This window comes from Paracoccus sp. M683, assembly GCF_007096355.1.
In the GTDB taxonomy this organism is placed as follows: Bacteria; Pseudomonadota; Alphaproteobacteria; order Rhodobacterales; family Rhodobacteraceae; genus Paracoccus.
Genome location: NZ_VKDF01000001.1, coordinates 170,332 through 224,854, shown reverse-complemented (window position 1 = coordinate 224,854; position 54,523 = coordinate 170,332). Strand labels below are relative to the sequence as shown.

Here is a 54,523-nt window from a genome sequence, read left to right as displayed (position 1 = left end):
ATAGGCCGACAGCTCGAACCGCACCTGATCGTTGCCCTTGCCGGTGGCGCCATGGGCCACGGCATCGGCGCCATGCTGATGCGCCAGTTCCACCAGCCGCTTGGAAATCAGCGGCCGCGCGATCGAGGTGCCCAGCAGATACAGCCCCTCATACAGCGCATTGGCGCGGAACATCGGGAAGACGAAATCGCGAACGAACTCCTCGCGCAGATCCTCGATATGGATGTTCTCGGGCGCGATGCCCAGAAGTTCGGCCTTGGCGCGGGCTGGCTCCAGCTCCTCTCCCTGACCCAGATCGGCGGTAAAGGTGATCACCTCGCAGCCATATTCGGTCTGCAACCACTTCAGGATGATCGAGGTATCCAGCCCACCGGAATAGGCAAGAACGACTTTCTTCGGCGTGTCGGACATGGCAGTGATCCTTTTGAATTTGCGGCAGGGATAGGCGCATTCGCGGGCTGTCACAAGGGGCGGGGCGCCGATAAGCTGGCCTGCGCGGGTGCGGGTGGCGAACGGGATGGTCGGATTTAGGCATGATGGACTAGAACGGACAGACTTCAGGCAGATGGCAGACAAGGCTGAGGGCAGGGCGTCAGCTGTGCCTGCCCGGCATTCTGGTCATGGCTGGGATTGCGCTTCTGGGAATCGCATTGATGGCGCTGCTGCCGTTGCCGGCGCCGTTGCAGATGGGTGTTGGAACCATCGTGGCGCTGCTGCCCATCGTGCTGGCGCTGTATTGGCTGGTCCCGGTTCCGCGGATCTGGGACATCCACCCAAGCTGGGTGGTCATGGCGAGTTTGCTGACCTCGGCGCTTCTTGTGCTGTTCGGGCGCTATTTCGCGGGCCTGATGCTAAGCGGCCTGTTCCGCGAGGCCCCTTCACAATTCCCCATTGCGCAGACCGTTGCCACCTATTTCGGCGCCGCGCTTGGCGCCATCGCGATCATCTGCGCGCTGGCATTCGTGGTCCAGCTGGCCTCGGTGTGATGGATTCTGTTCACGGGCCTGACCGGACTGGCGGGAAAGCGGCGGTTCCTTCGCGATCTTGCGGTCTATCTGGTGGCCGTGCTGGTGATCGGCTGGACGATCGCTTCGCTTGATGGGTTGGAAGGGTTGGCCCCGCAGGCCAGCAAATGGATCGCGATCCAGGCGGATTTCCATGTCAGCCATCGCTGCCAGGACGATCAGTGGCCCGCCGGCATCACCCGCGTGGCCTTTGTCGGGGACGAGCAGGCGCTTGGCTATCAGCCAGACGGCGACCGGATTGTCGTCCTGGCCTGCCGACGCGCTGGTGTGCTGGGCGACCTGCTGCGCTGACCCTTGCCAAATCCGCGCTTTCACGGCATGGCCGATTCATGGAAAACTTTACCCAAGCCGTCCGTGCGGCCGAAGTCGCCATCCGCGAGTTGTTCGAGCCGACGCCCTTGCAGCGCAATGACCATCTGTCGGCGAAATACGGCGCCGATATCTGGCTGAAGCGCGAGGATCTGACGCCGGTTCGCAGCTACAAGCTGCGGGGCGCCTTCAACGCGATGCGCAAGGTGATGTCCGAGGTCAAGCCGGGCGATGCCCATTTCGTCTGTGCAAGCGCGGGCAATCATGCGCAGGGTGTGGCCTTTGCCTGTCGCCATTTTGGCGCCCGCGGCACGATTTTCATGCCGGTGACCACGCCGCAGCAGAAGATCGACAAGACCCGGATCTTCGGCGGTGAAGCGATTCAGATCGAGCTGACAGGTGACTATTTCGATCAGACGCTGGCGGCCGCTCAGGCATTCTCGGCCGAGAAGGGGGCGGTGTTTCTGGCCCCGTTCGATTCGGCCGATGTGATCGAGGGGCAGGCGACCGTCGCGCAAGAGATGCTGGAACAGCTTGGCACCGCGCCGGATCTGGTGGTCCTGCCGGTGGGCGGGGGCGGTCTGTCCTCGGGTGTGGCGCGCTATCTGCGCGAGAACGCGCCCCAGACACAACTGACTTTTGCCGAACCTCTGGGTGGGGCCAGCCTTCAGGCCGCGCTTGAAAACGGCGCGCCCGTGGCCCTGCCGGCGGTGGATGGTTTCGTCGATGGCGCCGCTGTTGCGCGCATCGGTGCGCTGCCCTTTCAGGAATTGTCGCGGTTTTCGAGCAGCGATGTCCATCTGGCGCCCGAAGACCGCATCTGCGTCACCATGCTGGAAATGCTGAATGCCGAAGGCATGGTGCTGGAACCGGCAGGGGCGCTGGCGGTCGATGTTCTGGGGGATCTGCGCGACATTGCCGGCAAGACGGTGGTTTGCATCTGTTCCGGCGGCAATTTCGATTTCGAGCGTCTGCCCGAGGTCAAGGAACGCGCGCAGCGATTCGCCGGCAAGAAGAAATACCTGATCCTGCGGATGCCGCAGCGACCTGGGGCCCTGCGCGATTTTCTGGAACTTCTTGGGCCCGACGATGACATCGCCCGGTTCGAATATCTGAAGAAATCGGCGCGGAATTTTGGTTCGATTCTGATCGGGATCGAAACCACGCAGCCGGCGAACCTGACGACATTGATGCAGCGGCTGGATCAGGCGGGGTTCACCTATCGCGATATCACCCGCGACATTGTCCTGTCCGAGTTTCTGATCTGATCCGCTGGCGAACGGCCGGTCAGGCATCAGGCGACCCCGGCCGCGCCGCCTTCCTGGTCATCAATGATCCGGGGCAGATCGCGCATGAACACCTGCTTTGACGTGGAATAGCAGCGGACGATCCTGTCGATCTGGATCGTCTCGATCTGACCCCTGCAAACCTTCGCCTCAAATTCCTGGCAAAGCGATCCGAATTCGGCAAAGCCGAGGTTCCAGGCGCTGCCCTTCAGGAAATGCAGGTCACGCTCCAGCTTGCCGGGATCATCCTTGGACAGGCGCATTACGATTTCCTCGACCTCGTCCACGAACAGTTCCAGCACTGGGTCGAACTCGCTGGGGCCGACCTCGTCGCGCAGCTCGATCACCCGGTTCCAGTCGATCATCACACCCTCATCCAGTCGCGATTCGTTCCGGTCCTGTTTAGCAGCGCCATATTACCGAAGGCTTAATCGCCTGAGAGGGCGCGATTTACGCGATTTTTACTGGCGTGAGGCTAATCAGGGGCATGGATGCCGCGAATCGCCTTTCAGACTCGTTATCGCCGCTTGGCCCCTCTTTTGGGCCGGGCCGGCTGGTGCTGCTGGTCGATGACAGCCGGGCGCAGCGGCGGATGTTGTCGATCCAGTTGCAGCGCGCCGGATATCGCGTGGCCGAGGCGGAATCAGGTCGCTCGGCACTGGATTTCTGCGCCCGTCAGGAACCCGACATCATCCTGTCGGACTGGATGATGCCGGGCATGTCCGGGCCTGAATTTTGCCGCGAGTTTCGGGCCCTGAACCGGAAAAGTTATGGCTATTTCATCCTGCTGACGTCCAAGACGGATAAATCCGATATCGCCTTCGGGCTGGAATCGGGTGCCGATGACTTTCTGACCAAGCCGGTTGCCGGCGCCGAATTGCTGGCGCGCCTGCTTGCGGGCGAGCGCATTCTTCAGGTCGAGGAAAAACTGCGCGCCAGCAATGCCCAGCTGCAAAAGACGCTGGATCGCCTGAACATGGCGCAAGAGGCGATGGAGCGTGACCTGCGCGAGGCGCGCAAGCTTCAGCAGGGCCTGGTCCGCGAACGTTCGGGGCGGTTCGATCAGTTCGAGCTGTCGTTGCTGCTGCGGCCGGCGGGTCATATTGGCGGGGATCTGGTCGGCTTTTTCCCGATCAATCAGGACCGGGTCGGCGTCTATTCCATCGACGTTTCAGGTCATGGTGTCACGGCCGCGCTGCTGACGGCGCGTCTGGCCGCGCATCTGTCGGGATCCATGGAGCAGAACGTCGCGCGACGGGCCGCCCAGACCGGGCTGGACGCCGTACCACCGATGGCTTTGGCCCATTTCTTCAACAACATGCTGCTGGAAGAGATGCAGACCGACACCTATTTCACCATGGTCTATGCGGATCTCGATTTTCGGCGCGGTGTGCTGCGGGCGGTGCAGGCGGGGCATCCGCATCCGCTGGTTCAACGCCGTGATGGCCAGATGGAACTGGTGGGTGATGGCGGCATGCCGGTCGGTGTCTTCGCCAAGCCCAGATTCGACGAGTTCGAGGTGGCGCTGAATCCCGGTGACCGCCTGCTGATCGCCTCGGACGGGATCACCGAGGCCGCCGATCCCGAAGGCAACCTTCTGGGTGACGAGGGCCTGATGGAGATCGCCGGCGGCCATCACGCGCTGCATGGGCACAACTTCCTGGACGCGATGTCCTTCTGCGTCTCGCAATTTTCGCATGGCGAACGGCATGATGATATTTCGGCCGTGCTGATTGAATATCGCGAGCCGGTATCGGGCAAGGCGCGCCGCGACGGCGGTCTGCTTGGCGACCGCGGACCGGCCGGCCGGGCGGATGATCCTGGCTAGCCCAATCTGCACCAAAGGGGGCGCAGGCTATTGCTGCCGGCTGCCTAGCCAGCGGGTCAGCAGCGCCTTTGATCCGGGATCGGTCAACACATCGTGCAGATCTTCCACGGGTAGCCAGACCGCCAGATGATCCGGCTCGGATGGCGGGCCCTTTCGCCGGACTGGCCTGGCCATCCAGATCGTGCAGATCTTTTCCGCCCAGTATCCATAGTCAGGCAGCCAGGCAAAGCGGCGATAGGCACCAATTCGACGGGGCGCGGCGATGGTCCACCCGGTTTCCTCAAGGACCTCGCGGTGCAGCGCGGCGATAGGGCTTTCGCCGGGGTCAATGCCGCCGCCCGGTAGTTGCATGTCGGGAAGGGGGCGCGTTTGCAGGGTCAGCAAGACCTGACCGTCGCGCACCAGCAGGCCATAGGCCCCCGGTCGGGCGCGATAGCGGCGGCCGGCTTCGGCCGGCTTGCCATAGCGAGGCATCATCTCATTCGGTCCTGTGGCGTGGGTTCAGGTCTTTTCGATATCCGTCGCGCAGCCGGGTGAAAACCCCACCCTTGGGATTGCCGGTGGATTGCCTATATTGGGCCGAAGCCCGGATTGCGCGCGGTCGCCCGCGCGATGCAGATTTCAAGGACGCATGATGAACACGATCAACCAGATTGCCTGGGACGACACCGTCCTGCCCTTCCAATTGGACCGTTCGGATATCCGCGGCCGCGTGGCCCGGCTGGACGGTGTTCTGGAACATATCCTGTCGCGGCACGACTATCCTGCTGTCGTCAGCAACCTTGTGGCTGAACTGGCCTTGCTGACGGCGCTGATCGGCCCAACGGTCAAGCTGCGCTGGAAGCTTAGCCTGCAAGTGCGCGGCAGCGGCGCGATTCGCACGATCGCCACTGACTATTACGCCCCCACTGCCGAGGGCGAGCCGGCCCGTATTCGTGCCTGGGCCAGCTTTGACGCGGATCGTCTGGATGATCGCCCGCCCTTCCAGCAAATTGGCGACGGCTATTTTGCAATCCTGATCGACCAGGGGCCCGGCACGACGCCCTATCAGGGGATCACCCCCCTTGCCGGCGGCTCGCTGTCGTCCTGCGCGCAGACCTATTTCGCCCAGTCCGAACAGTTGCCGACGCGCTTTGCGCTGTCGCATGGCCGCTCGCAATTGGCGGGCGAGGCCGAGCATTGGCGTGCCGGCGGCATCATGTTGCAGACCCTGCCGGCGATGCCGATGCAATCGGGCGAAGGTGGCAGTGGCGAGGGCGGGCTGATCGAGGCCGCCGATATCCTGCAAGGTGCCGAATCCGAGGATTGGAACCGCGCCAACTTTCTGCTGGATACCGTCGAGCCGCTAGAGATGATCGGCCCGACCGTCGCACCGACCGACCTTTTGGTGCGGCTGTTCCACGAAGAGGCGCCGCGCGTCTTTGACCCGCAGCGGGTGGAATTTGGCTGCTCCTGCACCTCGGATCGGGTGCGCGACACCTTGGCGATCTATTCGGCCAAGGATATCGGCCACATGACGAACGAGGCGGGCATCGTGACCGCCGATTGCCAGTTCTGCGGCGCGCATTACGAGTTTGATCCGAAAAGCCTGGGGTTCGAGGCCACGGTCGATGCCGATGGCAATCCGATCGAGCCGCAGGACAGGGCTGCCGAGTGACCCTGCGCTGGTCGGAAAACCTGCTGCGGCAGGCCCTGTCGGCACCGGCGGGGCCGACCTCGGATTTCGACCTGAACCCGGAACATGCACTGCCGGCCGGGCAATTGCGGCCGGCTGGTGTGCTGGTGGCCTTTCACGAGGATGACGGCCGCCTGATCCTGACCAAGCGGGCCGCGACGATGCGGCATCATCCCGGCCAGATCGCGCTGCCCGGTGGCAAGGTCGACCCCGATGATGCCGACGAGGTGGCCGCAGCCCTGCGCGAGGCCCACGAAGAGGTCGGCTTGCCCCCGGCGCAGGTCGATCTGCTGGGGGCGCTTCCGGCGCATCGCACCGTCACCGGCTTTGCGATCACGCCGGTTCTGGGCATCATTCGGGGCGATTTCACCCCGACACCCGAGCCCGGAGAGGTGGCCGAGGTCTTTACGATGCCCTTTCGCCACATTGCCGACCCGGATCGCTATCAGGTCGAGGGGCGATATTGGCGCGGCAGTTGGCGCAGTTACCACGCGGCCCCCTTTGGCCCTTATTACCTGTGGGGTGCGACGGCGCGGATCCTGTGGTCGCTTGCCAATCGGCTGGCGGCGGTCTGATGCGGATATCAGGATGTTTTCTGTCTGATCCCGCGCTTCTGGCGGTGCTGGACCTGATCGAGGCGGCGGGCCATCGGGCGCTGCTGGTTGGCGGCGCTGTGCGCAATGCCGCCCTGGGCGAGCCGATCAGCGATATCGACATTGCCACCGATGCCCGGCCTGAACGGGTCAGCGAACTGGCCGCGGCCGCCGGGCTGAAACCCGTGCCCACCGGCATCGAACATGGCACGGTCACCGTGGTTTCGCGCGGGACGGGCTTCGAGGTAACGACCTTTCGCCGCGATGTGGAAACTGACGGCCGCCGCGCTGTTGTCGCCTTCAGCGACCGCATCGAAGAGGATGCGCAGCGTCGCGATTTCACCATGAACGCGCTATATGCCACGCGCGACGGCCAGGTGATCGACCCGGTCGGCGGGCTGGACGATCTGGCGGCGCGCCGCGTGCGTTTCGTCGGTGATGCCGCGGCCCGCATCCGCGAGGATTATCTGCGCATTCTGCGGTTTTTCCGTTTTCATGCCTGGTACGGCCGTGAGGTTGATCCCGATGCGCTGGCCGCGTGCACGCTTTTCGGCCGAGGGCTGGATCTGATCTCGAAAGAGAGGATAGGGGCCGAGATGCGCAAGCTGCTGGCCGCGCCCGATCCCTCAGAGTCACTGATGCTGATGCGCGAGGCGCATTTGCTGTCAAAGAGGGTGCTGCCGGGGGCTGATCCCAGGCTAATGCCCGCGCTTGTCGCCGCCGAAATCGGGGCCGGCTACCCGCCGGTTTGGGCCAGACGGCTGGCGTTGTTGGGCGGGGATGATGTGGCGGGGCATCTGCGCCTGTCGCGAGATGAGGCCAAGACGCAGGCGCAATTGGCCAAGGCTTTGGCGGCTGATTGGTCGCTGGATGAGGCTGGCTATCGCCTTGGATCGGATGCCGGGGTCGATGTCGCGCTGATCGCTGCCGCGCGGGGGGCGGTGCTGCCTGACGGCTGGCAGGCCCGGATCGCGGCTGCCGCAGATGCAACGCTGCCGATTTCCGCCGCCGATCTGATGTCGGAACTTGACGGGCCGGCACTTGGCCGTGGCCTGCGCGCCGCCGAGGATGCCTGGATCGGCTCGGGCTTTACCTTGGCGCCCGCCGACCTGATCGAACAGGCCCTTGCGGCCGGAAAGGCACGGCCATGAGCCTGCACCGCCGTCTTGGCAATATCGTCCATGCCTTTCGCCCTGCCGATGGCCCGCCGCCGCAGACCCTGCTGGCCTTTTTCCGCTGGTCCCTGTCCGGGGCCTGGGGCGGGTTGGCATTGGCGGGCATCGCCTCGGCGCTCAGCGGTGCGGCCGATGTCGTTGCCGCCGTCCTTCTGGGGGCTGTAGTCGATGCCGTGGCCTCGGGTGATCCGGCCAGTCTGCTATCGGACAACGCGCTGCTGATCGCGGCTTTCGTGGGTTTCTTCCTGCTGCTGAGACCCGTGGTCTTTGGCCTGTCGACGGCCAGTTCCAGCGTCATCATCGGCCCGAATATCCTGCCCCTGGTGCTGTCGCGGCTGCATCGCTGGACCATGGGCCAGTCGGTGACGTTCTTCGACAATGACTTCGCCGGGCGGCTGGCACAGAAACAGATGCAGACCGCCCGCGCCGTTACCGATGTGGCGACGGAAATGGTCAATGTGGTGGCCTTCGCGCTGGCCTCTATTCTGGGATCGGCGGCTTTTCTCGTTTCGGTCGATGGCTGGGGGGCGGTGGCGCTGATCGTCTGGCTGGCCAGCTATTTCGTGCTGATCCGGTTCTTTCTGCCACGCATCCGGTCGCGGTCGGGGGCGCGAGCCTCGGCGCGGGCGATGGTCACCGGGCAGGTCGTCGATACGATCACCAATATAAAGACCGTCAAGCTGTTCGCCCATACCGAACACGAGGATCGCGCCGCCCTTGGCGCCATGGCGGGGTTCCGCGAAAGGGCGCTGGATTTCGGTGTTGTCAGCAGCTGGTTCCGGCTGTCGCTGATGTTCGTTGCGGGGGTGCTGCCGGTCATCCTGATCGGCGGGGCGATCCTGCTTTGGCGGGACGGGGCGGCGACGCCGGGCGATGTCGCGGCTGCCGGGGCGATTTCGATGCGTCTGTCGCAGATGACGGGCTGGGTCAGCATGGCACTGATGGGCATGTGGGGCAGCATCGGCGAAGTCGAGGACGGCATGCAGACACTGGCCCCGCCCCATGCGCTGACCGATGCGGACGATGCGATCACGCTTTCCCGCGTGGCGGGGCGTGTCGATTTCGACCATGTCAGTTTTGCCTATGGCCGCGAGGGAGGCGGGCTGGACGACCTGAACCTGCATATTGCGCCGGGCCAGAGGATCGGCATTGTCGGGGCCTCGGGCGCCGGAAAATCGACGCTGGTGGCGCTGCTTTTGCGGCTTTACGACGTGGAAAAGGGCGTGATCCGCATTGACGGGCATGACATTCGCGACGTGACGCAGGAAAGCCTGCGCCAGCAGATCGCCATGGTCACGCAGGAAACGGCGATGTTCAACCGCTCGGCCCGCGACAACATCCTTTATGGCCGGCCAGATGCCTCTCAGGCCGAGGTCGAGGCCGCCGCCCGCGCCGCCGAGGCGCATGAGTTCATCCTGTCGTTGCAGGACCATGCCGGCCGGCGCGGATACGAGGCCAATCTGGGCGAACGCGGGGTCAAGCTGTCGGGCGGGCAGCGTCAGCGCATCGCCCTGGCGCGCGCCATCCTGAAGGACGCGCCCATTCTGGTGCTGGACGAGGCGACATCGGCCCTGGACAGCGAGGTCGAGGCACAGGTGCAGGATGCGCTGACCCGCGCCATGCGGGGCAAGACGGTGCTGGCCATCGCACACCGCCTGTCCACCATCGCGGAACTGGACCGGATCATCGTCTTGGATCAGGGCCGCATCGCAGAACAGGGCACGCATGAAGAATTGCTGGCCATGGGCGGTCTTTATGCGCGGTATTGGAACCGCCAGTCTGGCGGCTTTCTTGTCACCGATGACGCCGAAGAGGCCGCTGAATGAGCGAATGGCACGTCGAACGGCTTGGCCGGCGCGGCGATGGCGTTGCGGTCGGTCCGGCCGGGCGCGCATTGGCGCCGCTGGTTTTGCCCGGCGAAGTGATCGAGGGCGATGCCGTCGAGGGGCGTATTGCTGGCCCGCGCATCCTGACGCCCTCGGCTGATCGGGTGCGGCCGGTCTGTGGCCATTACCGGGCCTGTGGTGGCTGTTCGCTGATGCATGCCTCGGACGGGTTCACGACAGCGTGGAAGCGGCATGTGGTCGAGACCGCCCTTGCCGGGCAGGGAATCCAGGCGCGGGTCGGGGATATGCATGTCTCGCCTGCAAGGTCGCGCCGCCGGGCGGTGCTGTCGGGCAGGCGCACCAAAAAGGGGGCGTTGCTGGGCTTGCATGCGCGGGCTTCGGATGTGGTTGTCGATCTGGTCGACTGTCATGTGATCCGGCCCCAGATCCAGTCGGCCCTGCCTTTGCTGCGGCAGATTGTTCAGGCCGGCGCATCACGCGCGGGCGAGCTGTCACTGACGGTGATCCATGGTCCGGCGGGCCTGGATGTCGCCGTGACGGGTGGCAAGCCGATGGATCCGGCCTTGTTTCAAACCTTGGCCGGTCTGGCGGAAGCGGGCGATCTGGCGCGGCTGGACTGGGACGGGCAGGCGATCACCCGTCGCCCACCTGCATTGCCCATGGGTCGGGCGCAGGTCGTGCCGCCCCCCGCCGCCTTCCTGCAAGCCACGGCCGAGGGCGAGGCCGCGCTGTGCGGCGCTGTTCAGCGGTTTGTCGGCGGTGCCCGGCGGATTGTCGATCTTTATGCCGGGATCGGCACCTTCACCCTGCCATTGGCCGAGGCTGCGCAGGTTCATGCGGTCGAGGGGTTGGCCGCGCCGTTGGTGTCGCTGGATGCGGGATGGCGCGCCGCAGATGGCTTGCAGCGGGTTACGACCGAGGTGCGCGATCTGGCGCGGCGCCCCTTGCTGGCTGATGAACTGGACCGTTTTGACGCAATCGTGATCGACCCGCCCCGCGCGGGCGCTGCCGAACAGGCCCGGCAGATCGCGGCGTCCGGGGTCAGGAAAATCGCCTTTGTGGCCTGTGATCCGGTGAATTTCGCAAGAGATGCGCGGATTCTGGCCGATGGAGGGCTGAAATTGACCCAACTGGTTCTGGTCGATCAATTCCTCTGGTCACCCCATGTCGAGCTGGTCGCGGAATTTTGCCGACGCTAGCGCGATGACGGGTGCTGTGGTATCACGGATTCATAACGATAACGCGATTCAGCGACAAAAAGGGCAGTGATGATTCTGACAAGGCGCGCAGCGATAGCGCTGGTCGGTGCAGCAGGCGTGGCGGCTTGCAGCAAGCCGAAACCCAGCCGCTTCAAAACATATGATGGTCCGCCAGTGACCCAGATCGTCGTCAAAAAGGGCGAACGGCGATTGCATCTGATCAGTGGCAAGACCGTTCTGAAATCCTATGACATTGGCCTGGGCAATCAGCCCATCGGCCACAAGATGTTCGAAGGCGATGGCAAGACGCCCGAGGGTGCCTATTTCATCGACCGTTTCAATCCGCGCAGTCAGTATCACCTGTCGGTGGGGATTTCCTATCCCGATCAGGACGATGTGGCGCGCGCACTGACTTATGCCCGCCCGCCCGGCGGTGATATCTTCATCCATGGCCGTGGCCCAGAGGGCAATGTCAAGGCGCCCAAGCTGCGCGACTGGACCGCCGGCTGCATCGCGGTCACCGACGAAGAGATCGAGGAAATCTATGCGATGCTGACGACCGGCGTGCCGGTATTCATCTATCCCTGACCCCGCGTTTCGCCCCGTCACGGGCAAGCAAGAAAAAGCCCCGGTCGCCAATCGCGGCCGGGGCTTTGCATTTTGGTGCTGTGGCGCGGCTTAGTTGCCGGTGAGCATCGTCCACCAGACCTTTTTCGATGGTTCCTGATACCAGCCCACGCCCAGTTGGGTGGCGGTCGGGTCCATGATGATGTCGCGGGTGTCGCGGGTCTGCATCCAGGCATTCAGCGTCTGAATGTCGTTTTCGTAGGATTCCGAGATATTCTCGCCGATCACGCCACCGAAATAGCCCTGACGCTTTGCCCGATCCAGCGGCGAGCTGCCATCCGAACCGAAATGCCAGGCGCGGTTCTGGGCTGCCATGTCGCGCGAATGCGCCACCGAGGCGGCGTTCAGCTGCGGGTTCAGCATCAGCGGCGACAGGCCCAGATTGGCGCGCAACTGGTTGACCTGACCCTGCACACGGATCGGAATCTCGGCGGCCTCGCGTTCGGTGATGGTATAGGCGACGGGGATCGGCTGTCCGTCCGGGCCCAGTTGCTGCGCGGTCCGGGGCGCACAGGCGGCCAGTGCCAGCGCCGACAGGACCGCGATCGTGCGGAGATTGGTCATTCTTGCTTGTCCCTCATAGGCGATTTGTTGCAGATTTACCGAAAACGGGCTGCACCTTCAAACGCAAGAATTCGTGATGCGGCAGTCCTGCAACAGCAAAAAAGCCGCGCTGCACCGATGACGTCGGTTTGATTTGCCTGACCCTTATACTGGGCGTAAATCCGCCTATATCCACCTGCCGGGCAGTAAAGATCGCAGCCATAGCGATCCATGGACGAAGGACATAGGAAAAATGAGCACGTTTCCCCCGCTGAACCGCCGTGCGTTTCTGACGACGGCGGCTGCCGGTGCCGCAGGTCTTGCCCTGCCCGCATTCGGTCAGCAGATCGACCCCTATACCGGTCAGCCGATCTATGGTGCGACCGCAGGCGCCACGCCGGATGCCGGCGCCGTCCAATATGACACGGGCCAGGACAATCGCCGGAATGTCAGCAGCTTCCACGCGCAAAGCTGGCAGCCCTATTTCGACAATCTGACCAACGGCGCGATCCTGGTCGACCTGACCTCGCGCGCGGTCCATTACTGGTCCGAGGATCAGTCGGTCTACAAGCTGTACCCGTCCTCGATCCCGGTCAGCGAAGACCTGACACGTCGTGGCCGGACCGAGGTGATCCGCAAGGTCGAAGGCCCCAGCTGGTCGCCCACGCCAGATATGAAAAAGCGCAATCCCTCGTGGCCGGATTTCGTGCCGCCGGGACCGGATAACCCGCTTGGCACCCACGCGCTGTGGCTGAGCTGGCAGTATTACCGCATCCACGGCACCCATGATACGCGCAAGATCGGCCGCAAATCCTCGAACGGATGTATCGGTCTTTACAACGAACATATTCAGGAATTGTTCGGGCTTTCGACGATCGGGACGCAGGTGCTGATCATCTGACCCGGTCCACAGTTTCTGTCGACGAAGCCTTTTTTGATCACCGGCACCATCGTGGCGCCGGTGATCTTTTTTTTGGGGCCGGCGATCTGCCGACCCCGCAATGCCTATAGCACCAGCAGCAGCCCGCCGACGATCACGCCGACGATCAGCAGGTGCACGACGCAAAAGCCCATGATGTCACGCGGCTTCAGCCCCGCGATACCCAGCATCGGCAGCGCCCAGAAGGGTTGCAGCAGGTTGGTCCAGGCATCGCCCCAGGCCACGCCCATCACCACGCGGGGAATATCGGCGCCCAAAGCCTCGGCCGCGGGCAGCATGACGGGGGCCTGCACCGCCCATTGCCCGCCACCCGAGGGCACGAAGATGTTGACGATCCCCGCGCTGATAAAGCTCCAGAAGGGCAGGGTTTCGGCGGTCGAGATGCCGACGAACCATTCCGACAGGCTGGCTGCCAGCCCGCTGCCGGTCATGATCGCCATGATGCCCGCATAGAAGGGGAACTGGATGACGATGCCGGCACCGCCACGCACGCCTTCATCCAGTGCGGCCAGCAGGCTGCGGGGGGTGCCGTGGCAGATGATGCCGACAAACAGGAACAGGAAGTTCACAACGTTCAGGTTGATGCCGCCGCCGCCCAGGAAATACATGGCCAGCCAGATCAGCCCCGGAATGCCGATGGCCCACATCAGGATGGGGCTGTTTTCCAGTCGCTCGGCCGGGGTGGCGTCGGGGCCAAGCGGGCGCAGCGCCTCGTTGCTGCCCAGCTTGGCAGGGTCGACCAGAACCTGCTCGGATTCCAGCGGCAGCATGGCGCGGTTGACCAGCGGCACGGCGACAAAGACCGCCGCAACGATGATCAGGTTCCAGGTTGAAAAGATCGTCAGCGAGGTCGAGACGACCCCGATCTGGTCGGCGGTGAAATGATCCGGCGTGGCGATGGTCAGCGGGATCGAGCCTGACAGCCCGCCATGCCAGATGACAAAGCCGGAATAGGCCGCCGCGACCAGCAGGCGATAATCCACCCGGATCTGGCGCGCCAGTTCCTTGGCAAAGATCGCGCCGACGACCAGCCCAAAGCCCCAGTTGATCCAGCTGGCGGCCAGCGACACGACGCTGACCAGAATGATCGCCGACCCGCGCGAGGTTGCCAGCCGCGCAATCCGTTCCAGCAGCGCGCGGACCGGGGGCGAAGATGCCAGAATAAAGCCCGTGACCAGCACCAGCAGCATCTGCATGGCGAATTGCAGCAGCGCCCAGAACCCGTCACCCCACATCTGGATCAGGTCAAGCGGCGCCGTCCCCTGCGTCATGATCGCGGCCAGGGCGGCGATCAGCGTCAGCACGATGACGAATATGAAAGCATCGGGCAACCAGCGTTCCATCAGGCGCGTGGCTGGCCGAGAAAGGGCTCTAAGCATCGGGTTCTCCTCACATTTCCGGTGATCCTGCGTCAACGGGAAGGTTGTGGCAACCCCGTGCCTTGGGTGTTAGCGCCCTAGCTTTCGCGGAAGGCGCGATTGAAGTAATCGGTCAGCGGCTTCATCAGATAGGTCATCGGGCTGCGTTCGCCCGTCTGGATGTAAACCTCGACCGGCATGCCGGGGATAAGAGCCAATCCGTCCAGCTTGGCCAGCTCGTCCGGCAGGATCGTGACTTCGGCGCGGTAATAGGGCACCTGCGTCGCCTCGTCGACCAGCGCATCGGCCGAGACACGCAGCAACTGGCCGTCGATCTCGGGCGTCGTGCGCGAGGAAAAGGACGAAAACCGCAGCATCACCTGTTGGCCGGGACGGACCTCGTCGACATTGATCGTGGCGATGCGGGCGCCGATGATCAGCGGGCGATCCTGCGGGATGATATACAACACCGGATCGGCCGGCCGGATGACCGAGCGTGGTGTGGTGAATTGCAGCTGATGCACAATGCCGGACACCGGGGCGCGGATGTCCAGCCGGCTGATCTGTTCGGTCAGGGCGCGGCGGCGTTCGGCCAGTTCCAGCTGGCGATAGCCAAGGTCGCGCAGTTCTGTCTCGGCGCCTTCGCGGCGCTCGGCCGTCAGTCGCAACTGCTCGATGCCGATTTCGGTCTGCCGCGTCTCGGCCTGTGCGCGCATGGCCTGCATCTCACCCAGCTGGCCATCCAGTCGCGCCGCTTCGCGTTCCAGCGCCAGAACGCGCGGCGCCTGCGCCAGACCCTTTTCCAGCAGCGAGCGCTGATCGGTCAATTCTTGCTGGATGAACTCGCGCTGCTGAGTCAGCGCACCGGATTGCGCGTCAATGCCCGATATCTGCTGCGTCACCTGTTCGGACTGTTTGTCCAGCTGTTGCAGAGATTGGCGGATCGTGTCGCGGCGGGCCTCGAACAGGCTGCGCTGGCCATCCATCATCTGCGCAAGTTCGGGATCGGCAGTGGCGGCCTCGGTCAATTCGGCCGAAAAATCAACCGCCTCGGCATCGGCGCGCTCGGCCTCCAGCCGGCCACGGCGGGCGAGGATTTCGAAATACTGACCCTCGACGATGGCCAGTTCGGTTTGCAACAACGTGCCATCAAGACGGATCAGGGTCTGCCCGGCCTCGACCGTGTCGCCTTCGCTGACCTGGATTTCCTCGATCACGCCGCCATCGGGATGTTGGACGATCTGGCGGTGCTGCTCGACCTCGACCTGGCCGGGGGCCACCACGGCGCCGGCGATGCGGGTGAACATGGCCCATGCGCCAAAGCCGCCGAACAGCAGGAAAACACCCAGAAGCCCCATGAACACGGCGCCCCGCACCGGCCAGCGGCGGGCCAGTTCGGCCTTGTCGGGTGCCTTGGCCGGCGGCGGAGGGGGCGGAGGCGGCGCGTCGACACTGCCCGGCGCGGCCGGGCCGGCGCTGGCGATGACGGCCTGCTTGACCGGCTGTATGCGTGCCAGCGGCTGACCCTTGGGCTGGTCCTGATCGCTCATGTGATGCCTCCGCTTTTGCCGGCGTTCTGGGATTGGCGGATCTGATCGGCGTTCTTGACCATGGATTGCAGCACCTCGTCGCGCGGACCAAAGGCCCGGCGCATGCCCTGATCCAGCACCAGCAGCAATTCGCATTCGGTGATCGCGGCGGGTCTGTGCGCCATGATCAGCACTGCGCCGCCACGGGCCTTGATGCTGCGGATCGCGACGTTCAGCGCCTCGGACCCCTGGTTGTCCAGGTTCGAGTTCGGCTCGTCCAGCACGAACAGAACCGGCTGCGGATACAATGCGCGGGCCAGGCCGATCCGCTGGATCTGGCCGCCCGACAGGCGCCCGCCGGCCTGGTTGATCGGCGTGTCATAGCCCTTGGGCAGATCCAGAATCATCTGATGGGCCGCCGCTGCCTGGGCCGCCGCAACGACGCGCTGCGGGTCGGCCTTGGGGTTCATGCGGGCGATGTTCTCGGCGATGGTGCCATCGAACAGGGTCACTTGTTGCGGCAGATAGCCGATCAGATTGCCCAGCACGTCGGGATCATACTGGTCCAACGTCGCCCCGCCCATGCGGATCGAGCCGGCAGCCACCGGCCAGGCGCCGATGATGGCCCGCGCCAGCGTCGTCTTGCCCGCACCAGAGGCCCCGATGACGCCAAGCGCCTGACCCGGCGCCAGCGAAAAGCTGACACCGCGCAGCGTCGGTTGCTGCTGGCCGGGCGGCACGACCGACAGGTTGCGCACATCCAGTTGCGCCCTGGGACGCGGCAGCGGGGTCAGGTCGGGCTGCGGCGGGCGGCGCGACAGCAGTTCGGTCAGGCGGGTCCAGCCATCCTGCGCGCGCTGCACCACCGGCCAGCCGCCAACCACCTGATCAATGGGTGCCAGCGCGCGTCCCATCAGGATCGAGCTGGCGATCATCGCACCCGGCGTCAGTTGCTGGCGCAGCACCAGCCAGGCACCGGCGGCCAGCATCGCGCTTTGCAGAAACAGCCGAAACGTCCGCGAGAACACCGAAAAGGTCGAGGATCGGTCGGCACCCTGCATGGCATGTTCGGTCGCCTCGGCCCGCGCCTTGCGCCAGCGGTCGAAGGCCGCGCCCCGCATGCCAAGCGATCCGATCAACTCGCCTTCATCGCGATAGAGATCGCCCATCCTCTCGGCGTTTTGCGACGCGATGGCCGATTGTTGCAGCGGCGCGCGGCTAAGCCACTGGTTCATCAGCGTGGCGATGACCAGAATGCCGCCGCCAATGGTGGCCACGACGCCCAGCATCGGATGGAAGATGAACACGGCGGCCAGAAACAGGGGCGCCCAGGGCAGGTCGAACAGGGCCAGCGCCACGGGCGAGGACAGGAAACGATGCACCGATTCCAGATCGCGCATTCCGCCACGGGTGACCAGGTCATTGCCGGCAGCGCCGCCTTCGGCCAGGGCGGCGGTAAAGACCCGCGGCTCCATCCGGTTCTGAAAGCGGGCGGCGACGCGATGCATCACCCGGTTGCGCGCGATGTCGATCAGGCCCATCAGCAGAAACAGGAAGATCACCAGCACGAACAGCGCGGTCAGCGTTTCATAGGAACGCGAGGCCAGCACCCGGTCATAGACCTGAAGCATGAACATCGGCCCGGTTAGCATCAGGATGTTGACCACGGCCGAGAACAGCCCGACGATGATGAACAACCGCCATCCTTCGGCCCGCGCCGATCGAAGTTCGGCCTTGCCGCGTTGCGTGTCGGGCGATCTTGCCATAGTGCCGTCCGTCTTGTTGTGTCCGCCTGCGCGGCCCGTCGGTTCCGATTTGCCGCCATTCGGCGGGCATCCACCGGTCATCCATAGCCGAGCTTGCCCCGGCAATGGAACAGTTCTATTCGACTGCAAGCCATTATGACAGGCCATGTCGCCGGCGAGGCGCATCATATGCGCGATGACGGGCCATCGGCACAACCAGGACAGGATCACATTGCGAACACGCCCTTGCCTTAACAAGGCCATCGCCACGCTGATGTTCCTGCCGCTGCTTGCAGCCTGCGCCGCGCGTGGTCCGGTCGACCCGCAGGCCGTCAACGACCCGTTCGAGGCCGGCAATCGCCGCATCCATGCCTTCAACAAGGGGCTGGACGCGGGGCTGATCCGTCCCTTGACCAATGCGGTCGGCCGCGACGATCAGGCCGCCCCCGCCCAGCAGGCCGCGCCCGGCACGCCTGCCGGCCCGCTGGATGCGCTGGCCAATTTCGGCGGAAACCTTTCCCTGCCGGGCAAGGTGCTGAACCAGCTGCTGCAAGGCCGCCCGGAACCTGCCCTGCGCAACAGCCTGCGCTTTGTTGTCAATACGACCCTGGGGCTGGGTGGCATTCACGATCCCGCCGGCGCCGAGTTCGCACTGACCGAGATCGACACCGATTTCGGCGAGACCCTGTATGTCTGGGGCTTTGCCGAAGGCCCCTATCTGGAACTGCCGGTCCTGGGCCCATCGACCAGCCGCCGCGCCGTCGGACGTATCGTGGACATGGCGATCGACCCGCTGGACAACTGGCTGAACCGCGATCAGCGACATGGCGCGACGGCCATCCGGGTGATCTCAAAAGCCGGTGAGCGGGCGCGTTTCGGGGACACTGTCGATAGCGTTCTGCATGAAAGTGCGGATAGTTACACACAGCTGCGGCTGCTTTACCTGATGAACCGCCGCCATGAACTTGGACAACAAGGGGCACCGGATGATTCCTACGTCATCGACCCATATGAAGCCACGGCATCGCCCGACGATGCCTATGTCATCGACCCATATGAAGACCAATAGGCGCGCTTTTCTGGCGCTGTCCGGCGCCGGCGCCATGGCCCTGGCATTCCGGCCGGGGGCGGCATTCGCGCTGGATGCCGGTCAGGCCAGCGCCATGATCGAGAACGCCGTCACCGATGTCTTTGCGATCATCAATTCCGGCCAGCCGCCGGCCCAGATCTATCGCCAGCTTGAAGGCGTCTTTTCCCGCTATGCGGATGTCGACATCATCGCACGCTCGGCCCTTGGCCCGGCTGCCCGGCAGGTCAGCACGGCGCAGTTCGCTGCCTATAGACAGGCCTTCCAGGGCTATATCAGCCGGAAATACGGCAAGCGTTTCCGGGAATTCATTGGCTCGAAGATCGAGGTGACGGGTGCGCGGCCGCTGAAAAGCTTCTACGCCGTTACCTCGGTCGCCTATCTGAACGGGCGGGGGCCGATGCAGGTGGAATGGCATGTCTCGGACAAATCCGGTCGCGTGCTGTTTTTCAACCTGATCATCGAGGGCGTGAACATGCTGGCGACCGAACGCGCCGAGATCAGCGCCATGCTGGCCCGGCGCAAGGGCGACATCGCCGGGCTGACGGCTGATCTGCAACAGGCCGGCTAAGGCCGCCATCGCCATATCAGCCGTGCCGAAATATCCTCGGGGGGTAGGCCGCAAAGCGGCAAGGGGGGCAGACAGCCCCCCTTTTTCCTACCGATGCGGTCAATCGAGACTCAGTTCCCGCCAAGAATGCCGTTCAACGCCTGGCTCAGCGCGTCATCACCACTTGCCGGGGCGGGCGCAGGGGCGGGATCGCCCACGCTGACGCTGTCTCCGGGGGTGCGCGGGGCGGTGCCGGGCTGCTGTGCCGGGGCCTGATTGTCGCGCATCGCCTCGGCCAGCGCGGCAGCCAGCGGATCGCTGGCCGAGCCGCTGGTCACGATGTTCTGGCCGCCGCTGGTGCCGACGATCATGCCGCTGCCATCGGGCGATACCGTCGACAGGGGCAGCGCGGGCAAGCCATCATGGATCTCGGTCATCACCGCCTGCCAGACTTCGGCCGGCAGGCCCCCACCGGTCACGCCGCTCAGCGGCGTGTTGTCGTCATAGCCCATCCAGACGCCAGTGACATATTGCTCGGTAAAGCCAATGAACCAGGCGTCACGATAGGACGAGGTGGTGCCGGTCTTGCCGGCGGTCTCGCGGCCGGGCAGCTGCGCCCGTCTGCCGGTGCCGTTCTCGATCACCTGTTCCATCATATAGATCAACTGGCCGGCGGCGCGCTGGCTGATGACGCGCTGGCCCATGCCGCCGGATTGACCCATCAGCGGCTGGTCATCGCCCTTGATGCGCAGCTCGATCAGCCCATAGGGATGCACCGCCGTGCCGCCGTTGCGGATGCCCGCATAGGCGCCGGTCATTTCGAGAAGCGTGCTTTCCGACGCACCCAGCCCAAGCGACGGGCCATTCGTCATATTGCTGGCAAAGCCGAAATCCTCGGCGATGCTGCGGACCCGGTCGCGGCCGGCGGCCTCTTGCAGACGGATGGTGGCGGTGTTCAGCGAACTGGCCAGCGCCTGCGTCAGCGTGACATTGCCGCGATAGTTGCGGCTGTAGTTCTTGGGCGACCACGGGCCAGAGCCGCGGACGTTGATGGTCAACGGACCGTCCAGAACCACGTCGTTGGGGGAATAGCCGGCCTCAAGCGCGGCGGCAAAGACGAAGGGCTTGAACGACGAGCCGGGCTGGCGTTTGGCCTGAGTGGCGCGGTTGAAAGCGCCGTTCACGATGCTGTCGCGCCCGCCGATCATGGCGCGCACGGCGCCATCCGCGCTCATCACCACCACGGCGGCCTCGGCCTTGCTGCCATCCTTGACCTTCTCGTCAAAGACCTGCGCCAGCGCCCGTTCTGCGGCGCGCTGAATGCCCTGGTCGAAGGTCGTCATGATTGTGACGTCCTCGGTCGTTTCGCTGGTCAGGAAGCCGGGGCCGGATTCCATCACCCAATCCGCGAAATAACCGCCCGCCCGTGCCGCTGCCGCACGGCTCAGCACGGCGGGATTGGCCTTTGCCTCGGCCAGTTGCGCATCGTCGATATAGCCCTGTTCGTGCATCAGCCGCAGGATCACGCTGCCGCGATCCTGGGCGCGTTGCAGGTTCGAGGTGGGCGCGTAATAGCTGGGTGCCTGCAACAGCCCGGCCAGCATCGCCGCCTCGGCTGCGGTGACCTCGCTGGCGGATTTGTTGAAATAGCGCTGCGCCGCCGCCTCGAAGCCACGCGCGCCACCGCCCAGATACGAACGGTTCATATAGATGTTCAGAATGTCCTGCTTGGAATATTTCGCCTCAAGCGCCAGGGCGAAGGGCACCTCTTTGACCTTCCGCCACAGGCTTGAGGCACGGCATTCTGCCTCGTATTCGGCCTCGTTCTTCCACCGGATCGGGTCAAAGGTTTCGCCCAGGCACAACAGCTTGGCCACCTGGGTGGTGATGGTCGAGCCGCCATGCCCTTCCAACGGGCCGCGACCCTCGGCCATGTTGATTCGCATGGCGCCGACGATGCCGATCGGGTCAACACCCAGATGGGTATAGAACCGCTTGTCCTCGGTCGCGATCACCGCCTCTTTCAGGACCGGCGCGATATGATCGGCGCTGACGGTGCCGAAGGTCTCGCCCCGCCAGGCAAAAACGCGGCCATCACGGTCAAGCATCGTGACCGAGCCGCGGGCGCGGCCGTCAAACAGTGCCGACGCTTCGGGCAAGCCGCTGAAATAATAGAAGGTTGCCGCGCCGATGATCAGCCCCATCACCAGCGCCAGCCGCCAGAAACTGCCCCAGACGATGCGCCAGATCAGGCTGACAAAGCCGGTCACGCCACGCGTCACCACATTGCCGCGCTGCTTCGGCGCGGCTTTGCGGCGCGTCGCTTTCTGCGGCTTTACCGGGTCGGTAAAGTCGCGCTTGTCGGCAACGGGGCTGCTGCCCGTGCGCTTGGGGGTGCCGGTGGTTCGTTTCATGCCTGCGTTCCTGCCCGGCCGATTGATCCGGCCCGATTGCACCGCAACATACAGGAAGAATCGCAAGGATGGAATGTGGCTGACCAATCCGTGATGCCGGCCGCTGGCTCAAGCCCTGCTTGTTTTTCGGGCACTCAACCGCAGGCGTGCCGCATTATCGGGCGGCGGCAATTTCTGCACTGCGGAAAACGCTGGCAATCTTGTCCCCGAGGGCCCGGCCCGGCCTTGTGACGGGGACGCAGCGGTCCTGCTGCTGCCAAGACGATGCCAATGCGAAAGGTGAGACCTGATGAGACGAACCCTTTTCCCCACCCTTCTGATCGGGGCCGCGCTGGGCGCGCTGCCGGCGCTGGCGCAGGATGCCGTGCCGGTTCCCGACAAGGGCGACACGACCTGGGTGATGGTGTCCGCCATCCTGGTGATGCTGATGACATTGCCGGGACTTGCACTGTTTTATGGCGGGCTGGTGCGATCCAAGAACGTGCTGTCGGTGCTGATGCAGGTTCTGGCCACCTTCTGCGTGATGGTGCTGCTTTGGGTCGTGTATGGCTATTCGCTGGCCTTCACCGGCGCTGGCTCGGCCGAGGATGCGGGCTTTCTGACGCCCTATATTGGCAACCTGTCGAAAGCCTTCCTGGCGGGGGTCAATTCGGGCAGCATTGCCGAGACCTTCTCGGCCGGCGTGTTCATCCCCGAATATTCCTTCGTCATCTTCCAGATGGCTTTTGCCGGCATCGCCCCCGCGCTGATCGTCGGCGCCACGGCCGAGAGGATGCGCTTTCCCGCGATCCTGGCCTTCGTGGTGATCTGGTTCACCTTCTCTTACCTGCCGATGGCCCATATGGTCTGGTGGTGGGGCGGGCCCTCGGCCTATGACGCGCCGTCGGGGCTGTTGTTCGGCCATGGCGCGCTGGACTTTGCCGGTGGCACCGTCATCCATATCAACGCAGGCGTGGCCGGTCTGGTCGCCGCGCTGGTCGCGGGGCCCCGCCTTGGCTATGGCCGCGAGTTGATCGCACCGCATAACCTGACCTTCACCCTGATCGGTGGCTGCCTGCTGTGGATCGGCTGGTTCGGTTTCAACGCGGGATCGAACCTGGAGGCCACGGGCGTTGCCGCCATGGCGATCCTGAACACGGCCGTTGCGACCGCCGCCGCAGCGCTGGCCTGGGCTTTCGGTGAATGGATCATGCGCGGCCATCCCTCGCTGCTGGGTGCCGTTTCGGGCGCCGTGGCCGGTCTGGTCGGCGTCACACCGGCGGCTGGCTTTGTCGGCCCGATGGGGGCGATGGCCATCGGCCTGGTCGCCGGTCTGGTCTGCATGTGGGTTGTTGTTTCGCTGAAATCCAGGATCGGCATTGATGACAGCCTGGACGTGTTCGGCATCCACGGTGTCGGTGGCATCATCGGCGCGATCCTGACTGGTGTGTTCGCCTCGCCCTCGCTGGGTGGTGCAGGGGTCTGGGACTATGCCGCAGGCACCGTGGCCGAGTTCAGCATGGGCAGCCAGGTCTATGCCCAGGCCCTTGGCGTGGTGATCTCCGTCATCTGGTCGGGCATCGTCAGCTTTGGCGCCATCCATCTGGTCAAGGCCACGATCGGCCTGCGGGTCGCCGACAGCGACGAGCGGCAGGGTCTGGACGTAACCACCCATGGCGAGAACGCCTATAACTAAGCAGCGCTTATCCTGAATGAAAAAGCAAAAACCCGGTCTGAAAAGGCCGGGTTTTTCGCTGTCTGCATGGTCATCGGGATGGCCGGCGGATGCCTAGGCGACGCGCGCCACCACGAAATCGGCCAGTTCATCCAGCAGATCACGGATCGCCCCGGCGGGCAGCGCCGCCAGCGAGGCCCGTGCCCGACCGGCCCAATCCAGCGCCTCGGCGCGGGCCGTTTCCATCGCGCCATGGCGGGCCATGATCGCCAGCGCCTGTTCCAGATCGCCCTCGCGCTGGTCGCCGGCCTCGATGGTGCGGACCCAGAAGGCCCGTTCCTCGGCATCGGCCATCGCCACGGCCTTGATCACCGGCAGCGTCAGCTTGCGTTCGCGGAAATCATCGCCGGTATTCTTGCCGATAGTCGCCGTGACCCCGCCATAATCCAGCAGGTCATCGACGATCTGGAAGGCAATCCCAAGCGCATCGCCATAGTCGAACAGCGCCCGCACCTGATCCCCGGAACCGCCGGCGATGACGCCGCCCGCCTCGGTCGCGGCGGAAAACAACGCCGCCGTCTTGCCGCGCACGACTTGCAGATAAACGGCCTCATCCGTGCGCAGATCCTGCGCGGCGGTCAGTTGCAGCACCTCTCCTTCGGAAATCGTGGCGCTGGCATTGGCCAGAATGTCCAAGACACGCAGGCTGCCCGTCTCGACCATCAGCTGAAAACTGCGGCTGAACAGATAGTCGCCCACCAGAACGCTGGACTTGTTGTCCCAAAGCAGGTTCGCCGTGGGGCGACCGCGCCGCTGACGGCTTTCGTCAACCACATCGTCATGCAGCAGGGTGGCGGTGTGAATGAACTCGACCGCGGTGGCCAGCTTGACGTGGTCGTCGCCCCGGTATTCCAGCAGCCGCGCGGCGGCCAGTGTCAGCATGGGACGCAACCGCTTGCCGCCGGCCTCGACCAGATGGGCGGTCACCTCGGGGATGCGCGGCGCGTGGCGGCTGCTCATTCGGGTGCGGATCAGGGTGTTCACCTGGTCCATATCCGCAGCAAGCACGCCCGACAGCCGATCCAGCGGAGATGGTGCAGTATTGGTCATATTCATCGGCGGCCCCATATTTCCCGATGTGCAATTGCCACGCCATCGACATCGGCGCAACTGCTGCCTATCGTCCCGGTAACATGAAAGAACTGTTTCGCACTACCGACCCGCTGCGCATTGCCCGTGCGCTGGACCTGCTGGAAGAGCAGGGTATCCCCGCCTTTCAATTCGATCAGCACATGAGCGTTCTGGAGGGCTCGATCGGCATTCTGCCCCGAAGGCTGATGGTGGCTGACCGTGATCATTTCATGGCTGCGGCGGTTTTGCGCGACGCCGGGCTGGATGAGTGATCTGTCACAAGATGAATTTCTGGGCGGGCGGCTGCGCATTGCCCAGCCCTTGCGCGGCTATCGGTCCGGCGCCGATGCGGTGATGCTGGCTGCGGCTTGCGGCGCCTGGCCCGGTCACAGGGTGCTGGAACTGGGATGCGGGGCAGGTGTGGCCAGCCTGTGCCTGGGCTTCAGGGTGCCCGGCCTGCATCTGACCGGGCTTGAATTGCAGCCCGATTATGCCGCGCTGGCCCAGGAAAACGCGGCGCAAAACGGCATTGACCTGCGCGTGGTCCAGGGCGATCTGGCCGCGATGCCAGCCACATTGCGGGCCGAAAGCTTTGATCACGTGATCGCCAACCCGCCCTATTTTACCAGCAGCACCGCCGCCCCCGATCCTGGGCGCAACATTGCCCGGCACGAAGATACATCGCTTGCCGGCTGGATGGATGCGGCGCTGCGTCGGCTGCGGCCCGGCGGTGCCCTGACGCTGATCCAGCGGGCCGACCGGCTGGACGGGGTGCTTGCGGCGCTGGTGGGGCGTGCCGGGGCGGTGGTGATCCTGCCTGTCACTGCCCGCGCCGGCCGCGAAGCGGGTCGGATCATCCTGACCGCTCGCAAGGGTGCGCGGACGCCGCTGCGGCTGCTTTCGCCCTTTGTCATGCATCAGGAAGTCGCCCATTTGCGCGACGGCGAGGACCTGTCACCCGCGGCCGCAGCGGTCCTGCGCGAAGGCCAGCCGATCAACCTGAAGTAATGTGAATGATTGGTGACAGAATCAATATTCTGTGCTGGACTACCCCGGTCTGAAGACAGCAAAGGGAGAACGAAATGACGGTTGCTTCTCATGTTGAGGAACTGCGCAGGAAACATAATGCTCTGTCCGAAGCCGTTGAAAGGGCACAGAAAAGTCCCGGATCCAGCGATTTGGACATTGCAGCGATGAAGCGCGAGAAGCTGCGGCTGAAGGAAGAGATCACCCGCCTGTCATAGCGATCTGACACAGTTTCAATGCAAGACGGCCCGCGGTGATCGCGGGCCGTCTCTTTTTATCATGGATTTTAGCGATCTGCGTCAGACGAAGAACTGCCCGCCATTCGCGCTGATGGTCGAGCCGGTGATGAAGCCGGCATCGTCCGAGGCCAGGAAAACCACGGCGCGGGCGATTTCCTCTGGCTCGCCAAGGCGTCCGACGGGGATCTGCGGGATGATCCGCTCGTTCAGCACCTTTTCGTCGATGGCGCGAACCATTTCGGTCCCGATATAGCCGGGGCAGATCGCGTTGACGGTGATGCCGGCCCGCGCGCCTTCCTGCGCCAGAGCCTTGGTAAAGCCCAGATCGCCCGCCTTGGCTGCGGAATAGTTGGCCTGACCCGCCTGACCTTTCTGGCCATTGATCGAGCTGATATTGACGATGCGGCCAAACTTGCGGTCACGCATGCCGGTCCAGACCGGATGGGTCATGTTGAACAGCCCGGTCAGGTTGGTATCCATGACCTCTTTCCACTGCTGCGGCGTCATCTTGTGGAACATTGCATCGCGCGTGATGCCGGCATTGTTGACCAGGACGGCAACCGGGCCCAGATCGTCCTCGACCTGTTTGATCCCGGCGGCGCAGGCATCGTAATCCGCGACCGACCATTTATAGGTCTTGATGCCGGTTTCGGCGGTAAAGGCCTTTGCCGCTTCGTCATTGCCGGCATAGTTGGCCGCGACGGTATAGCCGGCCTCGCTCAGCGCTTTCGAGATTGCGGCGCCTATGCCGCGCGATCCGCCAGTGACTAGAGCAACTTTCGACATGTTTCCCCCTCGCTCAGGTTTCCGTTGAAATCTTGTTATCCAAGCGGTCGGTCGCGCGCAAGATCATTGCGCGCAACTTTTGCGATAAGGGGTCAGTCGCGCTCCAGGCACAGGGCGACGCCCATGCCGCCACCGATGCACAGCGTCGCGATGCCTTTCTTGGCGTCGCGGCGCCCCATTTCGAACAACAGGGTGTTAAGGATGCGTGCACCCGATGCGCCGATCGGGTGGCCAATCGCGATTGCGCCGCCGTTGACGTTCACGATCGCCGGATCCCAGCCCATCTCCTTGTTGACGGCAAGGGCCTGGGCGGCAAAGGCCTCGTTCGCCTCGACCAGATCCAGATCGTCGACCTTCCAGCCCGCCTTGTCCAGCGCCTTGCGGCTTGCATAGACCGGCCCAACGCCCATGATCGCGGGATCAAGCCCGGCCGTCGCATAGGACGCGATCCGCGCCAGCGGCTTCAACCCGCGGCGTGCGGCCTCTTCCTCGCTCATCACCAGAACGGCGGCGGCGCCGTCATTCAGGCCCGAGGCATTGCCGGCGGTCACCGTCCCGTCCTTGATGAAGGCGGGGCGCAGCTTCTGCATCGCCTCAAGCGTGGCGCCGTGGCGGATGTATTCGTCCTTGTCGATCACCACGTCACCCTTGCGGGTCTTGACGGTATAGGCGGCGATTTCGTCATCGAACTTGCCGGCCTTCTGCGCGGCCTCGGCCTTGTTCTGGCTGGCGACGGCAAATTCATCCTGCGCTTCGCGGCTGATCTGGTATTTCTCGGCGACGTTCTCGGCCGTCTGGCCCATATGATAGTTGTTGAACGCGTCCCACAGCCCGTCACGGATCATCGTGTCGATGGATTGCATGTCGCCCATCTTCTGACCGGCCCGCAGATAGGTCGCATGCGGCGACAGCGACATGCTTTCCTGCCCGCCAGCCATCACGATGGCAGCATCACCGGCATTCACCTGCTGGGCAGCAAGCGCCACCGCACGAAGGCCCGAGCCGCAGACCTGATTGATGCCCCAGGCCGCCGATTCCTTGGGCAGACCGGCATTTATATGCGCCTGACGCGCAGGGTTCTGGCCCTGTGCGGCGGTCAGAACCTGGCCAAGGATGGTTTCGCTGATCTCGGCGGGGTCGACGCCCGAGCGTTCGATCACCGCCTTCAGCACTGCCGTGCCCAGATCATGCGCGGGCACATTCGCAAAGGACCCCATAAAACTGCCGACCGGAGTGCGCGCGGCGGATACGATGACGGCTTTCGACATGACAGGCTCCTTTTCCTATCCAAGCTTGCCGGCCATAGCCGGCGGTCGCAGCATAGGAAGCGGGTTCGTGCCGTGGCGTCAAGACCGGCCGCGGCTGCACAGGTCGAACCTGCACCGGAATGCCAGGCTTCGACCCGGCCCGCGGATCACCTGCCAGCGCAAGCATTCTGCGGCGCGTCTGGCCGCACAGGCACCGTCGGGTTTGCCGCAGCAGCCCGCGAATACGCGGCCGGCCCTTCACGCTCATCAGCAGTCATCGGTGCGTTGGCACACCTGCCCGGCACGGTTTTCGCAACCGTCCGCTCTAACGTTGTGCCTTTGCCGGTGGGCTTTTCCACGGAGGCGCGATGGTGGGTGCGCCAAAGTAATATCCCTGCATGCAGTCGATGCCGATATCTATCAGGAAGGCCGCGTCATCGGCGGTTTCAACCGATTCCGCGACGGTGAACATATCGAAATGCACCGCGATGGATTGCAGCGCGCGGGTCAGCACCTGATTGTCCGGATGGTGGCTGATCTCGCGGATGAACTGACCATCTATCTTGATCATATCAAAGCAGAAATCGCGCAAATAGCGGAACGAGGTATAGCCCGCGCCAAAATCGTCCAGGGCCAGGCTGACGCCGTGGCTTTGCACCTCGCGCATGAAGCGATTCACGTCGTCGGGCAGTTCCATGGCCGAGCTTTCGGTGATTTCAAGAATCAGCCGCTCGGCAATGTCGGGCGCATCGGCAATGCCGGTGCGCAGCGTCTGAATCCAGCCGGGATAGCCGATGGATCGCGCTGACATGTTGATCGACAGCCGCAACGAGCGGTCTTCGGACAGGGCCGAAAGGCCAAGCTGCAAGGACAGGCAGTCGATCTGCCGGCCCAGTTCGGTCGTTTCGGCCACGGGCATGAAGTCCTTCAGCGGGACAATCCGGCCCGAATCATCGACCACGCGAATCAGCCCCTCGTAAAATGCCGGCCGCCCGGTGCGGTCGGATTGAACCACCGGCTGATAGGCCAGCAGCGCGTTGCCCCGTGCCACCGCAGCCTGCACCGCCGGCATGGTGATTCGGCTTTGCCTGTCGATGGCGAAGTCCAGCGGCGAACCGGAATTCGACATATTGCCCCCGCTCACGTTTCAGCCTCCTGAGTCTCGTGTCTTTGCAACATGCGCATATTGGCCTAATTTTCGATGAACCCGACCTCCTTTCTGCCGAATAGGTTAATCCGCCGTGAACGAACGCTGCCCCTGGTGCGGGACCGACCCGCTTTATGTCGCCTATCACGATGAGGAATGGGGCGTGCCGGAACGCGATCCCCGTGCGCTGTGGGAAAAGCTGGTGCTGGACGGATTTCAGGCGGGGCTGAGCTGGATCACCATCCTGCGAAAACGCGACAGCTTTCGCGAGGAATTCGAAGGTTTCGACCCCGAGCGGGTGGCCAATTGGGATGCGGCGCGGGTCGAAAAGGCGCTGACCAATCCCGGCATCGTCCGCCATCGCGGCAAGATCGAGGCAACGGTGAAGGGGGCGCGGCTGTTTCTGGATATAGAGGGTGGCGAGGGGTTCACCCCTTATATCTGGTCATTCACGGGTGGCGAGGTGATCCAGAACCGGCTGGCTTCGATGGCTGACGTGCAGGCCGCCACGCCGGAATCCACGGCGATGTCCAAGTCGCTGAAAAAACGCGGCTTCAATTTTTGCGGGCCGGTGATCACCTATGCCTTCATGCAGGCCTGCGGGCTGGTGAACGATCATCTGACCAACTGCCCGCGTCATGTCGAGGTCAGGGCGCTTTCAGTTCCCGGATGACCTGCTTGGCCGCGTCCGAGGCCCAATCGGCATCACCCAGCAGCCGCGCGACCTCTTTCCCCTCGGGCGAGATCAGCACAGTGACCGGCAGGCCCATCACCCCCATATCGCGCGACAGTTTCTGCCTGGCATCGGTCAGGATGGGCAGGTTTTCGATCGCCTCTTCTTCATAAAACCTGTCGATCGCCTCGCGCGGGTTGCGTCCGGTGGCGATGGTCAGCACCTGAAAGTCATCGCCGCCCAACTCGGTCTGCAAGGCATCCAGCGACGGCATTTCCTCGCGGCAAGGGGCGCACCAGGTGGCCCAGAAATTCACCAGCAGCGCGGTGCCGGCATAGTCGGCAAAGCTCACCTCGTTGCCATCGGCATCCAGAAACACCGTATCGGGCAGATCGGTCGGTTCGGTCTCGATCAGCTTGGCCAAACCGCCCTGTTGCGCGGCCTCGAAGTCGATGGCACCGGCAAAGGCGCCATTTGCACCGAAAACCAGCGCCGTATAAAGCAGAAGCGAACGCAGCATTTGACCTCCGAAGGATCGAGGATGACCGACCAGACCAAAACCGCCAACACGATGTGGGGCGGGCGTTTCGCCGCCGGGCCGGACGCGATCATGGAACAGATCAACGCCTCGATCGGCTTCGACAAGCGACTCTACGCCCAGGATATCCGTGGCAGCCGGGCCCACGCCGCCATGTTGGCGGCGCAAGGCATCATCAGCGATAGCGATGCGCAGGCGATCCGGGAAGGGCTTCTCACGGTCTTGTCAGAGATCGAGGGCGGAAATTTCCCCTTCTCTACGGCGCTTGAGGACATTCACATGAATGTCGAGGCGCGGCTGAAGGACCTGATCGGCGAACCGGCCGGGCGCCTGCATACGGGCCGTTCGCGCAATGATCAGGTGGCGACAGATTTCCGGCTGTGGGTGCGCGACCAATGCGACGCCGCCATCGAGGGGCTGGGCGCGCTGATCCGTGCGGCACTGGCGCAGGCCGAGGCCGGGGCGGATTGGGTGATGCCGGGCTTTACCCATCTGCAAACCGCGCAGCCGGTGACCTGGGGCCATCACATGATGGCCTATGTCGAGATGTTCGGGCGCGACCTGTCGCGTTTCCAGGACGCACGCAAACGAATGAACGAATCGCCCCTTGGCGCGGCGGCTCTGGCCGGCACGGGCTATCCGCTGGACCGGAACGCCACCGCCAAGGCGCTGGATTTCGACCGGCCCATGGCCAATAGCCTGGATGCCGTCAGCGACCGCGATTTCGCGTTGGAGTTCCTGTCGGCGGCCAGCATCTGCGCCGTTCACCTGTCACGGCTGGCGGAAGAGCTGGTGATCTGGTCCTCGGCGCAGTTCCGGTTCGTGTCGATGTCGGACAAGTGGTCCACCGGCAGTTCCATCATGCCGCAAAAGCGTAACCCGGACGCGGCGGAATTGATCCGCGCCAAGATCGGGCGGATTCTGGGCGCGACCGTGGCGCTGTTCACCGTGATGAAGGGGCTGCCCTTGGCCTATTCCAAGGACATGCAGGAAGACAAGGAACAGGTCTTTGACGCCGCTGACAGCCTGATGCTGGCGCTTGCGGCGATGGCCGGGATGCTGTCGGACCTGACGGCCAATCGCGACAAGATGGAGGCTGCGGCCTCGGCTGGTTTTTCCACCGCGACCGATCTGGCCGATTGGCTGGTGCGCGAGGCGGGTCTGCCCTTCCGCGATGCCCATCATGCGACCGGGGCGCTGGTGGCGATGGCCGAGAAGAAGGGCGTCGATCTGGACGGATTGACGCTGGCCGAGATGCATTCCGTCAATCCGAAGATCAATCAGTCGGTTTATTCCGTTCTGGGCGTTCACAATTCGGTCGCTTCGCGGCAAAGCTATGGCGGAACGGCGCCCGATCAGGTGCGGGCGCAGGTGGCGCGCTGGAAAGAGGTGCTGGGATGACCAGGTTGCTTGCTCTGATCGCGCTGACCGCGCTGGCGGCCTGTGGTGTGGATGGCCCGCCGGAACGCCCGGCCGGCCATGTCGAGCAGCAATTGGGTGTAACGGTGACGGGCGATGCCCAGATCGGTGTGCAGGCGACGCTGTAGATGGATCATTTCAACTATCATCAAGGGCATCTGCATGCCGAGGGCGTGCCCTTGTCCCGGATCGCTGCGGCCGTTGGCACCCCGGTCTATGTCTATTCCGCGGCAACCTTGCGCCGGCATTTCGGTCTGTTCACGCAGGCGCTGGACTGGACCGATCATCTGGTCTGCTTTGCGGTGAAGGCAAATTCCAATCTCGCGATCCTGAAGCTGATGGGCGATATGGGCGCCGGCATGGATGTGGTGTCCGGCGGAGAGTATGCGCGGGCCAAGGCAGCGGGCGTGCCGGGCGAGCGGATCGTGTTTTCGGGCGTCGGCAAGACGATCGCCGAGATGCGGCAGGCGCTGGAAGGCGGCATCCGGCAGTTCAATGTGGAAAGCGAACCGGAACTGCTGGCCCTGTCGCAACTGGCCGACAGTATGGGGGCCGAGGCGCCGATTGCAATTCGCGTGAACCCGGATGTGGACGCGAAGACGCATGAGAAGATCGCGACCGGCAAGTCAGAGAACAAGTTCGGCATTCCGATCGCGCGTGCGCGCGAGGTCTATGCCCAGGCCGCCGCGCTGCCCGCCATTCGCGTTGTCGGTGTTGATATGCATATCGGCAGCCAGCTGACCGATCTGGACCCGTTCCGACAGGCCTATGCCAAGATGGCTGACCTGACCCGCGCCTTGCGCGCCGATGGCCATTCGATCACCCGGCTGGATATGGGCGGGGGGCTGGGCATTCCCTATCGCCGCGACAACAATGCGCCGCCCCTGCCCATCGAATACGGGCAGGTCATCCGCGAGACGGTGGGTGATCTGGACTGCGAGATCGAGATTGAGCCGGGCCGCAATATCGTCGGCAATGCCGGGGTGCTGCTGTCCTCGGTCATCTATCTGAAGCATGGCGAGGGGCGGGATTTCCTGATCCTTGATGCGGCGATGAACGATCTGCTGCGGCCGGCCATGTATGGTGCGCATCATGACATCCTGCCCGTGAACGAACCGCGTCTGGCGGCGGATGTGCAGCCCTTTGACGTGGTGGGTCCGGTCTGCGAGACGGGCGATACCTTCCAGAAGGGCGCGGATCTGCCGGCGATGATGGCGGGCGATCTGGTGGCCTTCCGGTCGGCCGGCGCCTATGGCGCGGTGATGGCCTCGGAATACAATACCCGGCCGCTGGTGCCCGAGGTTCTGGTCGATGGCGATCAATTTGCCGTCATCCGGGGGCGCCCGAGCATTGAGGAAATCCTGTCTCGCGATACCATCCCGGAATGGCTTTGACATGGTCCTTGCGTGGTAAGGAAAAGCCGGGGGCTGTCCGCCCCCGGACCCCCGAGGATATTTCGATCAGCGCGAGGGCCGATTGGGGCGCGAGGGTTGATCGCGCCCTGTGGCTGACGCGGGCAGGGATGTGGTGGGAACAGGCGGCGCGGGCCTTCTGGCCTCTGGCCGCATTGCTGGCCGTGGTTTTCGCAGGGCTGTGGCTGGGGCTTGTGGCGCAATTGCCTGATGCTGTGCTGCCCTGGCTGGCTGGCGCGGTGGTGCTGGCGCTGATCGCCGCAGCGATCCGTGGCGGGCTGCGCTTTGGTCGGGTCGGTGTCGGGGCCGCAGTGGCGCGGGTGGATGGCACCTTGCCGGGTCGGCCGCTTTCGGCCTTGCAGGATCACGCGGCCCTGGGTGGCGATGGCGCCCTGTGGCAGGCGCATCAGGCGCAGATGCGCGCGCGGGCCGCCCTGGCGCGTGCGGTGGCGCCCGATGCCGGGCTGACCCGCCGCGATCCCTTTGCGTTGCGATTGGCGGCGCTGGTTGCGCTGGTCATGGCGCTGATTTTTGGCGGTGCGGGCAATCTGGGACAGGGGCTGTCTGCCGTGGCCGCGACGCTTCGTCCGCCGGTGCAGCAGGGGCCGGACATTGCCACCGGGCCAAGCTGGGAAGGCTGGGCCGAGCCGCCCGGCTATACGCGCCGTCCGACCATCTATCTGAACGCATTGCCCGAGGCCGAGGTGCTGGAGCTGCCCAAGGGCAGCGCCGTCAGTTTTCGGCTGTATGGCGGCGATGTGATGGTCGCGCAGGATATCGGGCCCGAGGCCGGGCAGGATCCGCAGGCCCCCGCCTTTACCGCCATGCAAAGCGGCATGATCGAGGTCGCCGGCCGTCGTTTCGATGTGACGGTGCTGCCGGATGCTGCCCCCAGCATCGCGCCGGGCGATGCGCCGACGCGGCGGGCCGATGGGCGGTTCGTTCAGGACTTCATCGCCGAGGATGATCATGGTGTCATTTCCGGCGGGGCCGAGATTGCGTTGGATCTGGCCGCCACCGACCGCCGGTTCGGTCTGGCCATCGACCCCGAGCCGCGCGAGGCTGTGGTGCTGGACCTGCGGATGCCACGCAGCGCCCGGCAAGAGGTGCGGGGCCAGCTGGTGCAGGATCTGGCCCGCCATCCTTGGGCCAACTTGCCGGTGACGGTGACGCTGACGGCGCTGGACGGGATTGACCAGGAGGGGCGCTCTGATCCGATGCAGACGGTGCTGCCGGGGCGGCGGTTCTTTTCACCGCTGGCGGCGGCGCTGATCGAGATGCGCCGCGATCTGCTGTGGTCGCGCGAGAATGCCGGCCGCAGTGCCGAGATCCTGCGCGCCGTGACCTGGCAGCCCGAGGGCTTTGTTGACGAGGTGCTGTATCAGCAATTGCGGACCGGTGTTGGTGTGCTGGAGGCTGGTCCCCTGTCGCCCGAGGATCGCGACAAGCTGGCCGAGGCCCTGTGGCAGGCGGCCATCCAGTTAGAGGATGGCGGGCTTGCCGATGCGTTGGAACGCATGAAACAGGCGCAGGAAAAGCTGTCCGAGGCGATCCGCAACGGCGCAAGCCCGGATGAAATTCAGCGCCTGATGGACGAATTGAAGGCCGCGACGGACGAATATATGCGCATGCTGGCCGAACAGGGGCAGGCCGATCCGGCCGACCGCTTTACCCAGAACCAGCAGGGTCAGGTCATCACGGGCGACCAGATCCAGCAGATGATGGACGAGATTCAGCGTCTGATGAACGAGGGCCGCATGGCCGAGGCCCAGCAATTGCTGGAACAGTTCAACCGGATGATGGAAAACATGCAGGTCACGCAAGGCCAGGGGCAGGGCCAGGGCGAGGGTCAGCAAGGTCAGCAGGGTAATCAGTCGATGAACCGGCTGGCCGATACGCTGCGCGAGCAGCAGCGCCTGTCGGATGAGGCCTTCCGCGAGATGCAGGAACAATTCGGACAGGGCGGTCAGCAGGGCAGCGAAGACCTGGCACAGCGTCAGCGCGACCTGCGCGAGGAATTGGGCCAGCAACAGGGGCTGATGCCGGGGCAGGGCTCGGAACAGGGCGATGCCGCGCGGCGCAGCATGGACGAGGCCGGTCGCGCGATGGAAGATGCCGAACAGGCGCTGCGTCAGGGCGACATGTCGGGGGCGATGGAACGTCAGGCCGATGCGATCCAGTCCATGCGCGAAGGCATGCGCGCCCTGGGCGACATGCTGGGGCAGGGCGAACGTTCCGCGCAAGAGGGGCAGGACGGCCAGCAGCAGGGCCAGCAAGGTCAGCAACCCGGCGATCAGCCCGGCCAGGCGATGCGCGACGGCCAGCGCGGTCTGCCCTATGACCGGCGGGCGGAACGCGATCCCCTGGGCCGGCAATTGTCGGGCAATGGCAATACCTTCTCAAGCGGCAATGTGCTGACCGAGGGGGTTGATCCGGCCCGTCGCGCCCGCGACCTGCTGGACGAGATTCGCCGCCGCAGCGGTGAACGTTCACGCCCCGAGGATGAACGGGACTATCTGGACCGGCTGCTAGAGCGCTTTTGACCCGGCGCTATTCGGTCGGCCCGCCAAGCAGGCGATCTTGCAGCCAGACGCGCCCGTCATCCAGGGAAATCCGCCATTCCATCAGCTGCATTCCGGCCGCGCCCTGATCGGCCATGCGCGGGGCGGCGACATAAAGCAGCAGAAGCGCCGCGGCGATCCCCGCCGACCAGCACAGGCCGCGCATATAGGCCCGTGCCGCATCGCGCGTGCTGCGTCCATCGGTCGCGCCATGCGGGGTGGTGCGGTTGACGGTGGCCTCCATCGCCTCGTGCTGCGGGGCGTCGGGGGCGGGGCGTTGCGGGCTGGCATTGATGTGGCGCGAGGGGGCAGGGCCTGCTGCGGTGGCATCAAGGGCCAGCGTGGCAACTGCGGCCGTTCCCGTTTCCCGCGTCACCACGGCATCCGGGACGGTTGTGTCGGTTTCTGTATCGGCGGCGCGTTGGCGGCGTGCAAGTGCAGCCTCTTCCCGCAGCACGGACAGGACCGAATCCGAAAGCTGGCGATTCAGTCGGGGCATCGGTGTCGGTTCGCTGTCGTCCGGCCGCTGATTGCTGTCACCGCGCGTTGTCCCGGCAGCAATTCCCGGCTGGTGCCAGACCTGGCCGCAGGTCGAGCATTCGACGTTGCGGCCGGCAACCGGGATCGCATCTTCGGGTAGCCGGTATTCCGTTCCGCATTTCGGGCAAGTCAGCCTTATTTCGCTCATCCCAACCCCTCGCATTCGGCGTCTTGCTGTTCTATCAAGCCCAGGCCCGGCTTCCAAGCCGCCGGGTGCAGAAGGGGGTGCCTCTTGATCGAAATGCAGGATGCCGGCTTTGGCTATCACGGCGGTGCGCCGCTTTTGTCGGGCATGACGCTTAGCTTGCAGCCGGGATCGTTTCATTTCCTGACCGGGCCATCCGGTGCGGGCAAGACCACCTTCATGCGGCTGTGCTATGCCGATCTGCTGCCCACGGCCGGGCGGATGTCGGCCCTTGGGCAGGATATGCGCGGGCTGACGCGCGACGGAATCGCCGCATTGCGCCGCAAGGTCGGCGTCGTGCATCAGGATCCGCAATTTCTGGATCACCTGCCCGTGGCGGAAAACGTCGCGCTGCCGCTGACCATCGCAGGACAGGCGGTCGACATGGCCGCCATGCGCGACCTGCTGGGCTGGGTCGGGCTGGCGCAACAGGCGCGCGCCATGCCGGATTCGCTGTCCGGCGGTGAACGGCAGCGCGTGGCACTGGCCCGCGCGGTGATCCTGTCACCCGATCTGGTGCTGGCGGATGAACCGACCGGCAACCTGGACTGGGACATGTCGATGCGGCTGATGCAGCTGCTGATCGAGCTGAACAAATCGGGCAAGACGGTGATGGTGGCGACCCATGACCTGAATCTGATCCGCGCCACCAAGGCGCAGGTCGCGGCGCGAGTGCTGCGGATCGCGGGCGGGGAATTGCATCTGGCGGGGGCTGATCTGTGAGACTGCCAAAACTGAACAGGCGTGTGGTCAAGGGGCTGGATCTGCGGACCCTGCTGACCGCGCTGACGGGCGAGGGCGCGTCGGGCGACCGTATCGTGCCGCCGACGGGCTTTACCGCGCATCTGACACTTTTCGCCGCCGGGGCGATGGCATTTCTGGCGGTCTTTGCGCTGGCCTTGTCGCTGGCCACGGGGCGGCTGGCCGATCGCTGGTCGGAATCGCTGGCCCAGACCGTGACGGTGCGGGTTTCGGCCCCCGCCGGGCAGGTCGAGCCGCAGACCGAGGCGGTGATGCAGATCCTGCGTGGCACGCCCGGCGTGGGCGAGCCGCATCTGCTGACCCAGGACCAGATGGCCGATCTGCTGACCCCCTGGTTCGGCCCCGATGTGCCGGTCGACGCGCTGCCGGTGCCGCGCCTGATCGAGTTGCCGATCGCCGATGCCCGCGATTTCGACGCCGAGGGCCTGCGCTTGCGCCTTGAGGGCGAGGTTCCCGGTGCGGTGCTGGACGACCATACCGAATGGCGACGGCCGCTGGTCACGGCCGCCAACCGCTTGCAGGTGCTGGGTATCCTGTCGCTGATGCTGATCGCCGCGGCCTCGGCGGCGATGATCACCCTGGCGGCCAAGGCGGCGCTGGCGGCGAACGGGCAGGTCATCCGCGTGCTGCGCCTGATCGGCGCGCGCGACATCACCATCGCCACGGCCTTTGTCCGCCGCTTTACACGTCGGGCAGCACTGGGCGCGGGTGTTGGCACGCTTCTGGGCCTGCTGGCCGTGATCGCGCTGCCTGATCTGGATGACAGCAGCCAGTTCCTGACCGGCCTCGGCTTTCAGGGATGGAGCTGGCTTTGGGCTCTGCTGATCCCGCTGGTCGCGGCTGGCGTGGGCTTTCTGGCAACCCGTTGGGCCGCGCTCAGCATGTTGGGGCAGGTGCGATGAGCCGCGATTTCAGCCCGACCCCCGGCAGGCTGACGCCGTGGCAATATGTCCAGAATGTGCTGTTCTATCTGCATATCGGGCTGGCCACGGTGATCTATGGCATCTGGGGCATCTTCGTCGTGCTGCGGCGCGGGACCGAGGGCGCCAAACATGTCGCGACGACCTGGCTGCGTCACCTGATCTGGGCCGCGCGCATCCATCTGGGGCTGGTAACCGAGGTGCGCGGCACACCGCCAACGGGCGATTGTATCGTCGCGTCCAAGCACCAGTGTTTCTGGGATATCCTGTCACTGTCCCATGTGCTGCCCGATCGCGCTTTCATCATGAAACGCGAGGTGATGCGCGTGCCTATCATGGGCTGGTATGCCTATAAGGTCGGCTGCATTCCCATCGACCGCGCGCGCGGGAAGGATGCGATGAAGGCGATTTCCGCCCGGATCAACCAGCGCATGCAGGACGGCTCGCTTGGCCAGCTGATCATCTATCCCGAGGGCACCCGCACCCTGCCAGGCCAGCGCAAACCATACAAACATGGCGTGGCGACGATCCGCGCGGCGACCGGGCTGCCGGTCATACCGGTGGCGGTGAATACCGGCCTGTTCTGGCCGCGCAAGGGCTGGGGTATCCGCCCCGGCCGCGCGGTGATCGAGTTCCTGCCGCCGGTGCCAGCCGATATGCCGAACGAAAAGGTCGTGGCCCATCTGGAAGACGTGATCGAAAGCAATTCGGACAGGCTGATGGCAGAAGCGGGGTTCCGGGGATGAAATGGCTGGCCGAGGCCGATCTGGCCGAGATCTATGGGCAGCCAAAGCCCGCGTCTTTGCGCAAGGTCGCAGACCGGCTGACCGATGATTATGCCGCGTTCCTGCGCCAATCGCGGTTCTGTGCATTGGCCACCGTCGGCCCCGAGGGGCTGGATGCCAGCCCGCGCGGCGATGACGGCCCGGTGGTGCGGATCATGGATGACAGACATCTGGCGCTGCCCGACTGGCGCGGAAATGACCGGATTGATTCGCTGGCGAATATCGCGCGCGATCCGCGTGTCAGCCTGATGTTCCTGATCCGAGGCTCTGACACGGTGATCCGGGTCAACGGGCAGGCGCGGATCACCGATGATGCCGATCTGCGGCAGGCCTTTGAAAAACAGGGGAAACAGCCGCGCACCGTGATCGTGGTGCAGATTGGTGAAATCTATTTCCAATGTGCTCGCGCGGTCATGCGTGCGGGGCTGTGGTCCGGCGCGGATGACAGCGCGGGCCTGGCCACGCCGGGACAGATCCTGTCCGGCATGACCAAGGGCGAGGTGGGCGGCGCCACCTATGACGCCGAATGGCCGGCACGCGCCGCCCTGACCATGTGGTAGGGTCAGGACGACAGCTGCGCCCTCGCCGTGCCGGGGCTGACCGGCGTTAGTGCCGGATATCCCAGTGCCGCGGCCTTTCCTCACAATGGGGCGGCAGGCCGATATCGCGGCGCAGATGCGGGCTGAGCATCGTAACGGGAACGCCATTTGCACGCCTTGGCCGCCTGCGGATGATCGTTGCGATCAGCGCAAACAGGACGGTGGCCGTGCCGTGCCGCTCGATCAGCTTGTTCAAGGTCGGGTGGGGCGTTCTGCCCCGCAAGGGAAGTCTGGCAATCATTTTCGTCACCTATGGATCCGCCGGAAGGGCGGGCAATTTCTGGAAAGCTGGGGAAATAGCCGGCATGCGGACGCCATCATGTCCGCAACAGAACCCGCGATTTTGGGAATTTGACCCGAAGGCCGATCAGCGTCGGTTCAGTAGAACCAGGATGCCGGTGGACCATAGGCCGAAATCGGTCAGGGCGGTGTCAGCTGAATAATGATGCATGGTCGCCCTCCTCTCTTGTCAGGCCGTTGGAAACGCTGACAGGGTGGCTTGGCCAGGTGAACAGGGCAAGAAAAAACCGATCACGCGGGCGTGATCGGTTATGGCTGTGGCAGATGGGCCACGATGATGATGCGGCCGATGTCAGGCCAGTTTCAGCGCCGCGATGCCGGCCACGATCAGGGCGATACCGGCGATCTTCAGCGGGGCGACCGATTCACCCAGCCACAGGATGCCCAGAATCGCGACGCCAAGGGCGCCAATACCCGTCCAGACGGCATAGGCGGTGCCGGCCGGCAGGTGGCGCATGGCGGCGGCCAGCAGCCAGAAGCTGGCAGCGGCGGCAATCACGGTCACGACCGAGGGCATCAACCGCGTAAACCCGTCCGAAGCCTTCAGCGCCAGCGCCCAGACAATTTCCAGCAGCCCGGCAATAACCAGGACCATCCACGGATTCGTCATCATGCTGTGATTCCCTTGGTCCCCATGGACAGGAATTTCTGCCGCCGGTCCTTGATCAGCGCGGCCGGTTTCTGCCCCGCCAGATCTTTCAGCATGGCGGCGATTTCCTTGCCAACAGCCTGCACCGTCTCGGCCGGATGGCGCTGCGCGCCGCCCATCGGCTCGGTAATGATGCGGTCGATCACGCCCAGTTGCTTCAGATCCTGGGCGGTCAGGCGCAGGGCACCGGCGGCCTCGCGCATGCGGTCGGCATCCTTCCACAGGATCGAGGCGCAGCCCTCGGGCGAGATCACCGAATAGATCGAATGTTCCAGCATGGCGATGCGGTTCGCCGTGGCAAAGGCCACCGCCCCGCCGCTGCCGCCCTCGCCAATGATGACCGACACCAGCGGCACGCCGATTTCCAGGCATTTCTGGGTGCAGCGGGCGATGGCCTCGGACTGCCCGCGTTCCTCGGCGCCCTTGCCGGGATAGGCGCCGGGCGTGTCGACCAGTGTGATCACCGGCAGGCCAAAGCGGCTGGCCATATCCATCAGGCGGATTGCCTTGCGATAGCCCTCGGGGCGGGCCATGCCGAAATTGTGGTGGATCCGCGACTTGGTGTCGGCGCCCTTTTCATGGCCGATCACCACGCAGGGCGCATCGTTGAAACGCGCCAGCCCGCCCATCACCGCATGGTCGTCGCCAAAGGCGCGATCGCCCGCAAGCGGCGTATATTCGGTGAACAGGGCCTTGATGTAATCGCTGCAATGGGGCCGGTCAGCATGGCGCGCGACCTGCGTTTTGCGCCAGGGCGTCAGGTCCTTGTAAAGATCCTTCAGCAGCGCGGCGGCCTTCTTGTCCAGCGCGGCGGCCTCTTTCTCGACATCGACGGAATCGTCGCCCTTGCGGCCCATGGCGCGCAGCTCTTCGGCCTTGCCTTCCATGTCGGCCAGCGGCTTTTCGAAATCGAGATAGGTCATATAGCAGACTCCGCGCGCATTGATTGGCGACTATATGAGCCGCCGGGGGGGCGATTGCAACGTTGGGTGCGGCGGCAGTGCGCGCTTGATCCTGATGGTTGCGATTATGCGACCAGATCAGACAGCGCGCCGTCAGGGCCGGATTTCAACCGTGGTGCCAAGGGCGGTCGCCGCAAACAGCTCGGCGATTTCCGCATCGCTGATGGCGATGCAGCCGGCGGTCCAGTCGCCGGCCAGAACCTCGCCTTCAGGGCGCTGATTGGGCTGGCCGTGGATGAAGATGTCACCGCCGGGATTGACGCCGGCCGCCTGTGCCCGCGCCCGGTCCTGCGCGCGGGGATAGTCGATGCCAAGCGACAGGTGATAGGCGCTGCGGTCATTGCGGCGGTCGATGCGAAAAACGCCCTCGGGGGTGCGGCCATCGCCCTGCTGATGCTTGTCGCCAGCCGGCGCGAAGCCCAGCCCGATGCGATAGGTTTTCAGCACGTCACCCTGGCGATAGACCGTCATCCGGCGCTGTGACTTCTCGATCAGAATGCGGTCGACCGGGCCTGTCAGTCGGGCTTGCGGAAGGGCCGGACGGGTTGGCGGGCGCTGCGGCAAAGTGACCTGGGGTGCGTCAGGTCGGGTGCCGGGCAGGCGCAGATCCGTTTGGGGTGTCAGCGCCAGCCACAGCCCGCCCAGCAGAAGGGCGATGACCAGCAGCCGGAACAGGCGGCCAGACCGCCTTTTCCGGGGCTTGGGTGCCTTGGTCATTGCAGGTCGGCAAAGGCGGTTTGCAGGCGGCGGACCGCCTCGGCCACGCGGATGCGCGGCGTGGCCAGGTTGAAGCGCAGGAAATGCTCGCCCCCGGCGCCGAAGGTCGTGCCGTGATTGGCGGCGATGCCGGCCTGATCCTGCACGCGGGCGGTAAATTCCTCGCGGCTCATGCCGGTATCGGCGAAATCGACCCAGGCCAGATAGGTCGCCTGCAAGGGCATCGAGCGCAGGCCGGGAATGGCATTCACACCCGCGTCGAACAACTGCCGGTTCCCGTCGAGATAGCCGACCAGCGCATCGACCCAGGCCGCGCCCTGGGGTGAATAGGCGGCGGCGACCATATCCATGCCGAACAGGCCGGGCGACAGGCCAAGTGCTGCCTGCCGGCCCTGATAGGTTGCCCGCAGCGCCGGATCGGCTATGACCGCATTGCCGATATGGGCGCCAGCGATGTTGAAGGTCTTGGTTGCTGCCGTCAGGGTGATCAGCCGGTCGGCGATCTGGGGTGCGGCAAGGGCCGTCACCGTATGGCGGGGCGCGCCGGGCATGACCAGATCGGCATGGATCTCGTCCGAGATCAGGATCAGGTCGTGTTTCCGGCAGAAATCCGCGACCTGCCGCAATTCATCGCCCGACCAGACCCGGCCGCCGGGATTATGCGGCGAACACAGGATCAGCATTCGTTCCTGCCCGGTCAGCAGGCCGGCCCAGCTGTCCCAATCCATCTGGTACAGCCCGGCATCATCCTGGCGCAGCGGAAATTCGGCCACCTCGCGGCCATTGGCGCGGATGACGCGGGCAAAGGCGTGATACACCGGCGTCATCAGGATCACCCGATCGCCCGGCCGGGTAAAGGCGTCGACCGCCAGCGCGGTGCCGTTGACCAGCCCCGCAGCCGTCAGCACCCAGTCGGGCTGAACCTGCCAGCCGTGGCGTTCGGCCATCCACCAGCGAATCGCATCCAGATAGGGCTGGTTCCTGCCGGGATAGCCATAGATGCCATGGGCGGCCGTCGCCTCGACCGCCTGCTGGACGACGGTGGGGGGGCGGAAATCCATGTCGGCAACCCACATCGAGATACCTTCATCGGGCGAGACGCCGTAATAGGTCTGCATATCGTCCCATTTCGAGCAGCGCGTTCCCACGCGGTCGATGATCTCGTCGAAATCCGGCTGTGGCATGATCGTCCCCTGCAAAGCTGTCAGCCCTGCATACGCGGCTTGTTGCGCATGGCCAAGGCTTGCCCTATCTGACAAATCATGACTTTGCGCCCGATCCTGATCCATCCCGACCCGCGCCTGAAAAAGGTTGCCGCCCCGATTGCCCGCGTCACGCCCGAGATCGAGACGCTGGCCGCCGACATGTTGGCCACAATGTATGACGCGCCGGGCATCGGCCTTGCCGCGCCGCAGGTCGGTGTGTCCGGGCGGATTTTCGTCATGGATGCCACCCGCGACCCCGAGGCCGAGCCGCGGCCGATCGTCCTGATCAACCCCGAGATCGAATGGGCCTCGGACGAGAAGAACGTCTATGACGAAGGCTGCCTGTCGATCCCCGACCAATATGCCGAGGTGACCCGCCCGGCGCAGGTGCGGATGCGCTGGATGGGCCTGGACGGCAAGAACCATAGCGAGGAATTCGACGGGCTTTGGGCCACCTGCGCCCAGCACGAACTGGATCACCTGAACGGGGTGCTGTTCATCGACCACATCTCGGCGATCAAGCGGCAGATGATCACCCGCAGGATGGTCAAGCTGAAGCGCGAGAAGGCCCGTGCCTGAGGGGCCGGCCCCCGATCTGCCGGCAGATCTGCCGCCGGGGCGGGTCTTGCCGATTCTGAAGCATCCCGATCCGATGCTGGTCACGCGCTGTGCGCCTGCGGGCTACCTGACGGGGCCGGAACTGTCGCAGATGGCGGCCGATATGCTGGTCACCATGTATGACGCGCAGGGGCGGGGGCTTGCCGCGCCGCAGGTCGGCGTGCTGCGGCGCGCCTTCGTGATGGATGCGGGCTGGAAATCCGGCACATCCGAGCCGCTGCTGATGCTGGACCCGGAAATAATCGCCCGGCACGGCCCGCTGGAAACAGCCGAGGAGCGCTGTCTTTCGATCCCCGATCAGCCGGTGCAGGTGACCCGTGCCTCGCGCATTCACATCCGCTGGTTCGATCTGGCGGGCAGAATCCAGAACCGCGAGATGACCGGCCCCGCCGCCCGCATTGCCCAGCACGAGGCCGATCATCTGGACGGGCGGTTGATCGTCGATATTCCGCATATCGGAACCGGGGGTGCGACCGAATGACCGTGCGCGCCTTTGTGCCCTATGGCGACCGGCGGTTGCACATGCCCGCTGCCGCGGTCGAGTCCGTGACCGAGACGGTGCGCATGATCTGGGACGACATGATCGACACGATGGAGGCAATGCCCGGTGTCGGCCTTGCTGCGCCGCAGATCGGCATCATGCAGCGGTTGGCCGTGGTCGATGCATCCGACAAGCGCGGGCAGGCCATTCGCATGGCCAATCCCGAGGTGCTGCATGCCAGCGTCAAGCTGCGCGCCCATGAAGAGGCCAGCCCGAATCTGCCCGGCGTGTCCGCCCGGATCGAGCGGCCCCGCGCGGTCACCATCCGCTTTCTGAACGATCAGGGCCAGATCGAGGACCGCGATTTCGTCGGCCTTTGGGCCACCAGCGTGCAGCATCAGATCGACCATTTGAACGGTCGCGTCTATGTCGATCACCTGTCGCCACTGCGGCGCAAGATGCTGGTGCAGAAGTCGGCCAAGCTGACCCGCCGCTGACCGCATCCCGCTGGGCGCAGCCGTCTTGGCCCATCCAGACCGCCAAGTTCAGACTTGACAGAACCTCGGCTAAGTCGTATCCGAAAATTGGAACGTTCCAGTTGCGTCTTGAGGAAATCCGCCGAAAAATTGGAACGGTTTACTGCTTCTTGAGGAGGAAGAGTCTTATGCTGAAAGTGAAATCTCGCATTGCTGCATCGGTGATCGCCATGGGCGCGATGCTTGCGTCGGGGCAGGCCCAGGCCGAGGAAATCATTGCGGCGCTGATCGGCCCGCTGGAAACGGCGCAGGGTCAGGGGTTTGAATTCTTCGGCGAAAGGCTGTCGGAACTGACCAATGGCGAGCTGACCGTCAAGATCTTTCCCGACGGGCAGCTGGGCGGCAATACCGAGGTTTTCGAACAGCTGATCGGCGGCCAGGTCGACATCGCCGCGCTGCCGCCGGGCGAGATGGCCGAGTTCGTGCCTGAATTGCAGGTTCTGTCCACGCCCTTCCTGTTCCGCGACTTCGACCATTGGAAAGCCGTCAGCGATGGCGAGATCGGGCAGGAACTGGCCGATCTGACCGCCGAGCGCAGCGATGTCATGATTCTGGGCTATTTCGGCGGTTCGGTTCGCAATCTGGTGGCCAAGCCCGAGGTCAGCGACGCCACCAATCTGGGCGGGCTGAAGATGCGCCTGCACCCCAGCCCGCTGCTGGTCGCCGCGTGGGAGGCGATCGGCGCCACGCCAAGCGTCGTCGCCTATAACGAGATCTATAACGCGCTTCAGCTGGGCGTCATCGACGGGCTGGAAAACGAACCGGAATGGGTCCTGCGCATGAAATTCTATGAGCAGGCCAAGAACTATGTCCTGACCGAGCATGAAATCGTCACCCGTCCGCTGGTCTTTTCCAAGCTGCGGTTCGACGGTCTGTCGCCCGAGCATCAGGAAGCCGTGGCACAGGCCGCGCGCGAAGCTGCCCAGCATCAGCGCGAGATCGAGCATGATTTCGATGCCAAAAGCCGCGCCGAACTGGCCGAGCAGCATGGCATGAACCTGGTCGATGCCGATCGCGACGCAATCCGCGCCAAGGTCAGCGAGGCCATCGCGCCGGTTCTGGTGGAACTGGGGCTTGATGGTTTCGCCACCAAGATTTCGGCGCAGTAACAGGCAATCGGGGGTCCGGGAATGCAACGCTTTGCCGATGTCGTGCAAAATATCCTGACCTGGGTTTGCGCGACCCTTCTGGCGGTGCTTGGGGCACTGGTCTTTTATCAGGTCCTGTCACGCTATCTTTCCTGGATCCCCAGCTTTCTGTGGACCGAAGAAATCTCTCGCGGGCTGCTGATCTGGGCGGTGATGCTGGGCGCGGGTCTGGCCGTGTTCGAGGAAACCCATTTCCGCCTGTCGGTGATGGAAGATGTCGCCCCGCGCGCCTTTCGGCTGATCGGTCGTCTGGGGTCACTGGCCGGCGGGATCTATCTGGTCAGCTCGTCCCTGACCTTCGTTCAGCGCGGCGCCGGGCGGGTCTCGCAGGTATCGGGCCTGCCTGCCTATTGGATCTATTCCGCGCTGCTGGTGGGTGGCGTGCTGATCGTGATCGGCGCCCTGTTGCGGCTGGCCGGCATCACCAACCAAGCCGGCGAGGAGGCCTGACATGGACCCCGTTCTGCTGATGTTTCTGGTCTTTGGGCTGGCGGTCCTGGCCGGCGTGCCCATCGCCTTTGCGTTGATCCTGGCCACGCTGCCCCCGGTTCTGATGGAACCGCGCCTGACCGATGTGATGCTGTCACAGCGCATCTTCAACTCGCTGGACAGCTTTGTCCTGCTGGCGGTGCCCTTCTTCCTGCTGGCCGGCAACCTGATGAATGCATCGGGGGTGACGGACAGGCTGATCCGCTATGCCGATGCGCGGATCGGGCATATCCGGGGCGGTATCGCCCATGTGAACGTGCTGGTCAGCATGCTGTTTGCGGGGGTCTCGGGGTCGTCCACGGCCGATACGGCCGGCGTCGGCTCGGTCCTGATCCCGGCGATGCAGCGCAAGGGCTTCAGCGCGGCCTTTTCGGTCGCGGTGACGGCGGCATCATCGGTGCTGGGCACGATCATCCCGCCCAGCATCACGCTGATCGTCTGGGGGGCCGTGACCAATACCTCGGTGTCACAGCTTTTCGCGGCAGGCGTCCTGCCCGGCATCATGATCGCCGGGGCGCAGATGATCTATATCGCACTGTGGTGCCGCCGCCATCATGTCGGCACCCAGGGCATCAAGGCACCCAGATCCGAACGCCGCGCAGCTTTTCTGGCCGCTGCGCCCGGCATGGTTCTGCCGCTGATCCTGCTGGGCGGCATCCTGTTCGGCATCGCCACCCCGACCGAGGCGTCGATCCTTGCCGTGGTCTATGCCATCCTGGTGGGGGCGGGACTGTTCAAGGAACTCAGCGCCAAGGCCTTTGTGCAGGAACTGGTCAGCAGTGTCAGGTTGATGTCGCTGTCTCTGTTCTGCCTTGGGGCGGCGGGGTTCTTTGCCTGGTTGCTGACCTATTACGGGGTGCCGCAACTGATCGCCGGTTACTTCGACGATGCGCAAAGCCCGCTGCTGCTGCTGCTGGGTGTGGCGCTGGTCTGCCTGGTGCTGGGGCTGTTTCTGGACAGTCTGGTCATCATCGTGATCATCGGGCCGCTGTTCCTGCCGGCGATCACGGCGGCCGGCGTGGATCCGGTGCAATACGGGATCGTCGCCTGCGTCAGCCTGTCGCTTGGGCTGGTCACGCCGCCCTATGGGCTGTGCCTGCTGATTGCGTCGTCCATCGCCAAGATCGGGATGCACAAGGCACTGGGCGAGATGTCCAAGATCTTTGGCGTCATGCTGATCGTGCTGGGGCTGCTGATCGTGATCCCGCAGATCACGATCTGGCCGGCCATGCTGATGCGCTAGGCCGACGGATCAGACCAGAATGTCGATGGCATCGGGTGAGATGCCATCGGCGATGGCCTTGAAGTTACCGAACATTCGCCGGATCGTGGGCTGAAGGCTGTCGGCCGACATCGCCGCAAGATGCGGGGTCAGGATCACCCGGTCCAGATCCAGAAGCGGATTGTCGGGCAGGATCGGCTCGACCGAGAATACGTCGATGCCGGCCCCGCGCAACCGGCCCTGACGGATGGCATCGGCCAGATCGGTCTCGACCAGAACACCGCCGCGTGCGGCATTGATCAGGATGGCGTCGGGTTTCATCAGCGCCAGCCGGTCACGGTCGATCAGATTGGCGGTCGATGAGTTCAACTCGCAGTTCAGGGTCACGACATCAGAGGTTGCAAGCAACTGATCCAGCGGCTGAAAGCGGGCATTGATGGCGGCTTCCTCCTCGGCGGACAGGGGGCTGCGCTTGTTATAGATCACCGTGCAGCCAAAGCCGCCGAGCAGCCCGGCCAAAGCCTTGCCGATATAGCCCATGCCGATGATCCCTACCGTTCGCCCGGTCAGCGTGGTCGATGTGGCCCCCAGTTCGCCCTTGGGCCATGCGCCCTGTCGGACGGCCAGATGCCCGCGCGCGATGTTTCGGTTCACCGCAAGGATAAGGCCAAGCGTGGTTTCGGCCACGGCGGTGGCATTCGATCCGGTCGTGCGCAGCACCCGGACGCCGTGCCGGCGTGCTGCCTCCAGATCCAGATTGTCGAAGCCGACGCCCCATTTATGCACGGCTTGCAGCCGCGGAACCGCCATCATCGCGGCATCGACCGGCATGTCGCCCGAAATCGCGAAATCGGCACCGGACAGGGCGGCCATCTGATCAGCGGCATCGCGCGATGCCGCATTGGACAAGCGCCATCCTTGCGGCAGAAAATCCGCCATCCGGGCCAGACGATCGGGCGCGACGGGGTCCAGCAGCACGATATGGGTCATCGGGGGTTCAGCCTTGTCATTGCGCCAGCCGGCGTCAGATGTGGAAACGTATGCCGGGCCGCGCCAAGCCGCCGCCCTGCGCCATGACCGTGCCATCGGCCCGCCAGCAGGCCGCGCCGCTCATCATCCCGTCCGGGTCGAAGGCGATGGCGTTCATGCCACCACCCACGGTCTTGACCAAACGAACCCGGTGGCCCATCGCCGCCAATGCATCGGCCATGGGCGCATAGGCCGGTTCCAGTTCGACCTCATGCCCGGCGGTCCAGATCCGGGGGGCCTCGACCGCCTGTTGCAGGGTCATGCCATGGTCGATCAGGTTGACGATGGCCTGCATGGCCGAGGGGAAGATCCGCACCGCACCGGGCAGCCCAAGCGCCCAGACCGGCCGCCCGTCGCGCAGAACCATCATCGGCGCCATGGATGTGGGCACCCGCTTGCCCGGCTGGATCGACAGCGCCCGGCCGGGGGTGGGGTCATAGTTCAGCATATAGTTGTTGGGGATGATGCCCGTGCCCGGCACCATGAAACAGGCGCCGAACAGCCCATTGATCGTATGGGTGGCTGCGACGACATTGCCGTCGCGGTCGGCCACGGTCACATGGGTCGTATCGCGGCTTTCTGGCGTTTGCAGCGGCGTTGCGCCCGGCACGGCAACGCCCCGCAGCCGCGCCTGCGCCTCGCGCGCATAGGCCTTGGAGGTGAACAGCCCGACCGGCACATCGACAAAATCGGGGTCGCCCGAAGCCGCCTGCCTGTCCTCGAACCCAATGCGCATGACCTCGGCCAGCAGATGCAGGCTGGCGGGCGTGCCGAACCCCATGGCCGCGACATCATGCAGTTCCAGCATGTTCAGCATTTCCACCACATGCACGCCCGAGGATGCCGGCGGGGGCGGACCGGCAATGGTATGGCCGCGATAGCTGCCAAAGATGGCATCGCGCTCGATCGCGCGATAGCCGGCCAGATCGTCCAGCGTCAGATGCCCGGCATCCGGCGCGACCGTCGACAGCCGCGCCACAAGCGCCCGGCCCAGATCGCCGCCATGCAGCGCCGCGTCGCCTTGTGTCTGCACCAGCCGCAGGCTTTCGGCGTAATCGCCCATGACCAGCCGGCTGCCCACGGGCGCAGGCGCGCCGCCGGGCATCAGCAGCCGGGCGATCCCGGCATCGGCCAACAGGTCGGCGGCATGTTCGCTGATAGCGCCGTTCAGATAGTGGCTGACGGTAAAGCCTTTCGACGCGGCGCGGATCGCGGGCTCGATCACATCGGCAAAGGGCAACCGGCCATAGGCCGCCTGCATCATGCACCAGCCGCGCAGATTGCCCGGCACGGCGACCGCCGAGGGACCGATCGCATTGCGGCGGCCCAGCACCTGCATCTCACCCGGCGGGCCGTCGGGATCGGGGTCGAACATGTCGGGCCGGGCACCTGCGCCGGCGGTCGACATGGCGTCGATCACCACATGGCGACCGTCGGCCAGCCGGATATGGGCGATGCCACCACCGGCGATGCCGACCATCATCGGTTCCACCACGGTCAGCGTCAGCAGCGTGGCAACCGCGGCGTCGATGGCATTGCCGCCCGCCGCAAGCATTTCGTTGCCGGCAGCCGAGCCAAGCGGCGCATTGCTGACCACGACGCCAAGTGCGCCGGAAGCCGCGCGTTTCTCGCAGGTGAAGGGCAGGGGATTGTTCGTCATGGCGCGATTGTCGACCCGGCGCGGGCGGGATGCAAGATGCCCCGGTCGACCGCCGCGAAAGCCGAGTTGAGCAGCCCCCCGGAAGCAGGGTAGGAGGTCCGGCAAGCGAGGCACCAGAAAGGCAGGGCGACGATGCGCGTGATCTTCATGGGAACACCCGAATTCTCGGTGCCGGCCTTGCGGGCCATCGCGGCCGTGCATCAGGTCGTGGCGGTCTATTCGCAGCCGCCGCGTGCGGCGGGCCGGGGGCAGAAGCCTCGGCCCTCGCCGGTGCAGGCGGCGGCCGAGGAATTGGGTATCCCGGTGCATGTGCCGGTCAGCCTGAAAGGGGCCGAGGCACAGGCCGTCTTTGCATCATTCGGCGCGGATGTGGCAGTGGTGGTGGCTTATGGTCTGATCCTGCCTCAGGCGGTTCTGGATGCGCCGCGTCTGTGTTGCCTGAACATCCATGCTAGCCTGCTGCCGCGCTGGCGTGGGGCGGCACCGATCCATCGGGCGGTGATGGCGGGCGATGCCGAGACCGGCGTGGCGATCATGCAGATGCAGGCAGGGCTGGATACCGGCCCCGTCCTGGCCGAGGCGCGAACGGCGATCGGCGCCGAGGACAGCACCGCCGATCTGCATGACCGGCTGGCGGTCATGGGGGCGGAACTGGTGGTGGATGTGCTGGGCCGACTTCCCCTGCCGGCGGTGCCGCAGGCCGAGGATGGCGTCACCTATGCCCAGAAGATCGACAAGGCCGAGGCGCGGGTGGACTGGACCCGCCCGGCGGTCCACGTCGACCGGCTGATCCGGGGCCTGTCGCCCTTCCCCGGTGCCTGGTGCGAGATCGCGGGTGAACGCGTAAAGCTGCTGCGCAGCCGTGTCGTTGCGGGGCAGGGCGCGCCGGGTCAGGTGCTGGGCGGGTTCACCGTGGCCTGTGGCGATGGCGCGATCGAGGTCACGCTGGCGCAGCGTGCGGGCAAGAAGCCGATGGCAGCGGGCGATCTGCTGCGTGGATGGGACCTGCCGGCGCGGCTGGACTGATCTGCTGTCGCGGACCGGGCCGGGCCAGGCTGGGCTGGGGACCGGCTGGATGGTTGATTTTCAGGGCGCGCAGGACGCGATCAATCGGGGTAGAACTCGCGATGAATCAACGCCTCTTTCCGGTGCAGCAGGTCGCGCAACTCGGGGGGGATGTCGGTCGTCAGGGTGCTGCCGCTGGCCGATCGGTTGATCGCCGGGGCGGCTGACAGAAAGGTTTCGGCCGCCTCGGCATCCAGAAGGTCGGGATAGCGGGCGACCAATGCGCGCAGGTCATCGGTCAGATGTTCCTGCCGCAGCCGGTCGGTCCAGATGCGCCGCTTGCGATAGGCGCTGGCCAGATCGTCGCGGTCGATGGATCGCAGCGTGGCCAGCGGTTTGTGCAAGGCCAGCATCAGGTGGCGGTGGGTCAGAAAGCCGATGTCGAATTTCCGTGCCGTCTGGGGGAAATCCTCGGCAAGGCTTTCGGCCAGATCGGCGTCAAGCATCAGCGACAGAAAGCGCTGAAACCCCGCCTGACTGTCAGTGTAAAGCCCCGCCACTTTCAGCCGGTTCAGCCGGTGCCAAAGGCCGCCGCGCCCATCCAGCCCATAGCGGTAAAGCGACAGATATTGCCGCAGCGGATCGCGGACCGAGATGACATGCACCGCCTCTGCGCGATAGCCGTCGCGGATCCGGCCATGCTGGTGATAATGCCGTTCAGGCAGGCGGCAGGCGGCACGCAGAAAGCCGGTGATGAAGGTCGAGCCGGTCTTCTGGACGTCCAGATAGACCAGCCCTCCGAAATCAAGCATCAGGCAACAGCCGCGTCACAGGGCGCCGTGGCAATGCTTGAACTTCTTGCCCGAACCGCAGGGGCAGGCGTCGTTGCGCCCCGGATTGCCCCAGGTCGTCGGGTCGCTTTCCACAAAGCCCGGCGCATGGGCCGTGGCTTCGCCGCCCTCGGCCTCTTCGTGGCTGGGGGTCGCGCTTTCCTGCGTGGCGCGCTGCTGTTCGGCCATCTGGCGCAGCATGTCCTGACGTTCCTCGTCGGTCAGCGGCCGAATCTGAGCCAGCCGCTGCGTCACGTCGCCGCGCAAGCCATCCAGAAGGGTTTCGAACAGCTGGAAGGCCTCGGTCTTGTATTCCGACAGCGGGTCGCGCTGCGCATAGCCGCGGAAGCCCACGACGCTGCGCAGATGTTCCAGCGTCACCAGATGTTCGCGCCATTTGCCGTCGATCATCTGCAACAGCACCTGCTTTTCGATCTGGCGCATGTTCTCGGGACCGAAGGCGGCGGTTTTTTCCGCCATATAGGTATCGGTGGCCTGTTCGATACGCTCGGCCATCGCTTCCTGGTCGACGCCTTCTTCGTCGGCCCATTCGGCGATGGGCAGATTCATGTTCAGCTTTTCCCGCGTGGCCTTGGTCAGCCCATCCACATCCCACTGATCGGCATAGGATTTCGCCGGCAGATATTCCTCGACCAGATCGTCGATCAGCTGATGGCGCATGTCGGCGGCGATTTCCTCGACCTCGTCGGTCTCCATGATCTCGCGGCGCTGGCCAAAGACGGCCTTGCGCTGGTCGTTCATTACATCGTCGAATTTCAGCAATTGCTTGCGGATGTCGAAGTTGCGACCCTCGACCTTGGCTTGCGCGCGTTCCAGCGACTTGTTCACCCAGGGGTGAATGATCGCCTCGCCTTCCTTCATGCCCAGCTTGGACAGCACCGAATCCAGACGTTCGGAACCGAAGATGCGCATCAGGTCATCTTCCAGCGACAGGAAGAACAGCGACCGCCCCGGATCGCCCTGACGGCCCGAGCGGCCGCGCAACTGGTTGTCGATGCGGCGCGATTCGTGGCGCTCGGTGGCCAGAACGAACAGCCCGCCCGAATCCAGCACGTTCTGCTTGTCGCTGGCGTGTTCGGCCTCGATCCGTTCGCGCAACTGATCGGGATGGGCCTCGGGATCGGCGCGCAGCGCCTCCATCACCTTCATCTCGACATTGCCGCCCAGCTGGATATCGGTGCCGCGACCGGCCATGTTGGTGGCGATGGTGACTGCGCCGGGCTTGCCGGCATCGGCGACGATCTGGGCCTCGGCCTCGTGCTGGCGGGCGTTCAGGACGTTATGGGCGATGCCGGCCTGGGTCAGCATCTGCGACAGCATTTCCGATTTCTCGATGCTGGTGGTGCCGACCAGAATGGGCTGGCCCTTGGCATGGCCTTCCTGGATCGCCTCGATCACGGCGGCATATTTCTCGCCTGCGGTGCGATAGACGCGGTCATGTTCGTCGATCCGCTGCACCGGGCGGTTGGTCGGGATTTCCACCACGCCCAGCTTGTAGATCTCGGCAAATTCCTCGGCCTCGGTGGCGGCGGTGCCGGTCATGCCGCCCAAGCGGTCATAAAGGCGGAAATAGTTCTGGAAGGTGACGCTGGCCAGCGTCACGTTTTCAGGCTGGATCGAAACGCCTTCCTTGGCCTCGATGGCCTGATGCAGACCGTCGGACAGGCGGCGGCCCTTCATCATCCGGCCCGTAAATTCGTCGATCAGCACGATTTCGTCATCGCGGACGATGTATTGCTGATCCTTCTGGAACAGCTTGTGCGCGCGCAGGGCCTGGTTGGCGTGATGCACGATGGTCGTCGATTCGGGATCATACAGCGTCTGCCCCTCGGGCAGGATGCGGGCTGCGGTCAGCAGCTGTTCCATCCGCTCGTTGCCCTCTTCGGTGAAGGTGGCGTTGCGGGTCTTTTCGTCCAGCTTGAAATCTTCGGCCGACAGTTTGGGGATAAAGCCGTCCAGCGTGCGATACAATTCGCTGCGGTCCTGGCTGGGGCCCGAAATGATCAGCGGTGTCCGTGCCTCGTCGATCAGGATGCTGTCGACCTCGTCCACGATGGCGAAGTAATGGCCACGCTGGACCATTTCCTCGATGCTGCCCTTCATGTTGTCGCGCAGATAGTCAAAGCCCAGTTCGTTATTCGTCGAATAGGTCACATCGGCCTGATAAGCGGCGCGCTTCTCGGCCTCGGGCTGATAGGGATAGACGGCGCCGGTGGTCATGCCCAGCTGGGCAAAGACCTTGCCCATCCATTCCGCGTCCCGCTTGGCCAGATAGTCGTTGACCGTCACCACATGCAC

Annotated in this window: 57 protein-coding genes (2 of these 57 running past the window's edge); 33 read left to right on the top strand and 24 right to left on the bottom strand. The window is 64.6% G+C overall.

Annotated features, from left to right (window positions below; genetic code table 11):
* On the bottom strand, positions 1-411 hold the start of the coding sequence (locus FNJ84_RS01040; protein ID WP_143791057.1) for an argininosuccinate synthase. It extends 816 nt beyond the left edge of the window; 411 of the gene's 1,227 nt are visible here — the first part of the coding sequence; the start codon lies at positions 409-411; the stop codon falls past the left edge of the window.
* A 209-nt stretch (positions 412-620) separates the two neighbouring features.
* On the opposite strand from FNJ84_RS01040, the gene FNJ84_RS01035 reads away from it, so the two are divergent.
* The 3 genes from FNJ84_RS01035 to ilvA all read left to right on the top strand — a co-directional run bounded on the left by FNJ84_RS01035 (position 621) and on the right by ilvA (position 2,602).
* The gene (locus tag FNJ84_RS01035; protein WP_143791056.1) at positions 621-986 is read left to right on the top strand and encodes a hypothetical protein; all 366 of its coding nucleotides are present in this window, start codon (positions 621-623) and stop codon (positions 984-986) included.
* A gap of 72 nt (positions 987-1,058) precedes the next feature.
* Positions 1,059-1,316: a hypothetical protein gene (locus FNJ84_RS01030; RefSeq protein WP_143791055.1), complete on the top strand. Its 258-nt coding sequence runs from the start codon at positions 1,059-1,061 to the stop codon at positions 1,314-1,316.
* A gap of 38 nt (positions 1,317-1,354) precedes the next feature.
* Positions 1,355-2,602 carry a threonine ammonia-lyase IlvA gene (ilvA, locus tag FNJ84_RS01025; RefSeq protein ID WP_143791054.1) on the top strand — a complete coding sequence of 416 codons (1,248 nt, stop codon included), beginning with the start codon at positions 1,355-1,357 and terminating at the stop codon, positions 2,600-2,602.
* A gap of 26 nt (positions 2,603-2,628) precedes the next feature.
* Here ilvA and FNJ84_RS01020 read toward each other — a convergent pair whose 3' ends face one another.
* Positions 2,629-2,985: an Hpt domain-containing protein gene (locus FNJ84_RS01020; protein WP_143791053.1), complete on the bottom strand. Its 357-nt coding sequence runs from the start codon at positions 2,983-2,985 to the stop codon at positions 2,629-2,631.
* A gap of 122 nt (positions 2,986-3,107) precedes the next feature.
* On the opposite strand from FNJ84_RS01020, the gene FNJ84_RS01015 reads away from it, so the two are divergent.
* Positions 3,108-4,448 carry a PP2C family protein-serine/threonine phosphatase gene (locus tag FNJ84_RS01015; RefSeq protein ID WP_143791052.1) on the top strand — a complete coding sequence of 447 codons (1,341 nt, stop codon included), beginning with the start codon at positions 3,108-3,110 and terminating at the stop codon, positions 4,446-4,448.
* 27 nt (positions 4,449-4,475) lie between these two features.
* Here FNJ84_RS01015 and FNJ84_RS01010 read toward each other — a convergent pair whose 3' ends face one another.
* Positions 4,476-4,925, bottom strand: a complete 450-nt coding sequence (locus tag FNJ84_RS01010; RefSeq protein ID WP_143791051.1) for an NUDIX hydrolase — start codon at positions 4,923-4,925, stop codon at positions 4,476-4,478.
* Positions 4,926-5,082: 157 nt separating this feature from the next.
* Between FNJ84_RS01010 and FNJ84_RS01005 the strand changes: the two genes are divergently transcribed.
* From FNJ84_RS01005 to FNJ84_RS00980, 6 genes are all read left to right on the top strand, one after another.
* The gene (locus tag FNJ84_RS01005) at positions 5,083-6,105 is read left to right on the top strand and encodes an Hsp33 family molecular chaperone HslO (RefSeq protein ID WP_143791050.1); all 1,023 of its coding nucleotides are present in this window, start codon (positions 5,083-5,085) and stop codon (positions 6,103-6,105) included.
* A complete protein-coding gene (locus FNJ84_RS01000; RefSeq protein ID WP_143791049.1) occupies positions 6,102-6,698 on the top strand; it encodes a CoA pyrophosphatase in 597 nt (198 codons plus the stop codon). The genes FNJ84_RS01005 and FNJ84_RS01000 overlap by 4 nt, the downstream gene beginning before the upstream one ends.
* Positions 6,698-7,867: a CCA tRNA nucleotidyltransferase gene (locus tag FNJ84_RS00995; protein WP_363323812.1), complete on the top strand. Its 1,170-nt coding sequence runs from the start codon at positions 6,698-6,700 to the stop codon at positions 7,865-7,867. Before FNJ84_RS01000 ends, FNJ84_RS00995 begins: the two co-directional genes overlap by 1 nt.
* Positions 7,864-9,717 (top strand): ABC transporter ATP-binding protein, encoded by a 1,854-nt coding sequence (locus tag FNJ84_RS00990; RefSeq protein WP_143791048.1) that lies wholly within the window; start codon positions 7,864-7,866, stop codon positions 9,715-9,717. Before FNJ84_RS00995 ends, FNJ84_RS00990 begins: the two co-directional genes overlap by 4 nt.
* Complete coding sequence (locus FNJ84_RS00985) at positions 9,714-10,937, top strand: class I SAM-dependent RNA methyltransferase (RefSeq protein ID WP_143791047.1); 1,224 nt, start codon at positions 9,714-9,716, stop codon at positions 10,935-10,937. The genes FNJ84_RS00990 and FNJ84_RS00985 overlap by 4 nt, the downstream gene beginning before the upstream one ends.
* A 69-nt stretch (positions 10,938-11,006) precedes the next feature.
* Positions 11,007-11,525 (top strand): murein L,D-transpeptidase family protein, encoded by a 519-nt coding sequence (locus FNJ84_RS00980; RefSeq protein ID WP_143791046.1) that lies wholly within the window; start codon positions 11,007-11,009, stop codon positions 11,523-11,525.
* 90 nt (positions 11,526-11,615) lie between these two features.
* Here FNJ84_RS00980 and FNJ84_RS00975 read toward each other — a convergent pair whose 3' ends face one another.
* On the bottom strand, positions 11,616-12,128 hold the full coding sequence (locus FNJ84_RS00975) for a CAP domain-containing protein (RefSeq protein WP_143791045.1): 513 nt from the start codon (positions 12,126-12,128) through the stop codon (positions 11,616-11,618).
* Positions 12,129-12,141: 13 nt separating this feature from the next.
* The gene (locus FNJ84_RS00970; protein WP_143791044.1) at positions 12,142-12,330 is read right to left on the bottom strand and encodes a hypothetical protein; all 189 of its coding nucleotides are present in this window, start codon (positions 12,328-12,330) and stop codon (positions 12,142-12,144) included.
* Positions 12,331-12,360: 30 nt separating this feature from the next.
* Here FNJ84_RS00970 and FNJ84_RS00965 point away from each other — a divergent pair, with 30 nt between their 5' ends.
* Positions 12,361-13,008 carry a L,D-transpeptidase gene (locus FNJ84_RS00965; protein ID WP_143791043.1) on the top strand — a complete coding sequence of 216 codons (648 nt, stop codon included), beginning with the start codon at positions 12,361-12,363 and terminating at the stop codon, positions 13,006-13,008.
* 104 nt (positions 13,009-13,112) lie between these two features.
* Here the strand turns inward: FNJ84_RS00965 and FNJ84_RS00960 are convergent, their stop codons facing one another.
* The 3 genes from FNJ84_RS00960 to FNJ84_RS00950 all read right to left on the bottom strand — a co-directional run bounded on the left by FNJ84_RS00960 (position 13,113) and on the right by FNJ84_RS00950 (position 17,700).
* Positions 13,113-14,426 carry a short-chain fatty acid transporter gene (locus FNJ84_RS00960; protein ID WP_143791042.1) on the bottom strand — a complete coding sequence of 438 codons (1,314 nt, stop codon included), beginning with the start codon at positions 14,424-14,426 and terminating at the stop codon, positions 13,113-13,115.
* Between the two features lie 77 nt (positions 14,427-14,503).
* Entirely contained in the window at positions 14,504-15,763 is a 1,260-nt protein-coding gene (locus FNJ84_RS00955; protein ID WP_143791467.1) for an HlyD family type I secretion periplasmic adaptor subunit, read from the bottom strand.
* 188 nt (positions 15,764-15,951) lie between these two features.
* A complete protein-coding gene (locus FNJ84_RS00950; RefSeq protein ID WP_143791041.1) occupies positions 15,952-17,700 on the bottom strand; it encodes a type I secretion system permease/ATPase in 1,749 nt (582 codons plus the stop codon).
* Between the two features lie 211 nt (positions 17,701-17,911).
* Between FNJ84_RS00950 and FNJ84_RS00945 the strand changes: the two genes are divergently transcribed.
* Both FNJ84_RS00945 and FNJ84_RS00940 read left to right on the top strand, forming a co-directional pair.
* On the top strand, positions 17,912-18,748 hold the full coding sequence (locus FNJ84_RS00945; RefSeq protein ID WP_255470995.1) for a VacJ family lipoprotein: 837 nt from the start codon (positions 17,912-17,914) through the stop codon (positions 18,746-18,748).
* Positions 18,735-19,337, top strand: coding sequence for a phospholipid-binding protein MlaC (locus FNJ84_RS00940; protein WP_255470994.1), 603 nt, complete (start codon positions 18,735-18,737; stop codon positions 19,335-19,337). The genes FNJ84_RS00945 and FNJ84_RS00940 overlap by 14 nt, the downstream gene beginning before the upstream one ends.
* A 110-nt stretch (positions 19,338-19,447) precedes the next feature.
* Here FNJ84_RS00940 and FNJ84_RS00935 read toward each other — a convergent pair whose 3' ends face one another.
* Positions 19,448-21,730 (bottom strand): transglycosylase domain-containing protein, encoded by a 2,283-nt coding sequence (locus tag FNJ84_RS00935; RefSeq protein ID WP_143791038.1) that lies wholly within the window; start codon positions 21,728-21,730, stop codon positions 19,448-19,450.
* Between the two features lie 289 nt (positions 21,731-22,019).
* On the opposite strand from FNJ84_RS00935, the gene FNJ84_RS00930 reads away from it, so the two are divergent.
* Positions 22,020-23,405 (top strand): ammonium transporter, encoded by a 1,386-nt coding sequence (locus FNJ84_RS00930; RefSeq protein WP_143791037.1) that lies wholly within the window; start codon positions 22,020-22,022, stop codon positions 23,403-23,405.
* A gap of 93 nt (positions 23,406-23,498) precedes the next feature.
* Here the strand turns inward: FNJ84_RS00930 and FNJ84_RS00925 are convergent, their stop codons facing one another.
* Positions 23,499-24,494 (bottom strand): polyprenyl synthetase family protein, encoded by a 996-nt coding sequence (locus FNJ84_RS00925; protein WP_370454549.1) that lies wholly within the window; start codon positions 24,492-24,494, stop codon positions 23,499-23,501.
* Positions 24,495-24,577: 83 nt separating this feature from the next.
* On the opposite strand from FNJ84_RS00925, the gene FNJ84_RS00920 reads away from it, so the two are divergent.
* The 3 genes from FNJ84_RS00920 (at position 24,578) to FNJ84_RS00910 (ending at position 25,759) form a co-directional block, all read left to right on the top strand.
* Positions 24,578-24,787, top strand: coding sequence for a DUF2007 domain-containing protein (locus FNJ84_RS00920; RefSeq protein ID WP_143791035.1), 210 nt, complete (start codon positions 24,578-24,580; stop codon positions 24,785-24,787).
* On the top strand, positions 24,780-25,523 hold the full coding sequence (locus FNJ84_RS00915; RefSeq protein WP_143791034.1) for a tRNA1(Val) (adenine(37)-N6)-methyltransferase: 744 nt from the start codon (positions 24,780-24,782) through the stop codon (positions 25,521-25,523). Before FNJ84_RS00920 ends, FNJ84_RS00915 begins: the two co-directional genes overlap by 8 nt.
* Before the next feature lie 74 nt (positions 25,524-25,597).
* Positions 25,598-25,759, top strand: a complete 162-nt coding sequence (locus FNJ84_RS00910) for a YdcH family protein (RefSeq protein WP_143791033.1) — start codon at positions 25,598-25,600, stop codon at positions 25,757-25,759.
* An 81-nt stretch (positions 25,760-25,840) separates the two neighbouring features.
* Here the strand turns inward: FNJ84_RS00910 and phbB are convergent, their stop codons facing one another.
* From phbB to FNJ84_RS00895, 3 genes are all read right to left on the bottom strand, one after another.
* Positions 25,841-26,566, bottom strand: coding sequence for an acetoacetyl-CoA reductase (gene phbB, locus FNJ84_RS00905; RefSeq protein ID WP_143791032.1), 726 nt, complete (start codon positions 26,564-26,566; stop codon positions 25,841-25,843).
* A gap of 92 nt (positions 26,567-26,658) precedes the next feature.
* Positions 26,659-27,834, bottom strand: a complete 1,176-nt coding sequence (locus tag FNJ84_RS00900; protein ID WP_143791031.1) for an acetyl-CoA C-acetyltransferase — start codon at positions 27,832-27,834, stop codon at positions 26,659-26,661.
* Between the two features lie 304 nt (positions 27,835-28,138).
* Positions 28,139-28,942, bottom strand: coding sequence for an EAL domain-containing protein (locus FNJ84_RS00895; protein ID WP_143791466.1), 804 nt, complete (start codon positions 28,940-28,942; stop codon positions 28,139-28,141).
* Between the two features lie 112 nt (positions 28,943-29,054).
* Between FNJ84_RS00895 and FNJ84_RS00890 the strand changes: the two genes are divergently transcribed.
* A complete protein-coding gene (locus FNJ84_RS00890) occupies positions 29,055-29,633 on the top strand; it encodes a DNA-3-methyladenine glycosylase I (RefSeq protein WP_143791030.1) in 579 nt (192 codons plus the stop codon).
* Here FNJ84_RS00890 and FNJ84_RS00885 read toward each other — a convergent pair.
* Positions 29,608-30,153 (bottom strand): TlpA disulfide reductase family protein, encoded by a 546-nt coding sequence (locus FNJ84_RS00885; protein ID WP_143791029.1) that lies wholly within the window; start codon positions 30,151-30,153, stop codon positions 29,608-29,610. The genes FNJ84_RS00890 and FNJ84_RS00885 overlap by 26 nt on opposite strands.
* Before the next feature lie 21 nt (positions 30,154-30,174).
* Between FNJ84_RS00885 and argH the strand changes: the two genes are divergently transcribed.
* From argH to FNJ84_RS00870, 4 genes are read left to right on the top strand one after another with little or no spacing between them, the layout of a single operon-like run.
* A complete protein-coding gene (gene argH, locus FNJ84_RS00880; protein ID WP_143791028.1) occupies positions 30,175-31,572 on the top strand; it encodes an argininosuccinate lyase in 1,398 nt (465 codons plus the stop codon).
* Positions 31,569-31,718: a lipoprotein gene (locus FNJ84_RS21890; protein ID WP_185968380.1), complete on the top strand. Its 150-nt coding sequence runs from the start codon at positions 31,569-31,571 to the stop codon at positions 31,716-31,718. Before argH ends, FNJ84_RS21890 begins: the two co-directional genes overlap by 4 nt.
* Positions 31,719-32,984 carry a diaminopimelate decarboxylase gene (gene lysA / locus FNJ84_RS00875; RefSeq protein ID WP_143791027.1) on the top strand — a complete coding sequence of 422 codons (1,266 nt, stop codon included), beginning with the start codon at positions 31,719-31,721 and terminating at the stop codon, positions 32,982-32,984.
* Positions 32,975-35,545 (top strand): DUF4175 family protein, encoded by a 2,571-nt coding sequence (locus FNJ84_RS00870; RefSeq protein ID WP_363323811.1) that lies wholly within the window; start codon positions 32,975-32,977, stop codon positions 35,543-35,545. The genes lysA and FNJ84_RS00870 overlap by 10 nt, the downstream gene beginning before the upstream one ends.
* A 7-nt stretch (positions 35,546-35,552) precedes the next feature.
* Here FNJ84_RS00870 and FNJ84_RS00865 read toward each other — a convergent pair whose 3' ends face one another.
* A complete protein-coding gene (locus FNJ84_RS00865) occupies positions 35,553-36,251 on the bottom strand; it encodes a zinc-ribbon domain-containing protein (RefSeq protein WP_185968379.1) in 699 nt (232 codons plus the stop codon).
* An 84-nt stretch (positions 36,252-36,335) separates the two neighbouring features.
* Between FNJ84_RS00865 and FNJ84_RS00860 the strand changes: the two genes are divergently transcribed.
* Genes FNJ84_RS00860 through FNJ84_RS00845 form a run of 4 tightly spaced genes read left to right on the top strand, consistent with a single transcriptional unit; the run spans position 36,336 to position 39,314 of the window.
* Positions 36,336-37,010, top strand: coding sequence for a cell division ATP-binding protein FtsE (locus tag FNJ84_RS00860; protein WP_143791025.1), 675 nt, complete (start codon positions 36,336-36,338; stop codon positions 37,008-37,010).
* An 11-nt stretch (positions 37,011-37,021) separates the two neighbouring features.
* The gene (locus tag FNJ84_RS00855; RefSeq protein ID WP_143791464.1) at positions 37,022-37,951 is read left to right on the top strand and encodes an ABC transporter permease; all 930 of its coding nucleotides are present in this window, start codon (positions 37,022-37,024) and stop codon (positions 37,949-37,951) included.
* Positions 37,948-38,715: a 1-acyl-sn-glycerol-3-phosphate acyltransferase gene (locus FNJ84_RS00850; RefSeq protein WP_143791024.1), complete on the top strand. Its 768-nt coding sequence runs from the start codon at positions 37,948-37,950 to the stop codon at positions 38,713-38,715. The genes FNJ84_RS00855 and FNJ84_RS00850 overlap by 4 nt, the downstream gene beginning before the upstream one ends.
* Positions 38,712-39,314 carry a pyridoxamine 5'-phosphate oxidase family protein gene (locus FNJ84_RS00845; RefSeq protein ID WP_143791023.1) on the top strand — a complete coding sequence of 201 codons (603 nt, stop codon included), beginning with the start codon at positions 38,712-38,714 and terminating at the stop codon, positions 39,312-39,314. The genes FNJ84_RS00850 and FNJ84_RS00845 overlap by 4 nt, the downstream gene beginning before the upstream one ends.
* A 46-nt stretch (positions 39,315-39,360) precedes the next feature.
* Here FNJ84_RS00845 and FNJ84_RS00840 read toward each other — a convergent pair whose 3' ends face one another.
* The 5 genes from FNJ84_RS00840 to FNJ84_RS00820 form a co-directional block, all read right to left on the bottom strand.
* A complete protein-coding gene (locus FNJ84_RS00840) occupies positions 39,361-39,594 on the bottom strand; it encodes a hypothetical protein (protein WP_143791022.1) in 234 nt (77 codons plus the stop codon).
* Between the two features lie 351 nt (positions 39,595-39,945).
* On the bottom strand, positions 39,946-40,263 hold the full coding sequence (gene sugE, locus FNJ84_RS00835) for a quaternary ammonium compound efflux SMR transporter SugE (protein WP_221931919.1): 318 nt from the start codon (positions 40,261-40,263) through the stop codon (positions 39,946-39,948).
* Entirely contained in the window at positions 40,263-41,225 is a 963-nt protein-coding gene (locus FNJ84_RS00830; protein WP_143791020.1) for an acetyl-CoA carboxylase carboxyltransferase subunit alpha, read from the bottom strand. The genes sugE and FNJ84_RS00830 overlap by 1 nt, the downstream gene beginning before the upstream one ends.
* Before the next feature lie 132 nt (positions 41,226-41,357).
* A complete protein-coding gene (locus tag FNJ84_RS00825) occupies positions 41,358-41,981 on the bottom strand; it encodes a murein L,D-transpeptidase family protein (RefSeq protein ID WP_143791019.1) in 624 nt (207 codons plus the stop codon).
* Complete coding sequence (locus FNJ84_RS00820; RefSeq protein ID WP_143791018.1) at positions 41,978-43,165, bottom strand: MalY/PatB family protein; 1,188 nt, start codon at positions 43,163-43,165, stop codon at positions 41,978-41,980. Before FNJ84_RS00820 ends, FNJ84_RS00825 begins: the two co-directional genes overlap by 4 nt.
* Positions 43,166-43,243: 78 nt before the next feature.
* Between FNJ84_RS00820 and def (FNJ84_RS00815) the strand changes: the two genes are divergently transcribed.
* From def (FNJ84_RS00815) to FNJ84_RS00790, 6 genes are all read left to right on the top strand, one after another.
* Positions 43,244-43,765 (top strand): peptide deformylase, encoded by a 522-nt coding sequence (def, locus tag FNJ84_RS00815; RefSeq protein ID WP_143791017.1) that lies wholly within the window; start codon positions 43,244-43,246, stop codon positions 43,763-43,765.
* A gap of 46 nt (positions 43,766-43,811) precedes the next feature.
* On the top strand, positions 43,812-44,285 hold the full coding sequence (gene def, locus FNJ84_RS00810; RefSeq protein WP_255470993.1) for a peptide deformylase: 474 nt from the start codon (positions 43,812-43,814) through the stop codon (positions 44,283-44,285).
* Positions 44,282-44,782: a peptide deformylase gene (gene def / locus FNJ84_RS00805; protein ID WP_143791016.1), complete on the top strand. Its 501-nt coding sequence runs from the start codon at positions 44,282-44,284 to the stop codon at positions 44,780-44,782. The genes def (FNJ84_RS00810) and def (FNJ84_RS00805) overlap by 4 nt, the downstream gene beginning before the upstream one ends.
* A gap of 167 nt (positions 44,783-44,949) precedes the next feature.
* Positions 44,950-45,930 (top strand): TRAP transporter substrate-binding protein, encoded by a 981-nt coding sequence (locus FNJ84_RS00800; protein WP_143791015.1) that lies wholly within the window; start codon positions 44,950-44,952, stop codon positions 45,928-45,930.
* 21 nt (positions 45,931-45,951) lie between these two features.
* On the top strand, positions 45,952-46,419 hold the full coding sequence (locus FNJ84_RS00795; protein WP_143791014.1) for a TRAP transporter small permease: 468 nt from the start codon (positions 45,952-45,954) through the stop codon (positions 46,417-46,419).
* 1 nt (position 46,420) lies between these two features.
* Complete coding sequence (locus FNJ84_RS00790; RefSeq protein ID WP_143791013.1) at positions 46,421-47,701, top strand: TRAP transporter large permease; 1,281 nt, start codon at positions 46,421-46,423, stop codon at positions 47,699-47,701.
* A gap of 9 nt (positions 47,702-47,710) precedes the next feature.
* Here the strand turns inward: FNJ84_RS00790 and FNJ84_RS00785 are convergent, their stop codons facing one another.
* Both FNJ84_RS00785 and ggt read right to left on the bottom strand, forming a co-directional pair.
* A complete protein-coding gene (locus tag FNJ84_RS00785) occupies positions 47,711-48,670 on the bottom strand; it encodes a 2-hydroxyacid dehydrogenase (RefSeq protein ID WP_221931904.1) in 960 nt (319 codons plus the stop codon).
* Positions 48,671-48,704: 34 nt separating this feature from the next.
* Entirely contained in the window at positions 48,705-50,369 is a 1,665-nt protein-coding gene (gene ggt / locus FNJ84_RS00780) for a gamma-glutamyltransferase (protein WP_143791012.1), read from the bottom strand.
* 132 nt (positions 50,370-50,501) lie between these two features.
* Between ggt and fmt the strand changes: the two genes are divergently transcribed.
* Entirely contained in the window at positions 50,502-51,395 is an 894-nt protein-coding gene (fmt, locus tag FNJ84_RS00775) for a methionyl-tRNA formyltransferase (RefSeq protein WP_143791011.1), read from the top strand.
* A gap of 80 nt (positions 51,396-51,475) precedes the next feature.
* On the opposite strand, the gene FNJ84_RS00770 is transcribed toward fmt, so the two are convergent.
* Complete coding sequence (locus FNJ84_RS00770; RefSeq protein ID WP_143791010.1) at positions 51,476-52,186, bottom strand: hypothetical protein; 711 nt, start codon at positions 52,184-52,186, stop codon at positions 51,476-51,478.
* 15 nt (positions 52,187-52,201) lie between these two features.
* On the bottom strand, positions 52,202-54,523 hold the 3' portion of the coding sequence (gene secA, locus FNJ84_RS00765; protein ID WP_143791009.1) for a preprotein translocase subunit SecA. The gene runs 375 nt beyond the window's last position; only the last 2,322 of its 2,697 coding nucleotides appear in the window; its start codon lies beyond the right edge, outside the window — the gene reads right to left on this strand; it ends in the stop codon at positions 52,202-52,204.

Excerpts from the sequence above, each read along its gene's own strand:
- FNJ84_RS01035 (WP_143791056.1), top strand. The coding sequence starts at position 621 with ATGGCTGGGATTGCGCTTCTGGGAATCGCATTGATGGCGCTGCTGCCG.
- ilvA (WP_143791054.1), top strand. The coding sequence starts at position 1,355 with ATGGAAAACTTTACCCAAGCCGTCCGTGCGGCCGAAGTCGCCATCCGC.
- FNJ84_RS01020 (WP_143791053.1), bottom strand. The coding sequence starts at position 2,985 with ATGATCGACTGGAACCGGGTGATCGAGCTGCGCGACGAGGTCGGCCCC.
- FNJ84_RS01015 (WP_143791052.1), top strand. The coding sequence starts at position 3,108 with ATGGATGCCGCGAATCGCCTTTCAGACTCGTTATCGCCGCTTGGCCCC.
- FNJ84_RS01010 (WP_143791051.1), bottom strand. The coding sequence starts at position 4,925 with ATGATGCCTCGCTATGGCAAGCCGGCCGAAGCCGGCCGCCGCTATCGC.
- FNJ84_RS01005 (WP_143791050.1), top strand. The coding sequence starts at position 5,083 with ATGAACACGATCAACCAGATTGCCTGGGACGACACCGTCCTGCCCTTC.
- FNJ84_RS00995 (WP_363323812.1), top strand. The coding sequence starts at position 6,698 with ATGCGGATATCAGGATGTTTTCTGTCTGATCCCGCGCTTCTGGCGGTG.
- FNJ84_RS00990 (WP_143791048.1), top strand. The coding sequence starts at position 7,864 with ATGAGCCTGCACCGCCGTCTTGGCAATATCGTCCATGCCTTTCGCCCT.
- FNJ84_RS00985 (WP_143791047.1), top strand. The coding sequence starts at position 9,714 with ATGAGCGAATGGCACGTCGAACGGCTTGGCCGGCGCGGCGATGGCGTT.
- FNJ84_RS00980 (WP_143791046.1), top strand. The coding sequence starts at position 11,007 with ATGATTCTGACAAGGCGCGCAGCGATAGCGCTGGTCGGTGCAGCAGGC.
- FNJ84_RS00975 (WP_143791045.1), bottom strand. The coding sequence starts at position 12,128 with ATGACCAATCTCCGCACGATCGCGGTCCTGTCGGCGCTGGCACTGGCC.
- FNJ84_RS00970 (WP_143791044.1), bottom strand. The coding sequence starts at position 12,330 with ATGGCTGCGATCTTTACTGCCCGGCAGGTGGATATAGGCGGATTTACG.
- FNJ84_RS00965 (WP_143791043.1), top strand. The coding sequence starts at position 12,361 with ATGAGCACGTTTCCCCCGCTGAACCGCCGTGCGTTTCTGACGACGGCG.
- FNJ84_RS00960 (WP_143791042.1), bottom strand. The coding sequence starts at position 14,426 with ATGCTTAGAGCCCTTTCTCGGCCAGCCACGCGCCTGATGGAACGCTGG.
- FNJ84_RS00955 (WP_143791467.1), bottom strand. The coding sequence starts at position 15,763 with ATGGGGCTTCTGGGTGTTTTCCTGCTGTTCGGCGGCTTTGGCGCATGG.
- FNJ84_RS00950 (WP_143791041.1), bottom strand. The coding sequence starts at position 17,700 with ATGGCAAGATCGCCCGACACGCAACGCGGCAAGGCCGAACTTCGATCG.
- FNJ84_RS00940 (WP_255470994.1), top strand. The coding sequence starts at position 18,735 with ATGAAGACCAATAGGCGCGCTTTTCTGGCGCTGTCCGGCGCCGGCGCC.
- FNJ84_RS00935 (WP_143791038.1), bottom strand. The coding sequence starts at position 21,730 with ATGAAACGAACCACCGGCACCCCCAAGCGCACGGGCAGCAGCCCCGTT.
- FNJ84_RS00930 (WP_143791037.1), top strand. The coding sequence starts at position 22,020 with ATGAGACGAACCCTTTTCCCCACCCTTCTGATCGGGGCCGCGCTGGGC.
- FNJ84_RS00925 (WP_370454549.1), bottom strand. The coding sequence starts at position 24,494 with ATGACCAATACTGCACCATCTCCGCTGGATCGGCTGTCGGGCGTGCTT.
- FNJ84_RS00920 (WP_143791035.1), top strand. The coding sequence starts at position 24,578 with ATGAAAGAACTGTTTCGCACTACCGACCCGCTGCGCATTGCCCGTGCG.
- FNJ84_RS00915 (WP_143791034.1), top strand. The coding sequence starts at position 24,780 with ATGAGTGATCTGTCACAAGATGAATTTCTGGGCGGGCGGCTGCGCATT.
- FNJ84_RS00910 (WP_143791033.1), top strand. The coding sequence starts at position 25,598 with ATGACGGTTGCTTCTCATGTTGAGGAACTGCGCAGGAAACATAATGCT.
- phbB (WP_143791032.1), bottom strand. The coding sequence starts at position 26,566 with ATGTCGAAAGTTGCTCTAGTCACTGGCGGATCGCGCGGCATAGGCGCC.
- FNJ84_RS00900 (WP_143791031.1), bottom strand. The coding sequence starts at position 27,834 with ATGTCGAAAGCCGTCATCGTATCCGCCGCGCGCACTCCGGTCGGCAGT.
- FNJ84_RS00895 (WP_143791466.1), bottom strand. The coding sequence starts at position 28,942 with ATGTCGAATTCCGGTTCGCCGCTGGACTTCGCCATCGACAGGCAAAGC.
- FNJ84_RS00885 (WP_143791029.1), bottom strand. The coding sequence starts at position 30,153 with ATGCTGCGTTCGCTTCTGCTTTATACGGCGCTGGTTTTCGGTGCAAAT.
- argH (WP_143791028.1), top strand. The coding sequence starts at position 30,175 with ATGACCGACCAGACCAAAACCGCCAACACGATGTGGGGCGGGCGTTTC.
- FNJ84_RS21890 (WP_185968380.1), top strand. The coding sequence starts at position 31,569 with ATGACCAGGTTGCTTGCTCTGATCGCGCTGACCGCGCTGGCGGCCTGT.
- lysA (WP_143791027.1), top strand. The coding sequence starts at position 31,719 with ATGGATCATTTCAACTATCATCAAGGGCATCTGCATGCCGAGGGCGTG.
- FNJ84_RS00870 (WP_363323811.1), top strand. The coding sequence starts at position 32,975 with ATGGCTTTGACATGGTCCTTGCGTGGTAAGGAAAAGCCGGGGGCTGTC.
- FNJ84_RS00865 (WP_185968379.1), bottom strand. The coding sequence starts at position 36,251 with ATGAGCGAAATAAGGCTGACTTGCCCGAAATGCGGAACGGAATACCGG.
- FNJ84_RS00850 (WP_143791024.1), top strand. The coding sequence starts at position 37,948 with ATGAGCCGCGATTTCAGCCCGACCCCCGGCAGGCTGACGCCGTGGCAA.
- FNJ84_RS00845 (WP_143791023.1), top strand. The coding sequence starts at position 38,712 with ATGAAATGGCTGGCCGAGGCCGATCTGGCCGAGATCTATGGGCAGCCA.
- FNJ84_RS00840 (WP_143791022.1), bottom strand. The coding sequence starts at position 39,594 with ATGATTGCCAGACTTCCCTTGCGGGGCAGAACGCCCCACCCGACCTTG.
- sugE (WP_221931919.1), bottom strand. The coding sequence starts at position 40,263 with ATGACGAATCCGTGGATGGTCCTGGTTATTGCCGGGCTGCTGGAAATT.
- FNJ84_RS00830 (WP_143791020.1), bottom strand. The coding sequence starts at position 41,225 with ATGACCTATCTCGATTTCGAAAAGCCGCTGGCCGACATGGAAGGCAAG.
- FNJ84_RS00825 (WP_143791019.1), bottom strand. The coding sequence starts at position 41,981 with ATGACCAAGGCACCCAAGCCCCGGAAAAGGCGGTCTGGCCGCCTGTTC.
- FNJ84_RS00820 (WP_143791018.1), bottom strand. The coding sequence starts at position 43,165 with ATGCCACAGCCGGATTTCGACGAGATCATCGACCGCGTGGGAACGCGC.
- def (WP_143791017.1), top strand. The coding sequence starts at position 43,244 with ATGACTTTGCGCCCGATCCTGATCCATCCCGACCCGCGCCTGAAAAAG.
- def (WP_143791016.1), top strand. The coding sequence starts at position 44,282 with ATGACCGTGCGCGCCTTTGTGCCCTATGGCGACCGGCGGTTGCACATG.
- FNJ84_RS00800 (WP_143791015.1), top strand. The coding sequence starts at position 44,950 with ATGCTGAAAGTGAAATCTCGCATTGCTGCATCGGTGATCGCCATGGGC.
- FNJ84_RS00795 (WP_143791014.1), top strand. The coding sequence starts at position 45,952 with ATGCAACGCTTTGCCGATGTCGTGCAAAATATCCTGACCTGGGTTTGC.
- FNJ84_RS00790 (WP_143791013.1), top strand. The coding sequence starts at position 46,421 with ATGGACCCCGTTCTGCTGATGTTTCTGGTCTTTGGGCTGGCGGTCCTG.
- FNJ84_RS00785 (WP_221931904.1), bottom strand. The coding sequence starts at position 48,670 with ATGACCCATATCGTGCTGCTGGACCCCGTCGCGCCCGATCGTCTGGCC.
- ggt (WP_143791012.1), bottom strand. The coding sequence starts at position 50,369 with ATGACGAACAATCCCCTGCCCTTCACCTGCGAGAAACGCGCGGCTTCC.
- fmt (WP_143791011.1), top strand. The coding sequence starts at position 50,502 with ATGCGCGTGATCTTCATGGGAACACCCGAATTCTCGGTGCCGGCCTTG.
- FNJ84_RS00770 (WP_143791010.1), bottom strand. The coding sequence starts at position 52,186 with ATGCTTGATTTCGGAGGGCTGGTCTATCTGGACGTCCAGAAGACCGGC.